At 68.3% G+C, this 55913-nt stretch carries 55 protein-coding genes (1 of these 55 running past the window's edge); 24 read left to right on the forward strand and 31 right to left on the reverse strand.

The annotated features are described in order from the left end of the window. Window positions 1–93: 93 nt before the first annotated feature. The 5 genes from ACIHAO_RS27490 to ACIHAO_RS27510 form a co-directional block, all read right to left on the reverse strand. Entirely contained in the window at window positions 94–954 is an 861-nt protein-coding gene (locus tag ACIHAO_RS27490) for a spermidine synthase (protein WP_396562511.1), read from the reverse strand. Continuing rightward, window positions 954–1325 (reverse strand): adenosylmethionine decarboxylase, encoded by a 372-nt coding sequence (speD, locus tag ACIHAO_RS27495; RefSeq protein WP_396562513.1) that lies wholly within the window; start codon window positions 1323–1325, stop codon window positions 954–956. The genes ACIHAO_RS27490 and speD overlap by 1 nt, the downstream gene beginning before the upstream one ends. After that, window positions 1315–2457, reverse strand: a complete 1143-nt coding sequence (locus tag ACIHAO_RS27500; RefSeq protein WP_396562515.1) for a type III PLP-dependent enzyme — start codon at window positions 2455–2457, stop codon at window positions 1315–1317. Before ACIHAO_RS27500 ends, speD begins: the two co-directional genes overlap by 11 nt. Before the next feature lie 45 nt (window positions 2458–2502). Then, window positions 2503–2691 (reverse strand): hypothetical protein, encoded by a 189-nt coding sequence (locus tag ACIHAO_RS27505; protein ID WP_396562517.1) that lies wholly within the window; start codon window positions 2689–2691, stop codon window positions 2503–2505. Between the two features lie 138 nt (window positions 2692–2829). Beyond that, the gene (locus ACIHAO_RS27510) at window positions 2830–4014 is read right to left on the reverse strand and encodes an MFS transporter (protein ID WP_396562519.1); all 1185 of its coding nucleotides are present in this window, start codon (window positions 4012–4014) and stop codon (window positions 2830–2832) included. Window positions 4015–4107: 93 nt separating this feature from the next. Here ACIHAO_RS27510 and ACIHAO_RS27515 point away from each other — a divergent pair, with 93 nt between their 5' ends. Both ACIHAO_RS27515 and ACIHAO_RS27520 read left to right on the forward strand, forming a co-directional pair. Then, window positions 4108–4611: an Lrp/AsnC family transcriptional regulator gene (locus ACIHAO_RS27515; RefSeq protein ID WP_125781852.1), complete on the forward strand. Its 504-nt coding sequence runs from the start codon at window positions 4108–4110 to the stop codon at window positions 4609–4611. Window positions 4612–4766: 155 nt separating this feature from the next. Next, window positions 4767–7151, forward strand: a complete 2385-nt coding sequence (locus ACIHAO_RS27520; protein ID WP_396562521.1) for an ATP-binding cassette domain-containing protein — start codon at window positions 4767–4769, stop codon at window positions 7149–7151. 72 nt (window positions 7152–7223) lie between these two features. Here the strand turns inward: ACIHAO_RS27520 and ligD are convergent, their stop codons facing one another. Further along, window positions 7224–8159 carry a non-homologous end-joining DNA ligase gene (gene ligD / locus ACIHAO_RS27525; RefSeq protein WP_396562523.1) on the reverse strand — a complete coding sequence of 312 codons (936 nt, stop codon included), beginning with the start codon at window positions 8157–8159 and terminating at the stop codon, window positions 7224–7226. A 214-nt stretch (window positions 8160–8373) separates the two neighbouring features. On the opposite strand from ligD, the gene ACIHAO_RS27530 reads away from it, so the two are divergent. Beyond that, window positions 8374–9057, forward strand: coding sequence for a TetR/AcrR family transcriptional regulator (locus ACIHAO_RS27530; protein ID WP_396562525.1), 684 nt, complete (start codon window positions 8374–8376; stop codon window positions 9055–9057). Here the strand turns inward: ACIHAO_RS27530 and ACIHAO_RS27535 are convergent. From ACIHAO_RS27535 to ACIHAO_RS27545, 3 genes are read right to left on the reverse strand one after another with little or no spacing between them, the layout of a single operon-like run. Further along, window positions 9011–9331, reverse strand: coding sequence for a sporulation protein (locus ACIHAO_RS27535; RefSeq protein WP_396562527.1), 321 nt, complete (start codon window positions 9329–9331; stop codon window positions 9011–9013). The genes ACIHAO_RS27530 and ACIHAO_RS27535 overlap by 47 nt on opposite strands. Next, on the reverse strand, window positions 9241–9525 hold the full coding sequence (locus ACIHAO_RS27540; RefSeq protein WP_396562652.1) for a TetR family transcriptional regulator C-terminal domain-containing protein: 285 nt from the start codon (window positions 9523–9525) through the stop codon (window positions 9241–9243). The genes ACIHAO_RS27535 and ACIHAO_RS27540 overlap by 91 nt, the downstream gene beginning before the upstream one ends. An 11-nt stretch (window positions 9526–9536) precedes the next feature. Continuing rightward, complete coding sequence (locus ACIHAO_RS27545; RefSeq protein WP_396562529.1) at window positions 9537–10196, reverse strand: GntR family transcriptional regulator; 660 nt, start codon at window positions 10194–10196, stop codon at window positions 9537–9539. 103 nt (window positions 10197–10299) lie between these two features. On the opposite strand from ACIHAO_RS27545, the gene ACIHAO_RS27550 reads away from it, so the two are divergent. Next, on the forward strand, window positions 10300–11100 hold the full coding sequence (locus tag ACIHAO_RS27550) for a carbon-nitrogen hydrolase family protein (protein WP_396562532.1): 801 nt from the start codon (window positions 10300–10302) through the stop codon (window positions 11098–11100). Window positions 11101–11207: 107 nt separating this feature from the next. Here ACIHAO_RS27550 and ACIHAO_RS27555 read toward each other — a convergent pair whose 3' ends face one another. From ACIHAO_RS27555 to ACIHAO_RS27565, 3 genes are all read right to left on the reverse strand, one after another. Further along, on the reverse strand, window positions 11208–12536 hold the full coding sequence (locus tag ACIHAO_RS27555; RefSeq protein WP_396562534.1) for an alpha/beta hydrolase family protein: 1329 nt from the start codon (window positions 12534–12536) through the stop codon (window positions 11208–11210). Then, window positions 12533–14854: a penicillin acylase family protein gene (locus ACIHAO_RS27560; protein WP_396562536.1), complete on the reverse strand. Its 2322-nt coding sequence runs from the start codon at window positions 14852–14854 to the stop codon at window positions 12533–12535. The genes ACIHAO_RS27555 and ACIHAO_RS27560 overlap by 4 nt, the downstream gene beginning before the upstream one ends. Window positions 14855–14951: 97 nt before the next feature. Beyond that, window positions 14952–15530, reverse strand: a complete 579-nt coding sequence (locus ACIHAO_RS27565) for an ArsR/SmtB family transcription factor (RefSeq protein WP_396562538.1) — start codon at window positions 15528–15530, stop codon at window positions 14952–14954. Between the two features lie 250 nt (window positions 15531–15780). On the opposite strand from ACIHAO_RS27565, the gene ACIHAO_RS27570 reads away from it, so the two are divergent. Continuing rightward, the gene (locus tag ACIHAO_RS27570) at window positions 15781–16986 is read left to right on the forward strand and encodes a lytic transglycosylase domain-containing protein (RefSeq protein ID WP_396562540.1); all 1206 of its coding nucleotides are present in this window, start codon (window positions 15781–15783) and stop codon (window positions 16984–16986) included. A gap of 134 nt (window positions 16987–17120) precedes the next feature. Then, the gene (locus ACIHAO_RS27575; RefSeq protein WP_396562542.1) at window positions 17121–17549 is read left to right on the forward strand and encodes a pyridoxamine 5'-phosphate oxidase family protein; all 429 of its coding nucleotides are present in this window, start codon (window positions 17121–17123) and stop codon (window positions 17547–17549) included. A 48-nt stretch (window positions 17550–17597) separates the two neighbouring features. Here the strand turns inward: ACIHAO_RS27575 and gcl are convergent, their stop codons facing one another. Genes gcl through ACIHAO_RS27590 form a run of 3 tightly spaced genes read right to left on the reverse strand, consistent with a single transcriptional unit; the run spans window position 17598 to window position 21007 of the window. Further along, entirely contained in the window at window positions 17598–19292 is a 1695-nt protein-coding gene (gcl, locus tag ACIHAO_RS27580; RefSeq protein ID WP_396562544.1) for a glyoxylate carboligase, read from the reverse strand. Window positions 19293–19295: 3 nt separating this feature from the next. After that, the gene (locus ACIHAO_RS27585; protein WP_396562546.1) at window positions 19296–20183 is read right to left on the reverse strand and encodes a 2-hydroxy-3-oxopropionate reductase; all 888 of its coding nucleotides are present in this window, start codon (window positions 20181–20183) and stop codon (window positions 19296–19298) included. Continuing rightward, on the reverse strand, window positions 20180–21007 hold the full coding sequence (locus tag ACIHAO_RS27590; protein ID WP_396562548.1) for a hydroxypyruvate isomerase family protein: 828 nt from the start codon (window positions 21005–21007) through the stop codon (window positions 20180–20182). The genes ACIHAO_RS27585 and ACIHAO_RS27590 overlap by 4 nt, the downstream gene beginning before the upstream one ends. Window positions 21008–21346: 339 nt before the next feature. Here ACIHAO_RS27590 and ACIHAO_RS27595 point away from each other — a divergent pair, with 339 nt between their 5' ends. After that, complete coding sequence (locus ACIHAO_RS27595) at window positions 21347–22501, forward strand: epoxide hydrolase family protein (protein WP_396562550.1); 1155 nt, start codon at window positions 21347–21349, stop codon at window positions 22499–22501. Between the two features lie 45 nt (window positions 22502–22546). Next, on the forward strand, window positions 22547–23362 hold the full coding sequence (locus tag ACIHAO_RS27600) for a MerR family transcriptional regulator (protein WP_396562552.1): 816 nt from the start codon (window positions 22547–22549) through the stop codon (window positions 23360–23362). A 78-nt stretch (window positions 23363–23440) separates the two neighbouring features. Here ACIHAO_RS27600 and ACIHAO_RS27605 read toward each other — a convergent pair whose 3' ends face one another. Next, window positions 23441–24211: an alpha/beta fold hydrolase gene (locus tag ACIHAO_RS27605; protein WP_396562554.1), complete on the reverse strand. Its 771-nt coding sequence runs from the start codon at window positions 24209–24211 to the stop codon at window positions 23441–23443. Between the two features lie 51 nt (window positions 24212–24262). On the opposite strand from ACIHAO_RS27605, the gene ACIHAO_RS27610 reads away from it, so the two are divergent. Further along, the gene (locus ACIHAO_RS27610) at window positions 24263–24829 is read left to right on the forward strand and encodes a GNAT family N-acetyltransferase (protein WP_396562556.1); all 567 of its coding nucleotides are present in this window, start codon (window positions 24263–24265) and stop codon (window positions 24827–24829) included. Beyond that, on the forward strand, window positions 24826–25452 hold the full coding sequence (locus ACIHAO_RS27615; RefSeq protein ID WP_125796852.1) for a LysE family translocator: 627 nt from the start codon (window positions 24826–24828) through the stop codon (window positions 25450–25452). The genes ACIHAO_RS27610 and ACIHAO_RS27615 overlap by 4 nt, the downstream gene beginning before the upstream one ends. 23 nt (window positions 25453–25475) lie before the next feature. On the opposite strand, the gene ACIHAO_RS27620 is transcribed toward ACIHAO_RS27615, so the two are convergent. Beyond that, a complete protein-coding gene (locus ACIHAO_RS27620; RefSeq protein ID WP_396562559.1) occupies window positions 25476–26534 on the reverse strand; it encodes a cobalamin-independent methionine synthase II family protein in 1059 nt (352 codons plus the stop codon). 255 nt (window positions 26535–26789) lie between these two features. Between ACIHAO_RS27620 and ACIHAO_RS27625 the strand changes: the two genes are divergently transcribed. From ACIHAO_RS27625 to ACIHAO_RS27650, 6 genes are all read left to right on the forward strand, one after another. Further along, complete coding sequence (locus ACIHAO_RS27625) at window positions 26790–27056, forward strand: DUF3040 domain-containing protein (protein WP_396562561.1); 267 nt, start codon at window positions 26790–26792, stop codon at window positions 27054–27056. A 62-nt stretch (window positions 27057–27118) separates the two neighbouring features. Next, complete coding sequence (locus ACIHAO_RS27630) at window positions 27119–27544, forward strand: YciI family protein (RefSeq protein WP_396562563.1); 426 nt, start codon at window positions 27119–27121, stop codon at window positions 27542–27544. 34 nt (window positions 27545–27578) lie between these two features. Beyond that, window positions 27579–28628, forward strand: coding sequence for a DNA polymerase IV (locus ACIHAO_RS27635; protein ID WP_396562565.1), 1050 nt, complete (start codon window positions 27579–27581; stop codon window positions 28626–28628). A 252-nt stretch (window positions 28629–28880) separates the two neighbouring features. Next, entirely contained in the window at window positions 28881–30356 is a 1476-nt protein-coding gene (ahcY, locus tag ACIHAO_RS27640; protein ID WP_396562567.1) for an adenosylhomocysteinase, read from the forward strand. A 124-nt stretch (window positions 30357–30480) separates the two neighbouring features. After that, window positions 30481–30753 (forward strand): hypothetical protein, encoded by a 273-nt coding sequence (locus ACIHAO_RS27645; RefSeq protein WP_396562569.1) that lies wholly within the window; start codon window positions 30481–30483, stop codon window positions 30751–30753. Window positions 30754–30901: 148 nt separating this feature from the next. Continuing rightward, window positions 30902–31123, forward strand: coding sequence for a DUF2795 domain-containing protein (locus tag ACIHAO_RS27650; RefSeq protein WP_396562571.1), 222 nt, complete (start codon window positions 30902–30904; stop codon window positions 31121–31123). Between the two features lie 157 nt (window positions 31124–31280). Here ACIHAO_RS27650 and ACIHAO_RS27655 read toward each other — a convergent pair whose 3' ends face one another. From ACIHAO_RS27655 to ACIHAO_RS27685, 7 genes are all read right to left on the reverse strand, one after another. Further along, window positions 31281–31493 carry a hypothetical protein gene (locus tag ACIHAO_RS27655; protein ID WP_396562573.1) on the reverse strand — a complete coding sequence of 71 codons (213 nt, stop codon included), beginning with the start codon at window positions 31491–31493 and terminating at the stop codon, window positions 31281–31283. A 245-nt stretch (window positions 31494–31738) separates the two neighbouring features. Next, window positions 31739–32593, reverse strand: a complete 855-nt coding sequence (locus ACIHAO_RS27660) for a Ku protein (RefSeq protein WP_396562574.1) — start codon at window positions 32591–32593, stop codon at window positions 31739–31741. Between the two features lie 118 nt (window positions 32594–32711). Then, window positions 32712–33938, reverse strand: a complete 1227-nt coding sequence (locus ACIHAO_RS27665) for a styrene monooxygenase/indole monooxygenase family protein (protein ID WP_396562575.1) — start codon at window positions 33936–33938, stop codon at window positions 32712–32714. Between the two features lie 24 nt (window positions 33939–33962). After that, window positions 33963–34604 carry a GTP-binding protein gene (locus tag ACIHAO_RS27670; protein WP_396562577.1) on the reverse strand — a complete coding sequence of 214 codons (642 nt, stop codon included), beginning with the start codon at window positions 34602–34604 and terminating at the stop codon, window positions 33963–33965. A 124-nt stretch (window positions 34605–34728) separates the two neighbouring features. Further along, entirely contained in the window at window positions 34729–35112 is a 384-nt protein-coding gene (locus ACIHAO_RS27675; protein ID WP_396562579.1) for a DUF742 domain-containing protein, read from the reverse strand. 19 nt (window positions 35113–35131) lie between these two features. Continuing rightward, a complete protein-coding gene (locus ACIHAO_RS27680; protein WP_396562581.1) occupies window positions 35132–35566 on the reverse strand; it encodes a roadblock/LC7 domain-containing protein in 435 nt (144 codons plus the stop codon). Beyond that, window positions 35563–36792 carry a sensor histidine kinase gene (locus tag ACIHAO_RS27685; protein ID WP_396562583.1) on the reverse strand — a complete coding sequence of 410 codons (1230 nt, stop codon included), beginning with the start codon at window positions 36790–36792 and terminating at the stop codon, window positions 35563–35565. The genes ACIHAO_RS27680 and ACIHAO_RS27685 overlap by 4 nt, the downstream gene beginning before the upstream one ends. A 271-nt stretch (window positions 36793–37063) precedes the next feature. Here ACIHAO_RS27685 and ACIHAO_RS27690 point away from each other — a divergent pair, with 271 nt between their 5' ends. The 4 genes from ACIHAO_RS27690 to ACIHAO_RS27705 all read left to right on the forward strand — a co-directional run bounded on the left by ACIHAO_RS27690 (window position 37064) and on the right by ACIHAO_RS27705 (window position 43064). Then, complete coding sequence (locus ACIHAO_RS27690) at window positions 37064–37699, forward strand: TetR/AcrR family transcriptional regulator (RefSeq protein ID WP_396562585.1); 636 nt, start codon at window positions 37064–37066, stop codon at window positions 37697–37699. Window positions 37700–37730: 31 nt separating this feature from the next. Further along, window positions 37731–39464, forward strand: coding sequence for an ABC transporter ATP-binding protein (locus ACIHAO_RS27695; RefSeq protein ID WP_396562587.1), 1734 nt, complete (start codon window positions 37731–37733; stop codon window positions 39462–39464). Then, window positions 39464–41494: an ABC transporter ATP-binding protein gene (locus tag ACIHAO_RS27700; protein WP_396562590.1), complete on the forward strand. Its 2031-nt coding sequence runs from the start codon at window positions 39464–39466 to the stop codon at window positions 41492–41494. Before ACIHAO_RS27695 ends, ACIHAO_RS27700 begins: the two co-directional genes overlap by 1 nt. 112 nt (window positions 41495–41606) lie before the next feature. Further along, the gene (locus tag ACIHAO_RS27705; protein WP_396562654.1) at window positions 41607–43064 is read left to right on the forward strand and encodes a DNA polymerase ligase N-terminal domain-containing protein; all 1458 of its coding nucleotides are present in this window, start codon (window positions 41607–41609) and stop codon (window positions 43062–43064) included. Here ACIHAO_RS27705 and ACIHAO_RS27710 read toward each other — a convergent pair. From ACIHAO_RS27710 to ACIHAO_RS27720, 3 genes are all read right to left on the reverse strand, one after another. Then, window positions 43061–43420: an STAS domain-containing protein gene (locus tag ACIHAO_RS27710; RefSeq protein WP_396562592.1), complete on the reverse strand. Its 360-nt coding sequence runs from the start codon at window positions 43418–43420 to the stop codon at window positions 43061–43063. The two genes, ACIHAO_RS27705 and ACIHAO_RS27710, sit on opposite strands and share 4 nt — an antisense overlap. A 75-nt stretch (window positions 43421–43495) precedes the next feature. Beyond that, on the reverse strand, window positions 43496–45007 hold the full coding sequence (locus tag ACIHAO_RS27715; RefSeq protein WP_396562594.1) for a CHAD domain-containing protein: 1512 nt from the start codon (window positions 45005–45007) through the stop codon (window positions 43496–43498). Between the two features lie 66 nt (window positions 45008–45073). Further along, on the reverse strand, window positions 45074–45931 hold the full coding sequence (locus tag ACIHAO_RS27720) for a helix-turn-helix domain-containing protein (RefSeq protein ID WP_396562596.1): 858 nt from the start codon (window positions 45929–45931) through the stop codon (window positions 45074–45076). A gap of 769 nt (window positions 45932–46700) precedes the next feature. Here ACIHAO_RS27720 and ACIHAO_RS27725 point away from each other — a divergent pair. Next, window positions 46701–47822 (forward strand): erythromycin esterase family protein, encoded by a 1122-nt coding sequence (locus ACIHAO_RS27725; RefSeq protein ID WP_396562598.1) that lies wholly within the window; start codon window positions 46701–46703, stop codon window positions 47820–47822. Window positions 47823–47997: 175 nt separating this feature from the next. Here the strand turns inward: ACIHAO_RS27725 and ACIHAO_RS27730 are convergent, their stop codons facing one another. Both ACIHAO_RS27730 and ACIHAO_RS27735 read right to left on the reverse strand, forming a co-directional pair. Then, window positions 47998–50964: a BTAD domain-containing putative transcriptional regulator gene (locus ACIHAO_RS27730; RefSeq protein ID WP_396562600.1), complete on the reverse strand. Its 2967-nt coding sequence runs from the start codon at window positions 50962–50964 to the stop codon at window positions 47998–48000. 87 nt (window positions 50965–51051) lie between these two features. Next, window positions 51052–51762, reverse strand: coding sequence for a DJ-1/PfpI family protein (locus tag ACIHAO_RS27735; RefSeq protein WP_396562602.1), 711 nt, complete (start codon window positions 51760–51762; stop codon window positions 51052–51054). A 98-nt stretch (window positions 51763–51860) separates the two neighbouring features. Between ACIHAO_RS27735 and ACIHAO_RS27740 the strand changes: the two genes are divergently transcribed. The 3 genes from ACIHAO_RS27740 to ACIHAO_RS27750 all read left to right on the forward strand — a co-directional run bounded on the left by ACIHAO_RS27740 (window position 51861) and on the right by ACIHAO_RS27750 (window position 54641). Continuing rightward, on the forward strand, window positions 51861–52838 hold the full coding sequence (locus ACIHAO_RS27740) for a GlxA family transcriptional regulator (protein ID WP_396562604.1): 978 nt from the start codon (window positions 51861–51863) through the stop codon (window positions 52836–52838). Between the two features lie 41 nt (window positions 52839–52879). Next, the gene (locus tag ACIHAO_RS27745; protein ID WP_396562606.1) at window positions 52880–54274 is read left to right on the forward strand and encodes a YibE/F family protein; all 1395 of its coding nucleotides are present in this window, start codon (window positions 52880–52882) and stop codon (window positions 54272–54274) included. A gap of 97 nt (window positions 54275–54371) precedes the next feature. Further along, complete coding sequence (locus ACIHAO_RS27750) at window positions 54372–54641, forward strand: hypothetical protein (RefSeq protein WP_396562608.1); 270 nt, start codon at window positions 54372–54374, stop codon at window positions 54639–54641. Between the two features lie 63 nt (window positions 54642–54704). Here the strand turns inward: ACIHAO_RS27750 and ACIHAO_RS27755 are convergent, their stop codons facing one another. Both ACIHAO_RS27755 and ACIHAO_RS27760 read right to left on the reverse strand, forming a co-directional pair. Then, window positions 54705–55361, reverse strand: a complete 657-nt coding sequence (locus ACIHAO_RS27755; protein ID WP_125796830.1) for a hypothetical protein — start codon at window positions 55359–55361, stop codon at window positions 54705–54707. Then, window positions 55361–55913 carry the 3' portion of an MBL fold metallo-hydrolase gene (locus ACIHAO_RS27760; RefSeq protein ID WP_396562611.1) on the reverse strand. 56 nt of this gene lie beyond the right edge of the window, so the window shows 553 of its 609 coding nt (coding positions 57–609); its start codon lies off the right edge, out of view; it ends in the stop codon at window positions 55361–55363. The genes ACIHAO_RS27755 and ACIHAO_RS27760 overlap by 1 nt, the downstream gene beginning before the upstream one ends.

Raw genomic sequence — 55913 nt, forward strand, 5'->3', positions numbered from 1 at the left:
GTCTCACCCTTCAGAAAACTCGAGCACAAACGCTGCTACAAAATGCCTGTCTCCCCCCCCCACGGCGGATCGCCTCACATCCCGGCGGGAGTCTCAGCGACGCCGCAGGGAGAACGGCGGGACCGTGTTCGCCCTCAGCGCGTCTTCGTCCATAGTGGACTCCCCGATCCCCGCCTTGCCGATCCGCTCCGCGACGAGGGCGCCGGGATCGTCGAGCACGTCGGCACGGCCGCTCAGGAAGGCCCACTCGTGCTCGTCCGAACCGTAGTAGAGAACGGTCCCGAACGACTCGGTGAACCGGCGCCACGACGCGATCAGCGTCTGATTGCGCCACAGCGTCGGGCAGCCGGCCTGGCAGCCGACCACTCCCCCGTCGGAGAGCAGTGCCGTACACCGGGCGAGGAAGTCGGCACCGTACAACCGGTTGTGCTGCGCCTCCGGATCGTCGTTCTCGTCCGGCAGATCGATCACGACGACGTCGTAGGTGTCCCCACGCTCCTGGGCTTCGGCGAGGAACTCCCAGCCGTCGCGGTAGTGGACGCGGACCTTCCCCTCCCCGCGCTCGGCACGGGCCAGTTCGTCGAGGGTGTAACCGTAGGGAAGGTGCTCGGCGCAGACCCGCACCGCTTCGGCGTCGATGTCGACGTGATCGACCACCTCGGCGCCGGCGGTGACCGCGAGCTGGGAGGCGACCCCTTCGCTGGAGCCGATGATCAGCACCCGCTCGACGCGTTCGGCGAGCAGCAGCGACGGGACCATCAGCGCCTCGTGGTAGACGAGCTGGCTCAGTTCGGTGCTCTGCCGTTCGTCGTCGCAGAACAGGGAGATCCCCTGCGCGGTCCGTCCGATGAGGACGTTCTGGAACGCGGTACGGCCTTCGAACAGGACCTCGTCGACGTCCCAGTTCCGGGTGAGCCCCGCGCCCATCGGCTCGACGATCACTCGTTGCGCCATCAGCTCTCTCCTCGTTCCACAGTGGACATCCGGACGGTGCCGGCGCCCAGCAGCTTCGCCAGCAGCGCGACCGCGCGCTCCGGATCCGCCCGGTCGCCGCAGGTGAACACGTCCACGAACACCGAGCCGATCTCCGGGTAGGTGTGCACGGACGCGTGCGATTCGGCCAGCAGCGCCAGCACGGTGACCCCTTGCGGGGCGAAGGAATGCGACACGACTTCGCAGACCGTCGCCCCCGCCTCGATCACCGCGTCGGCGAGGGTCTTCTTCAGGAGCGAGGCGTCGTCGAGCAGTGACGGCTCGATCCCCTCGAACTCCGCGAGTACGTGGCGGCCGGCGAACCGGCCGACGAGTGGTACTTCACCCGGCATCGGCGAACCTCCCCACACAATAGGTGCGCAACGGCTCGATTCCGTTGAAGGCGACGGACGAATAGCTGGCGGTGTACGCCCCGGTGCCCGGGATGTCCAGCCGGTCACCCGCCTTCAACGACTTCGGCAGCGCGCACGGCGTCCGCTGGTACAGCACGTCGTCACCATCGCAGGTCGGGCCCGCGAGGACCACCGGTCCTTGCGGACCCTTGACGCCGACGGGCTCCAGCCGATACGCGACGGCTTCGTTCTCGCACTCCGCCATTCCGTTGTACCTGCCGACGTCGAGGTAGACCCAGCGGCGTTCGTCGGCGGCGGCCCGGGTGGTCACCAGCACGACTTCGGTCCTGATGAGCCCGGCGTCGGCGACGATCACGCGGCCCGGCTCCAGCATCAGCTCCGGCTCCGGCAGGTGCGCTTCGAGGGCGGCATGGATCACGCCCGCGTAGTCCGTCAGTGACGGCACGGATTCCCGGTGCTCGGTGGCGAACCCGCCACCGATGTTGAGCCGCTCCAGGCCGGCACCGGCGTCGGCGGCGACCTTGGCCGCGGTCGCGATCCCGATCTCCCAGGCGGCCGGATCCGGCTGCTGCGAACCGACGTGGAACGCGATTCCCGGCCGCAGCCCGGCTTCCACGGCCTGGCGGAGCAGCGCCGCGGCCACCTCCGGTTCACAGCCGAACTTGTGGCCGAACGGCGTCACCGAATCCGGGCCGCCGGTCAGCAAACGGACCGAGACCAGCGAACCGGGCGCGTACTCGGCCAGATTCGCCAGATCCCCGGCGGAGTCCGTGGTGAATTCACGGACTCCGCGTTCGTAGGCGAAGGCGATGTCCGCCGGTTTCTTGATCGTGTTGCCGTAGGCCAGTTCCGCCGCTCGCGCGCCACGGGACAGGCACAGCTCGATCTCCGCCGTCCCGGCCACGTCGAATCCCGCGCCGGCCGACAGCACCGCGTCCAGGACCTCTGGCGTGGGGTTCGCCTTGACCGCGTATCGGATCAGTGCGTCCGGGAAGGCCGTCGAGACCGCGGCCGCCCGCTCCGCGACCAGGTCGGTGTCCACCACCAGGCACGGTGTCGGCGGTTCGCGGTCCGCCAGGAAGGCACGGATCCGGTTCAGGCTTTCGGTCACAAGCCCCAGGGTGTCAAAGGCCGATCACCGGCACGGAACCCGGGGTCACGCCCGGATGTCACCCGAGGTCTGCTCGGGCAGTTCCACCCCGTGCTCGGCGGCCAGTCGCTCCAGGTTGGCCAGATCGGCGCCGACGGCCGAAGCCCTGTCCTCGTCCGAGGCCTGTTTGGCGGTCTGGACGTCTTCCCTCGCCTGCCGTACCCGGTCCCGCAGATTCACCGCGAACTCGCTCATCGTGCACCCCCGATCTCCCGCACCTTGTCTGCTTTCACCCTAGGACCCTCCGAATCGGTCACCCACGTGATCTGCGTCATCACGGGTTCGTTCGTGTCGGAGTGAAGCAGTATGACGGCAGGCCCCGGGTTTCGCAGATCAGCTGAGTTCGGCTTTTTCAACGGGTTCCGGCGCGGTCGCCCGGCGGCCGATCACCGCGAGCGGGGCGAGCGCGCACAGGCCGCCCGCGACGGCGACCAGAACGTATCCGCCCAGGCCGAACAGCTGCCCGGCGAGCAGACTCGCCGCCGCGGACGTCCCCCAGACGAAGGCGTCGACCGTGCCCTGCGCCCTCGTCCGCTGCGCGGGCGGGAGATCGCGGCTGAGCATGCTGCTGCCGCCGACGAACACCAGGTTCCAGCCGTAGCCCAGCAGGAACATCGCGAACGGGATTCCCACGTGATGCGAATCCGGGGCGCCGATCGCGGTGACCGCCGCGACGGTGAGCGTGCCGATCCCGCCGAAGATGGCCGCGCGCCCGCCCCACCGGTCGGCGATCCAGCCGGACAACGGTGCCAGCGCGAACATCCCGACCAGATGGGCACTCAGCACCCAGCCGACGACGTCGAGCCCCTGACCGTGCTGGTGCAGCTGGACCGGGGTCATCGTCATCACCGCCACCATGGCCAGCTGCGCGCCGACCATCGCCACCAGCGGCCCGAGGATCACCGGATTCCGCACGGACATCCGCTCCCGCCTCGGTACGCCCTCCTCCGGGGCGGCGAGGCCGCGCGGCAGGGTGGCGACGGCGAGCACCGCGATGGCCACGACCATCGCCCCGGCCGCGATCGGACCGGACAGCGCGGGCAGTTCGGCGGCTTCCGCCTTCGCCGCGGCCGGCGCGATCAAGGCCGGCCCCGCCACCGCGCCGACGGTCCCCGCCCAGACCATTGTGGACAGTGCGAACCCCTTGCGATGCTCGGGCGACAGATCCGCGGCCGTGTACCGCGAGAGCTGGGCCCCGCTGTTGCCGAAGCCGATCAACGGCATCCCGGCCACCAGCGCGAGCACGGATCCGCCGAGCACACCGGCGAACGAGATCAGCGCCCCCGCCACCGCGGACCCGTACATCAGCACCAGGACGAAGCGCCTGCCGTAGCGGGTGGCCAGGGCTCCGGAAGACAGCGAACCCGCGGCGGAACCGAGCACCAGCACCGCGTTCGGCAGCCCGCTCCAGGCGGCACCGGCGTGCTCGACCACGATCAACGCCGCCGTGGTGGACAGGCCGACGACCGCGGTGCTGAGACAGGCGACGCCCATGAAGAGCGCGAACATCGGTTTCATGATTCGAATCTAGGGATTCCGGGCGCCTCGGCGAATAGGCTGTCGAAGGCCTCGCGGGGGCGCGAGGCCCATCATGAAAGGAATCCGGGCGCGATGACCTTACGATCGGAAAGAGCGCTGGACGACCTCGACTGGCGGCTCGTCGAAACGCTCCAGAGCGACGGGCGGCTCTCGTTCAAGGAACTGGGCCGCCGCGTGAACCTCTCCGCCCCGGCGGTCGCCGAACGGGTCCGGCGGCTGGAGGAGGCCGGCGTCATCACCGGGTACCGCGCCCAGGTGGACGCGCGCCGCGCCGGGTACGACCTCCAGGCGTTCGTCGAAATGCGCTGCTCGCTCGGCAGCTGCCTGCTGCGCACCAGCAAGTCCGACGACTACCCCGAGGTGGTCGAACTGCACCGGCTCAGCGGCGACCGGTGCACCATGCTGAAGGTGCGGGCCGTGTCGCTCGAACATCTCGAAGGTCTCTTCGAACGGCTGGGCAAACACGGCGAGATCCGGTCGTCGGTGGTGCTCTCGACGCAGTACGAGGGCAGGCCGGTCGGGCCACCGGTCGAGGACTACCTGAAGGCGACCAAGAGCGAGGGCTGGAGCGTCTGAACAGGCGGTGGAGACCGATCAGGAATCGAGAAGCGGCGGCCGGCCGCGTTCACCTAGCGTGATCACCAATGAGGACGAACGGCTCGAAGCTGGTTAGATCGAGCCCGGTGAGGCTGACGGAACGTACACGCGGCCCACACGAGGATGGAGAGACGATGCGCAAGACCACCAAGCCGCAGCCGCCCGAGGAACACCCCGCCGACAGCCACGACCTGATCCGGGTACTCGGCGCGAACGAGAACAACCTCAAGAACGTCGCCGTCGAGCTGCCGAAGCGACGACTGACGGTGTTCACCGGTGTCTCCGGGTCCGGCAAGAGCTCACTGGTCTTCGACACGATCGCGGCCGAGTCGCAGCGGCTGATCAACGAGACGTACAGCACCTTCGTGCAGGGCTTCATGCCGACGCTGGCCAGGCCCGAGGTCGACGTGCTCGACGGCCTGACCACCGCGATCATCGTCGACCAGCAGCGGATGGGCTCCGACCCCCGCTCCACGGTCGGCACCGCCACCGACGCCTACGCGATGCTGCGAATCCTCTTCAGCCGGATCGGCAAACCGCATATCGGCTCGCCGCAGGCATTCTCCTTCAACGTCGCCTCGATCTCCGGCGCGGGCGCCGTGACCGTCGAGAAGGCCGGACGGACCACGAAGGAACGCCGCGAGTTCAGCATCACCGGCGGGATGTGCGCCCGCTGCGAAGGCCGCGGCAAGGTCAACGACATCGACCTCACCGCCCTGTACGACGACACCAAATCCCTCAACGAGAACGCGCTGACGATCCCCGGCTTCTCCATGGACGGCTGGTACGGCCGCATCCTCCGCGGCTGCGGGTTCTTCGACCCCGACAAGCCGATCAAGAAGTACACCAAACGGCAGCTGGACGATCTGCTCTACAAGGAGCCGGTCAAGCTCAAGATCGAGGGCATCAACCTGACCTACTCGGGGCTGATCCCCACGATCCAGAAGTCGTTCCTGGCCAAGGACCGCGAGGCGATGCAGCCGCATATCCGCACGTTCGTGGACCGGGCGGTCACGTTCGCCGTCTGCCCCGAATGCGACGGGAGCCGCCTCAGCGAGCTCGCGCGTTCCTCGAAGATCAAGCGGATCAACATCGCCGACGCCTGCAGGATGCAGATCAGCGACCTCGCCGACTGGGTCCGCGGGCTCAAGGAACCGTCGGTCGCGCCGCTGCTGGAGAAGCTTCAGCACACGCTCGACTCCTTCGTCGACATCGGGCTCGGCTATCTCTCCCTCGACCGGCCGTCCGGCACGCTTTCGGGTGGTGAGGCGCAGCGCACGAAGATGATCCGGCACCTCGGCTCCTCGCTCACCGACGTCACCTACGTCTTCGACGAACCCACCATCGGGCTGCACCCGCACGACATCCAGCGGATGAACAACCTGCTCCAGCAGCTGCGCGACAAGGGAAACACGGTGCTGGTCGTCGAGCACAAGCCGGAGACGATCGCCATCGCCGACCACGTCGTCGACCTCGGCCCCGGTGCGGGCACCGCGGGCGGGACGATCTGCTTCGAGGGCACCGTCGACGGCCTGCGCGCCAGCGACACCATCACTGGAAGGCACCTCGACGACCGGGCGGCGCTCAAGGACAGCGTCCGCACACCCACCGGCAAACTGGAGATCCGCGGCGCCGACCGGCACAACCTCCGGAACGTGGACGTCGACGTCCCGCTCGGCGTCCTCTGTGTCGTCACCGGTGTCGCGGGTTCCGGCAAGAGTTCGCTGATCCACGGCTCGATCCCCGCCGCCGAAGGCGTGGTCTCGGTCGATCAGACGCCCATCCGCGGCTCGCGGCGGAGCAATCCGGCCACCTACACCGGCCTGCTCGAACCGATCCGCAAGGCCTTCGCCAAGGCCAACGGCGTGAAGCCGGCACTGTTCAGCGCCAACTCCGAGGGCGCCTGCCCGACCTGCAACGGCGCGGGCGTCATCTACACCGACCTCGGCATCATGGCCGGTACCGCGACCACTTGCGAGGAGTGCGAGGGCAAGCGGTTCCAGGCCTCGGTGCTGGAGTACACCTTCGGCGGCAAGAACATCAGCGAGGCACTCGAAATGCCGGTGTCCGAGGCCGTGAAGTTCTTCGGCGAGGGCGAAGGGCGCATCCCGGCCGCACACGCGATCCTCAGCAGGCTCGACGACGTCGGACTCGGCTACCTCAGCCTCGGCCAGCCGCTCACCACGCTCTCCGGCGGTGAACGGCAGCGGCTGAAGCTCGCGACGCACATGGGCGACAAGGGCGGCGTCTACGTCCTCGACGAGCCGACCACCGGTCTGCACCTCGCGGACGTCGAGAACCTGCTCGGCCTGCTCGACCGGCTCGTCGACGCGGGCAAATCCGTGATCGTGATCGAGCACCACCAGGCGGTCATGGCGCACGCCGACTGGATCATCGACCTCGGCCCGGGTGCCGGCCACGACGGCGGCAAGATCGTCTTCGAGGGCACGCCGTCCGACCTCGTCGCGGCCGCGTCGACGCTCACCGGCGAGCACCTGGCGGAGTACGTCGGCAAGTGACGCCTCTGATCACGCGAGATCCGTCTCTGATCACGTGAGTTACGCCTCTGATCACGCGAGTGCGGAGTTGCGCTAATCCTCGGTTTCAAGGCCGTCGCGGTCGGCCCACTCGAGCAGCGTGTCGAGCGAGTACGTCGTGTCGTCGATGCCCGCGTGCAGGTCGCCGAGTTCGGCGAAGCGCGCGGGCACGGTGGCGATGGTGAACTCGCGCGGCTCGACGTCGTCGATCTCGTCCCACCCGATCGGGGTCGAGACGACGGCTTCGGGCACGCCGCGGACCGAGTAGGCGCTCGCGATGGTGTGGTCCCTGGCGTTCTGGTTGTAGTCCACGAACAGCTTCGCCGGGTCCCGGTCCTTGCGCCACCAGGTGGTGGTGACCTCGTCGGGCATCCGGCGCTCGACCTCGCGGGCGAAGGCGAGCGCCGCCCGGCGGACCTCCTGGAAACCCCACCGCGGTTCGATCCGGACGTAGACGTGCAGGCCGTGCCCGCCGGAGGTCTTCGGCCAGCCGGTGATGCCGAGTTCGTCCAGGATCTCGTGGACGGTGTGGGCGACCTTCCGCACGGTCGAGAACGGGCAGTCGGGCATCGGATCGAGGTCGATCCGCCACTCGTCCGGGCGTTCGGTGTCGGCGCGGCGGGAGTTCCACGGGTGGAACTCGACGGTCGACATCTGCACCGCCCAGATGACGTCGGCGGGATGCGTGACGCACAGTTCGTAGGCGTGCCTGCCGGAGGGGAAGTCGACGCGGACGGTCTGGAGCCACTCCGGGGCACCGTTCGGGACCCGTTTCTGGTGGACCTTCTCCCCCGAAACCCCCGACGGGAACCGGTGCAGCATGCACGGCCGTTCCCGCAACGCCCGTACGATCCCGTCGCCGACGGCGAGGTAGTACCGGACGAGGTCGAGCTTCGTCTCGCCCCGCGCCGGGAAATAGACGCGATCCGGGTTGGAGACGCGCACCGTCCGGTCGCCGACCTCGATCTCCACCGCCGAGCTTTTCGCCATACAGGCAAACTAACCCGAAAGCCGCCTGCCCGCGCCTCTTCACCTCGGCTGGTGGTGAACGTCGAAGTCTTATGTCGTGAAGGGCCCCTTTGAGACCTTCATCGTCTCAAAGGGGCCCTTCACGACATACCCACGACCGCGGACCCGCGATACCGGCTCCCTGGCGGGGCCCGAAAGCGGCCGATCCGGACCGGCGCTCTGCCAGGATGACGGCATGGCACGGACACGCGCGGAGGCACTGTCCCGCGAGCGCATCGTCGAGGCCGCCGTCGAACTGCTCGACGCGGCCGGCGAGCGCGGGCTGACCTTCCGGACGCTGACCGAACGCCTCTCCACCGGTCCGGGAGCGATCTACTGGCATGTGCCGAACAAGGGCGCGCTGCTCGACGCCGCGACGGCGTCCGTCGTCGGCGCCGCTCTGAACGTCGAGGCCACGGGCTCGCCCCTGCGAGAGATCCGTGCGATCGCGCTCGGCCTGTTCGACGCGATCGACCGGCATCCGTGGCTGCCCCCGCAACTCACCGCCCAGCTCTCGCGCAGCCCTTGGGGCTCGGTGACGCCGCGGATCTTCGAAGGCATCGGCCGGCGGGTCAGTGCGCTGGGCGCCCCCGAAGCCACCTGGTTCACGGCGACCTCGGCGCTGGTGCACTACATCTTCGGCGCCGCGGGCCAGAACATCGCGAACTCCAAGGTGCTCGGGCCCGGCGTGGACCGCACGGAATTCCTCCGCGCGGCGGCGAACGCGTGGGAAGAGCTCGATCCCGCCGAATTCCCGTTCCTGCGGTCGATCGCCGACGAGGTGCGCGAACACGACGATCGGGAGCAGTTCCTCACCGGGATCGATCTCATTCTCACCGGGATCGCCGGTGCCGAGCCCGGTGGATCGACGCGACCATGACGGCGAACACCGCGCCGAGGAAGGTCACGTCCACCGCCGGGATCCAGCGCACGTCACCGTTTTTGAGCACATAAGCGCCGACGGGTCGCGCGGCGAGCACGAAACCGCCGCCCTCGCCTTCCTTGTCCTGTTCGGCCCCGTTTCCGCCGCCTCCGCCGCCCACGACCTTCGCGGCCGGGATGATCACGACGCCGTCCTTCTCCACGGGCTCGCCGTAGACGCGCCGGACGGTGAGGTTGTCACGCATGACGCCGACGACCTTCTCGAGTCCCACCAAGCCCCCACCCTGTCCAGTTCCAGCGCGACCGCGTCCCGCAGGAGACTCCGCGCCCTGTCCAGCTCCATCGAACCAGAAAACCACCGCTCGCTGAGTCCTTCGACCAGGCTGGTCAGCCGTTCCGCGGCGTCTTCGGCCGCGACATCGGTGTCATGGACGCGCCGGACCACCTCAGCGACCTCGGCCACCACGATCAGCCGGGTCAACCTTCCTGAGGCAGCACCGACATCACTTCGGACACCGGCCGCAGATGTTCCTCCAGCAACCGTGACGCCTCTTTCACGTCATGGTCGTCCAGAGCGGCGACCAGCGCCCGGTGTTCCTCGTTGATCACCGTCAGCCGTTCCGGGCGTGCCTCCAGCGCGCGGACCGTGACCCGCTGCTGCCGCGAACGCAGGGTGTCGTAGAGCTCGGCCAGGACGGTGTTGCCTGCCGCGTTCACGATGGCGCGGTGGAATCGGCGGTCGAAGCCCGAAACGGCGAACCAGTCGCGTTCGGCACCGGCGCTCGCCATCGCTTCGATGAGTTCGGGCAGTTCGGCGGGAGCGCCTGCCCGGTTCGCGCAGAGTGCCGCGATGGCGTGACCTTCGATCAGCCGCCTGCTCTGGTAGACCTCTTCCAGTTCCCTGGCGGTGACCGTGCGCACCTGAGCACCCTTGCGCGGCAGGAGACTGATGAACCGCTCGGCGGCCAGCCGGTGGAACGCCTCGCGCACCGGCGTCCTTGACACGCCGACGACGCCGGAAACCCACACTTCGTCGAGGAAACGGCCGCCTTCCAGCTCGCCCGAGATGATTCCGTCGCGCAGCCACGTGTAGACCCGCTCGCGCGCCGGGCCGCCCCCTTCGGCGGTCACAGTCATCTCGTTTCCCCTCTATGCCGTTACTTTCCGCGACTGAGCCTACACCTGGACCAGCCAAGTATCCATCATGTATACAAGAGTTCCACTTATTGGAAGGGGTCCCATGGTGCACGTCGCGGTGGCGCAGTTCGCGCCCGGCAACGACAAAGAGGCCAACCTCGCGCGCGTCTCCTCCCTCGTCGGCGAAGCGGCCGACCGTGGCGCGCGAGTGATCGTGCTGCCCGAGTACTCGCTGTTCACCGTACCGACGATGAGCCGGGAATTCGTGACCTCGGCCGAAGAACTCGACGGCCCCTTCGTCACCGAGCTGCGCGGTCTCGCGAAGGGCCGGCAGATCACCGTCGTCGCGGGCATCAACGAAGCCCTCCCCGATGGCGAGCGGATCTCGAACACGCTGGTCGCGGCCGGTCCCGACGGAGCGATCGCCGCTCTCTACCGCAAGATCCATCTGTACGACGCCTTCGGCTTCCGCGAATCGGAACTCGTCCGGCCCGGTGACATCGAAGCCCCGGAGACGTTCGAAGCCGACGGGATCACGTTCGGCCTCCAGACCTGCTACGACCTGAGGTTCCCGGAGGTCACCCGCCGTCTGGTCGACGCCGGCGCGGACGCGGTGCTGCTGCCCGCGGAGTGGATGCCCGGCCCGCTCAAGGAGGACCACTGGACCACACTGGTCCGGGCGCGGGCGATCGAGAACACGATCTACCTCGTCGCGGCGGGTCAGGCCGCACCCACCGGCTCGGGGCACAGCATGATCGTCGACCCGATGGGCGTCGTCGTCGCCTCGCTCGGCGAACGCACGGGAACCGCGACCGGGGAGGTCTCCGCCGACCGGATCTCCGAGGTACGCGCCAAGAACCCGGCACTGCGGCTGCGCCGGTTCGCCGTCACCCCGAAGCCGTGAGTATCTTCTGACCCGGAGGTCCCGTTCGTGAAGACACGCCCTCGGGCGTGGTGACGCGGCTTCCGTACGCCTGGGTGCCGGGTGGCCGCCCGGCACCCAGGCTCATTTCACGGCACCAGCAGTCCCCAGTGGACCGCCCACGGGACGAACAGCACCGCGCCGGCCAGCAGCAGGCCGACGCGGACTCCCCCGCGTTCCTTCTTCCGCCACCACGAAACCGCCGTCACCACACCGGCGATGACGACACCGATCGCGGCCAGCTGCAAGGCGAGCCACGGCAACGTACGTCCGAAAAGGACCGGACCGGGCGCCATCGCGGCGCCCATCGTCAGCGCGGTGTAGTAGACGAGGAACCCCGCCGTGGCGAGCAGGCCGGTCGACGCCAGCCAGCGTGCGGGCCTGGCGAGCGGGACCTCCTTGCGACGGCGGAACAACGCCGTCACCGGGTAGGCGGCGAACGCCAGCAACGCCAGTGCCCACACCCCGATCTGCACCCACGGCGCCTCGTACCAGGCGAGCGGTGCCAGCGCGACGCTCTGGCTCGCCTGCGGTGGCGGCGGGTCGGCGGACGGCTCGTTCCGCACTCCGTTCACCCAGGCCCCGACGAGGTCGAGGTAGCCGGGCGCGAAGCCGTCGAGCTTGTCGAAACCGTCCGTGGTCCGCCGGAGCCCGTGCTGGGCCTGCGGGAACACCTTCAGCGTGTACTGCCGGTTCCCCGCCCGTTCCAGTGTTTCCCGGAAGATCCGGACGGCCTCGCCGGGCGGGGTGAGCCGATCCAGTTCGCCCCACAGGCCGAGCACCGGCTGCCGCACCTTCTCCAGCACCGGCACCGGGTCGTATCCGGCCTCCGGGAACGCACCGGCGCCGGCGAGGGTCCGCATGTTCGTCGACGCCACCATGTCCACCATCGAGCCGGTGACCCCGCCGCGCCGCAGATAGGTTTCGAAGGCCCACGACTGCTGGCGATCGGGCGAAACCCCGTTCGCGCCGACGGTGACCGCGAAAGCGACGTCCTTCGACTTCGACGCCGCCAACGGCGCGACCCAGCCACCCTCGCTCAAACCCCACACCCCGACCCGGGCGGGATCCACGCCCGGACGCGAGCGCAGCGCCCGCACCGCGGCGAGCGCGTCGTCGGCGAGGACCGAGTAGTTCCGCTCGAACAGCGAATAACCTTCGGTCCGCTTGTCGTAGATCAGCGTCGCGATCCCCGCCTTGGCGAAGGCTTCCGCTTCGGTGCGGTAGTCGTCCCGGTCGTGTTCGCCGGAGCCGTGCACCATGACGATGCCCGGCGCCGGGCCGTCGCCCTCCGGAGCGACCACCGTCCCGTGCAAGGTGACCCCGTGGCTGGTGAACGAGACGTCGCCGGCCGGAGCGGCGGCGGGTACCGGTGAGGAGACCACCACGACGGCGGCCGCGAGCAGCGCGCCGATCATCGCCTGCTCACCCGGACCACGTCGAGCGACGGCGACGCGAGGATGTCCTTCTCGCAGTACCGTTCGGTGACCCACTGCTTGCGCGAGTACAGCTCCGTCTGGTCGCTGTGGTGCGCGGACTTCGGGTTCGCGGACTGCGAGTAGGTCAGCAGCGTCGTCGTGTCCGGGCAGCCGGTGCCGTTGAACGCCACGACGTGCAGGTACGTCCCGCCGTGCGTGAACTCGGTGTACCCGCGGGCCGGATCCCATGGCCCGCCCAGGGAGTCGTAGACGCCACGGCCGGCGCTTCCGCCGCCCAGCGGGATCTTCCGGCCGTCGCGAACGACGTAGTGGTTGTCGCCATACCGTGCGTCGAGCGGGATCTTCGCCGCGTCCAGCTCCGCGACCGCGTCGGTGAGCGCCTTGCGGATCGCGGCATTTCCCGTGTCGAGGGTGTTGGGCGTGTGGACCGGGTCCTTGACGTCGAACGGGACCTTCCAGATCGACGGCCCCAGGCGATCCACAGTGGACCAGAACCGGTCGAACAGCAGCGCGCCTCGGCTGTCGGCGTCGGAACGACCGTCCCAGCCCGCCAGCGCGGCGCACGCGGCGGCCGTTCCCGCCATCGTGCGGCACATCGCGACGACGTCGGCCCGTACGAGTTCGGCGGCGTGATCCCGGTGCGAGAACATCAGGTCCCGCATCGCCTGCCCCGTGAAGCCGCCCTTCTTCAGCTGATCGGCGATCTCGACGAAGCCACCCCGCGTCCGCATGTTCTGTTCGTAGCGAACCGGTCCCACGATCCTGGGGAAGCCGATCTTCGGCTCGGCGGGATTGAACAGCCAGTAACTGTCGTTCGAGTTCGCCAGGTAGTCGGCCCGGCTCAGGTTCGGCAGGCTGGACGGGCCGAAGACGCCCGTCCTCAGCGCGTCACGGTCGCGGCCCCACGCGCAGGCCGTCCTGGAACCGTCGAGCACCGCGACCCCGTCGGCGTCGAACAGTTCCTTGCCCAGCGGGGTGTTGCAGCGCGCCGCCTTCTCGTCGGTGACGTGCGGGACCCCGTGGATCTGGCTGTACTCCACCCGGCCGCGATCGTCGGTGGCGAGGATGTTCATCCACGGCAGCCCTTGCGTCTCGCGGACCGCGCCGATCATCTCGCCCGCCGTCCGGCCGCGGGCGATCGTGAACATCGAGTTCGTCATGCCGAGGTTGCCGGCGTTGGCGTCCGCGATCGCGAAAGCGCTCGACGCCGTCCACGGCAGTTCCCGCTGCCCGAGCCGGGTCGTCACCGGACCGTACCTTGACGTCCACTGTGGACGTACGACGCGCTCCAAGGTCCCGTCCGCCTTACGGGACAGGACACTCACGTCGGCACGCCGCATCTTCTCGGGCTTTCCGTCGACCAGGTAGGTCGTCGGCGATCCGGGCACGAGCTTCAGTTCGAACAGCGTGTACGTGCGGGTCGTGTCGGTGGCCGTGCCGCTCCAGGCGGCGGTTTCGTTGTGTCCCAGCCACATCATCGGGATACCGGGGATTCCGGCGCCGCTGACGTCGAGTTCGCCCGGCAGGCTCAGCTGCGACTGCCACAGCCTGGTCCCGCTCAGCTGCCATGGCAGATGCGGGTTGGCCAGCGAGACACCGCGGCCGTTCGCCGACGCGGCCGAGCCGATCGCGATCGCGTTGCTGCCGATTCCGGTCTCCCCGAGCATCTGCTCGGTACCGGCGCCCGCCGGCGGTGCACCGGGCAGCGACGCGGTGATCGAATCCGCGACCCCGCCCTGTCCGAAGATCATGCCGACCGCGTGACTGTGCCGATAGACGTCGAGTTCGGTGATCGGCTTCAGCCAGCCGGCGCCCCGGCAGGCCGGGTCGGTGACCTCGCCGGTGCGCAGGTACTTGTTGACCCCCTCGGCGTAACCGCGGATCAGCTCGCGGACCTCGCGGTACGGCCCTCGAGGCGCGGGTTCCGACAGCAGCCGCTCGAGCACGCCGCTTTCGTTCAGACCTTGGAAGTACAGGTCGCTCGCGAGGTTCGAACTCGCCTGGCTCACCCCGCTCGTCGGCGGCGCGTCCGGGCCGAGCCAGCGGGAACGCTCCGCCCGTGTCGTGATCGCGACGTCCGCGATCGCGCAGAGGTTGTCCTTGGCCGCGGCATACCCCTGCCCGAAGCCCAGGTTCACCCAGTCGTTCGCGACGATGTGCGGAATGCCGTACTCGGTATAGCGGATCGTGGCGTCCGCGCGGGATACCCCGTCCGGCGGTTGCGCGGCCGTCGCGGTCCCCGCCGCGAGCAGGCTCGCCGCGGCGCCGACGGCCGCGATTCTTTTCCAGAGCAGCATGCTGCTCCCCCTTTGCGTGTGGAGTCGTTCGTGAAGACACGCCGTCCGGCGTGGTGACGCGTTACCGGTGGTCGAGTGGCCGCTCTCCCACCGGTTTTCACTTCCCTTCCGGCACCTCCCCGTCGGGATCCGGGAACGCCGTCCAGCGCACGAACACCTTCCGTGCGCCAGGGCCGGGTTCCGGCCGCCAATAGCGGCGCAGCAGGTCGAGGTACTCCTCCCAGAACTGCTTGAGCTCTTCGAGGTTCACGTGGACCGCGCCGCGCGAGAACACCAGCGCGTCGCCCCATTCGCCCAGTTCACCGCGGCGATCGAGGAAACGCGCCATCTGCTCGAGGTCCTCGGTGAACGCGGCGCGCTGCGCCTCGTCGAACACCGCCCGCATCTCGTCGTTCTGCTCGCTGTGCCGGGGCCAGCGGATGTCCCGTTGCCGGGCCCGCCACCAGCGCTCCTTGCCGTGCGCGAGTTCCGGCGCCTCCTCGACGAAGTCGTATCTCGCCAGTTCCCGCAGGTGATAGCTGGTCGCGCCCGAACTCTCCCCCAGTTCCTTGGCCAGCTTCGTCGCCGTCGCGGGTCCGCGGCCCAACGCCTCCATGATGCGGCGGCGCAACGGATGCATCACCGCCTTCAGTACAGCGGCGTCGGCGATCTCTTCGGGAGGCGGCGGACCGGTCATGACACCAAGGTAGCCGTGCAAAGGAGATTGTGCAAAGGCTTCTTTGCACGCGGTTCAGACCACGCCCCCGAAGCGACCGACGATTCTGCTGACGTTTCGGTGAACTCAGCGTGAAATTGACAACTTCACTACGAAGGTCTTGTGCCGGGCGGACGAAAACTCGACAGGTTCGCGGGTTTTTCGTTACGTCGTCCCCGAAATTCGGTTGTATCGGATAGTTTTGCCCGGAGTCGACCTAGCGGGAGAGAACATGCCGAAGCACCGCCCTCGACAGACGGACAGGTTGTCCGCCCGGCACCGGACGGCTTTCGCGCTCGCCGGTGGCGCACTCGCCGTCCTGCCCGCGGTCACCGCGTCGGCGGGGCCCGACACCCCGATCGCCGCGCCGAAACCGTCGGTACCGCAGAACCAGGCCGCGGCCTGGCAGCCGCCGGCGGGCACGGTCCCGGAGATCGCCGTCGACGGCAGCCTCCCCGAGCCGCCCAACCCCGATCCGCTGATCGTCCCCGGCGGCACCGGCAACGTCGGTGGCTCGTTCGCGCCGTCGGGCGCGCTCGGCATCCCCGCCAGCATGATGAAGGCGTACAAGAACGCGGCGGACATCCTCGCGAAGGAACTGCCCGGCTGCCACATCGACTGGGCGCTGATCGCCAGCATCGGCCGCATCGAATCGAACCACGCGCGTGGCGGCTACGTCGACGCCAAGGGCGACACCCTCGAACCCATTCGAGGCCCACAGCTCAACGGCGCCGGGCCCTTCGCGGCGATCCCCGACACCGACGGCGGCAAGTACGACGGCGACCCGGTGTGGGACCGCGCCGTCGGCCCGACGCAGTTCATCCCGTCGACATGGAAGGGCTACGCCTCCGACGGCAACGGCGACGGCGAGTCGAACCCGAACAACATCTACGACGCGACACTGGGCTCGGGACGCTACCTCTGCTCCGGCGGCGTCGACCTGACGTCCGAGCAGACCCAGCGCGTGGCCGTGTACCGCTACAACCACTCACTGTCCTATGTGGACACCGTGATCCGCTGGGCGGTGGCCTACCGCGGTGGCGTCGCGACGATGCCGGACAGCCAGGTCCCCGTCGGCGCCCCCGATTCCCAGGACGTCGCCGCCGGCACGCCGGGCGGCCAGGTCCCGGTGCCGACCCTGCCCGGCACTCCCGCGCCCGGTACGACCACGCCGCCGACCCCGCTGCCCGGCACGTCGCTGCCGCCGAGCAGCACCACGCCGCCGAGCAGCAGTTCGCCCTCGAAGCCGAGCAACACGCCGCCTTCGCCGACGCCTCCCTCGTCGACACCGCCTTCAAGCACGCCTCCGTCCTCGACGCCTCCGTCCTCTACTCCTCCGCCGTCCAGCACCACGACCACCCCGCCGCCGGCCTCGACCCCGGCCGGGGACACCGGCGAGGCGAGCCCGACCAGCACCACCACTCCCCCGACCCCGTGACCATCCGCAATTCGTCACCTACTTGCCAGGACGCAAGTAGGTGACGAATTGCGGGGGCGGGTGCCCGGAATGTCCTGAAGCCCGCACGCGTTGTCGCTTCTCGTAGATCACCAGCCGAGAGAAGCGAGACACGGATGTCGTCTTTCGTCATGACCACCGAGGAACGGGAAGCCTTCCTGAGCGAGGTCCACATCGGGGTCTTGGCCGTGGAGCGGGAAGGACGGGCACCGCTGGCCGTACCGGTCTGGTACGACTACGAGCCCGGCGGGGAACTCCTGATCTGGATGGACGGCGGTTCGGTCAAGGACAAGGCGATCAAGAAGGCGGGCAGGCTCAGCCTGGTCGCCCAGTCGGAGACGCTGCCGTACAAGTATGTGACGGCCGAGGGTCCGGTCATCGCGAACGACACGCCGCCGACCAGGGAGCAGGCGCTGAAGATCGCGCAGCGCTACCTGCCCGGCGAAGAGGGCACGAAGTACGTCGACGGCGCGCTCAGCGACAACTCCGTGCTGGTCCGCGTCCGGCCGGAGAAGTGGCTGAGCAACGACCAGGGCAAGGCCTGATCGCGAGACGGTGTCCCGGCAGCTTCAGGCGTGCCGGGACACCGTCGTTCAGCCCGCGATCGGCTCGAACTCGACGACGCTGTCGAGCGCCTTGCCCATCGCGGCGTTCCCTTCGCGTTCGATCATGATCTCCACCAGCACCGGCCGCGACGTCCGCTCGGCCTCCTTGCGCGCCCACTCCAGCGACGTCCGGATCTCACCCGGTTCGGTGACGCGGGTGCCGGAGCAGCCGTAGGCCTCCATGACCTTCACGTTGTCCGTGCCGATCTTGTCGTAGTGGATGTCGACCTCGAAGTTCATCTCGTAGCCGGTCTCGGCCTGCCGGATGAGCCCGAGGTACTCGTTGTTCAGCATGATCAGCACGAATCCGACGTCGTACTGCGCGGCCACCGCCAGCTCCTCCACCAGGAACTGGAACGAGTAGTCCCCGACGACGCCGACGACTTCGGCCTCCGGTTTCGCCTTCTTGACGCCGATCGCCGCCGGGATCTCCCAGCCGAGCGGACCGGCCTGGCCGCACACCTGATAGTGCCGCGGCTTGTGCGCGCGCTGGAACTGACCGGACCAGATCTGGTACAGCCCGATCGCGGTGACGAAGTAGGCGTCCTCGCCGTAGAACTCGTTGATCTCCTTGAACACCCGGGGCGCCTTGATCGGCGTGTCCTCGAAGTCCTCGCGGCGCGGCAGGCTCTCCTTGAGTTCGCCGATCCGTCGCGGCCACGCGCGATCCCGCGCCGAAGCACGTTTCGACGCCGCCGCGATCAGCGCGTCCAGGAAAGCACCCGTATCCGACACGATGCCGAGGTCCGGCCCGAACACCTTGCCCAGCTGCGTCGGCTCGATGTCGACGTGGATGAACTTCCGGTCGCCCCGGTACACGTCGAGGTCACCGGTGTGCCGGTCGCCGAACCGCGCTCCCAGCGCCAGCACCAGATCCGCTTCGAGGAAGGCCGCGTTCGCCCACCGCTGCGAGGTCTGGATGCCCGCCATGCCGGCGAACAGTTCGTGGTCCTCCGGGAAGGTCCCCTTGCCCATCAACGTCACGCCGACCGGGACACCGAGCAGTTCGGCCACGGTCCGCAGCCGGTCGCTCGCGTCGCCGAGCACCACGCCACCGCCCGCGAGGATCAGCGGCCGTTCGGCGGCCAGCAGGAGGTCCAGTGCTCGTTCGACCCTGGCCGGTGACGGCGTCGCCTTCGTGACCGGCAGCGGCGAATCGATGCTGGAGTCCCATTCGATCTCCTGCCGCTGGACGTCGATCGGCAGATCGATCAGCACCGGGCCGGGGCGGCCGGACCGCGCGATCCGGAACGCCTCGCGGAACACCCACGGCAGCTGAGCCGCCTCCTTGACCTGCACGGCCCACTTCGTCACCGGTTTGGCGATCTCGACGATGTCGACGGCTTGGAACGCCTCGGTGTGCAGCTTCCGCGAGTCGGCCTGCCCGGTGATGCACAGGATCGGGATCGAGTCGGCCTGCGCGGTGTAGAGCCCGGTGATCATGTTCGTCCCGGCGGGGCCCGAAGTGCCGATCGCGACGCCGACGTTGCCGGTGGTCCGCGCCCAGCCGTCGGCCATATGGGTCGCGCCCTCTTCGTGGCGCACGATCAGATGCTCGATGCCGCTGTCCTGCATCGCTTGGTACAGCGGGAGGATCGCGGCACCAGGGCAGCCGAACGCGGTGTCGACGCCTTCACTGACCAGGACGTCGACGACGGCCTGCATGGCGGGGATTCTTGGCATGCGTCACTCCTTGTTTTCCGCGCCGGACAGCGTTTCGACGACCTTGAGCAGGGCGGAGTGATCGAGCGAGCCGTGCCCCATCGCCCGTCCGGCGGCGACGAGCTGGGCGACCAGCCCGGTGAGCGGCAACGCGACCTCGGCCTGCCTGGCGGCGGCGAGCGCGATGCCCATGTCCTTGTGGTGCAGGTCGATCCGGAAGCCCGGCGTGAATTCCCGCGCCACCATGGACTTCCGCTTGAGTTCGAGGATCCGGCTGCCCGCCAGCCCGCCCGCGAGGACGTCCAGCCCGACGCCGGCGTCCACACCAGAGGCCTCGAGCAGCACGATCGCCTCGGCGATCAGTCCGTACGTCCCGCCGACCACCAGCTGGTTCGCCGCCTTGACGACCTGGCCCGCGCCGTGCGGTCCGACATGGACGATCGTCTTGCCGACCGACTCCAGGATCGGGAGCGCGGCGGAGAAGTCCGCGTCCTCGCCACCGACCATAATGGACAGTGCGGCCTGTTCGGCGCCCGCTTGGCCACCGGAAACGGGTGCGTCCAGCACGCGGATCTCCCGTTCGCCCGCCCGCTCGGCCACCTCGATGGAGGTCTCCGGCCGGATCGTGCTCATGTCGATCAGCAAGGTGCCCGGCTTCGCCGATTCCAGCACCCCTCCCGCCGCCAGCGCGACAGCCTCGACCTGCGGGTGGTTCGGCAGCATGGTGATGACGACTTCCGCGCCGGACACGGCGTCCGTGACCCCGTTCGCGGCCCGGCCGCCCGCGGCTTCCAGCCTCGCGAGCGCGTCGGCGTTCGTGTCGAATCCGCTCACCTCGTGGCCGGCGGCGACGAGATGTCCAGCCATCGGCCCGCCCATGATCCCCAGGCCGATGAATCCCAGCTTGGTCATGCCAGTCCCCTTCGTTCGAAAGGCAGCCACGACAGCGAATCCGCGCTCGGCCCGTCGGGTTTGTACTCCACGCCGACCTGCCCGCAGTAGCCCGCCGTCTGCAGCTTTTCCAGGTATCCCTCGATGTCCAGCGTTCCGGTCCCCGGCTGGTGCCGCCCTGGGGCATCGGCGATCTGCACATGGCCGATCCGTCCGGTGTGGACGGTCGTGACCGTGTCGAGGTCGTCACCGTTGACCGCCAGGTGGTACAGGTCGGCCAGCAGCTTCACGTTGTCCCGCCCGAGTTCGTCGAGCACCTTCAGCACGTCGTCCGCGGTCTTGAGCGGGTACTTCTCCGCCCCCGACAACGGTTCCAGGACGATCTCCGCGTCGATCCGCGCGGCCGCGTCCGACGCGAGCGCCAGATTCGACAGGCCGAGCTTGTCCTGCGCGGCCGGGTCCGCGCCGTCGATCCGGTTGCCGTAAAGCGCGTTGAACCGGCGACAGCCGAGCCGCTCACCGAGGTCGATCGCCGAGGCGACACTGTGCGCGAACTCGTCCTCGCGCCCGGTCCAGGTGACCAGGCCGCGATCGCCGCCCGCCATGTCACCGGGGAAGAAGTTCAGCCCGGTCACCGCGACGCCCGCCCGCTCGACCGACGCCACGAACGCGTCGACCTCGGCGGCGTCCGGCACCGCCGACTCGAAGGGCCACCAGTACTCGACCGCGGTGAAGCCCGCCGCGCGCGCTGCCTCCGCACGGTCGAGCAGCGGCAACTCGGTGAAGACCAGCGACAGGTTCAGCACGTACGGCAGCGCATGACGCGAACCGGCAAGATCAGCCATCGAAACCTCTGCAATTTCGCTATGCGGAAACTTTCTTTCGTATATCGAGAATAGACCGCTGACCTGTCCTCGGTCAACGGGCAGCGCAGGGAGCGCGAAGGAAGGGGTCCTTCATGTACTCGGGAAGGCGTGAAGGTCGAGTTTCCTCGGCTCAGCCGAGGGAAGGGGGCCTTCACGCGCGGTCGCTGTAGGGAAGGAGCCCTTCAAGGACCTGCGATCCCGACCCGCCGCCCGCCGTAGGTACCTGAAACACGATTCGGGTTCTAACCCGAAAGGTTGCGGCACTCGGGCCGCCGGAAGTCCACGAATTGTCGGACCCCCTCGTTAGCGTCAGCCGGCATGGACAGCACGCCGTTCCAAGTCCGGATCCCGGAGGCCGATCTCGAAGACCTCCGAGATCGGCTCCGCCGTACCCGCTGGCCCGACGACGAGACCGTCGACGACTGGTCACAGGGCGTTCCCGCCGCCTACCTGCGCGAACTGTGCTCGTACTGGGCCGAGCACTACGACTGGCGCGCCGCGGAGTCCCGGCTCAACGCGATCCCCCAGTTCAGGACCGAGATCGACGGGCTCGGCATCCACTACCTGCACGCCCGCTCCCCGCATCCCGGCGCGCTGCCGCTGATCCTCACCCATGGCTGGCCCGGTTCGGTCTTCGAGTTCCTCGACGTACTCGGTCCGCTCACCGATCCGGTCGCCCACGGCGGTGACCCGGCGGACGCCTTCCACGTCGTCGTCCCGTCCTTGCCCGGGTACGGCTTCAGCGACAAGCCCGCGCGGGCCGGCTGGTCGATCCAACGCATCGCCGACGCGTGGATCCGCCTCATGGACGGCCTCGGCTACGAACGCTACGGCGCCCAAGGCGGCGATTGGGGCACCAGCGTCACCACGCTCATGGGGCGAACCGCGCCTGAGCGACTGGCCGGGATCCACCTCAACCCACCGCTGGCCGCGCCGGACCCGGCGACGTTCGACGACCTGACCGAGTCCGAGCGGAAGTCGCTCGAAGATCTCGAAAGGGCCAAGGCGGACGGCTCGGGTTACGCGATCCAGCAGGCGACGAGGCCGCAGACGATCGGCTACGCGCTGGCGGACTCGCCGGTCGCGCTGTGCGCGTGGATCGTCGAGAAGTTCCAGGCGTGGACTGATTGCGGCGGCCATCCGGAGAACGCGCTGACCCGGGACGCGATGCTCGACGACATCACGCTCTACTGGCTCACCGGCACCGGCGCTTCGTCCGCCCGGCTGTACTGGGAGAGTTTCGCCGAGGTGTCGAGCTGGTTCGCCGAGTCCACTGTGGACACGATCACGGTGCCGACCGGCTGTTCGATCTTCCCGCGTGAGACCCCGCGCCCGTCCCGCCGCTGGGCGGAACGCCGGTTCACCGACATCCGGTACTGGAACGAACTCGATCGCGGAGGCCACTTCGCGGCCTTCGAACAACCCGGCCTGTTCACCGACGAGGTGCGATCGTTCTTCCGGCTCGTGCGGTGACTCATTGACCCTGACACCGTGTCAGGCTGTCTGGTGGGAGGCGTCATGTTCAGTATCGGAGACTTCGCCAAGCACGGCCGGGTGACTGTCCGGATGCTGCGTCACTACGACGCCATCGGGCTGCTGCGCCCCGCCCACGTCGACCCGTTCAGCGGCTACCGGTCCTACACCGGCGACCAGCTGACCCGGCTCAACCGGGTGATCGCGCTCAAGGATCTCGGCTTCACCCTCACCAAGGTGCAGGAAATCCTCGACGCGGAGATCAGCGCGGACGAATTGCGCGGGATGCTGCGGCTGCGCCGCGCCGAACTCGAAGCGGCCATCGAGGCCGACGAGACGCGGCTCAAGGCCATCGAAGCGCGGCTCCGATCGATCGAAAACGAGGGAACCATGCCTTCCGAAGACGTCGTCGTCAAAAGCCTTGCCGCGGTGCGCGTCGCCGAGCTGACCGGGACGGCGAGCGGATACGTGAACGAAGAGATCGGCCCCGTCGTCAAGCGGTTGTACGAAGAGCTGTTCGGAGCGCTCGGCCCGATCACGCAGTCGGGACCGCTCATCGCCTACTACGAGGACGACGCCGACGGCGAACGCGTGCTGATCCACGCCGCCGTCCCCATCTCGGCCGAAACCGACGGCACCGAAGGATTCTCGACGGTGAGCCTCGCCGAAGTGGAAAGCGCGGCGACGATCCTGCACCGTGGCTCGATGGAGACGGTGCTCTCCAGTTACCAGGCGCTGGCGAAATGGGTCGACGCGCACGGCTACCGCGCGAGCGGCCCGGCACGGGAGTTCTATCTCGATTGCCCGGCCGACGGGGACAAGTGGGTCACCGAGTTGCAGCAGCCGATCACCAAGGCCTGACCGCACGTCGTCCGACAGGCCCCATCCCGGATGTCATGAAAGGGTCGTTCAGGACGTTTTTCGTCCTGAACGACCCTTTCATGACACTTCAGGACGCCCCAGGAAGCCGGTCACAGCGGCCCGGAACGCGTCCGGTGCCTCCAGCCACGGCACGTGCCCGACACCCTCGAACCGCACCCGTGTCACCGACGGCAGGGCTTCTTCCAGCGAGTCGACGGCCCAGCGGGGCCGGTTGTCCGCCATCCCGTCCACGATCAGTGCCGGCACCCGAAGCGACCGGCATGCCGAGACGAGCTTCGCTTCCGGCACCGTCCGCATCTCCTCGCTGAGCGCCGCGTTCGCCTCGTAGTTGACCGGGAACCAAGGAGTCGCCATCGCTTCGGCATGGCGCTCGCCGTCGGTCACGAAATCAGCCGTCCATTGCCGCACCGCGCTTTCGCGGCCCTTCCCGCGTGGCCGCTTACCCATCTTCCGCTGAAACTCCGCGTGCCATTCGTGACCGAGGCCGACGCCCGACACGTAAACGACCGCGCTCACCCGCTCCGGATGCGCGAGCGCGTAGAGGAGACCGAGATGCGCGCCCCACGAATGACCGAGCACCGGGACCCGGTCGAGGCCGTGCCACTCCCGGACGGCGTCGACGTCGGCGACCATCCGATCGAGTGTGTACGGGCCGCGCGGTTCCGAGCGTCCGGCACCGCGCTGATCCCAGCGGATCAGCCGGAACCGCGGACCGAGATCCAGTGTGCCGAACATGTCCCACAGGCCGGGGCCGCCGTGGCAACACAGGATCGGTTCGCCCCGGCCGGTCGCCGAGGTCCACAGCTCAACGCCGTCATCGGTGATCACCACGGGATTATCCGATAGGCGGAGCCGTCGTCGTTCGTTATCTTCCGCGACATGACGACGGACACGCCGCCCCAGCGGACGGCCACCCTCGCCGACGCGCCCGCGATCGCGGCGCTGATGCGGGCCTCGGTGCTGGAGTTGTTCCCCCGGTTCTACGACGAGCGGCAGACGGCGAGCGCGGCCGAGCACGTCGCGCGCCTCGATCCGCGGTTGCTCGAGGACGGCACGTACTTCGTGCACGAGGCGGGCGGCGAGATCGTCGCCTGCGGAGGCTGGAGCAGGCGCAACAAGACGCACGCCGGTGCCGGCGACGCGGCGGACGACGACCGTCCGCTCGATCCCGCCACCGAACCCGCGCGGGTACGTGCGATGTTCGTCCGCGGTGACTGGACCCGGCGTGGGCTCGGACGCGCGATCCTCGAGTCCTGTCGTCTCGCGGCGAAGGCCGAGCGATTCACCTCGCTGACCTTGACGGCGACCCTGCCCGGTGTCCCGCTGTACCTGTCATTCGGCTTCACCGAAGTCGAACGGGTGACGGTGACGACGCCCGACGGCGTCGACCTCGCGGGCGCCGTGATGGCCAGGGACATCGACGATCCGGATAGCATCGGAAGATGATCCCCGGGGCAACCGCACTCTCGTTCGTCTTGATCTGCCTGCTCGGCGCGATGGCACCGGGCCCGGATTTCCTGGTGGTGACCCGCAGCGCGATCCTCGGCGGGCGCAAGGCCGGGATCGCCGCCGGACTCGGCATCGCGCTCGGCGTCTTCGTCTGGGTGGTCGCGATCGCGCTCGGGGTCGCGGCGATCCTCACCGCGTCGGCGATCGCCTTCACCGTGGTGAAACTGATCGGCGCCGGGTACCTGATCTTCCTCGGTGTCAAGGCGTGGCTGGCGGTGCGCCGCGGCGACTACAGCGAGCTCAAGGACAGGGTGGCGCCCGTCGTCGTGCCCAAGGAGGCGTTCCGGCAGGGACTGCTCACCAACCTGTTCAACCCGAAGGTCGCGATGTTCTTCCTCGCGCTCATCCCCCAGTTCCTCCCGCATTCGGCCTCGACCGCACAGACCCTGCAGCTGGCCGTGCTGGCCACCACCGTGGCCGTCGTGTGGACGTTCGTGCTGGCGACACTGGTCGGTTCGCTGCGGAGGTTCTTCAGCTCCGGCCGGGTGCGGCGGACGATGGACGCGGTGATGGGCACCTTCCTGGTCGGACTCGGGATCCGGGTCGCGGTCCAGAACTGACGAAGGCGCCCATCCACACGACGTCAGAGGGATTCGGCGGCGAGACGCGTGCCTTCGACGCGGGCGGCGATCTTGGCGAACGCGGTGTCCCGCGACGTCGAGGTGTCGTCGGCGAACGGCGAAAACCCACAGTCGTCACAGGTGCCCAGGCGGTCCGGCGAGATGTACCCCGCGGCCTGGAGAACCCGGTCCCGGACCTCCTCGGCGGTTTCGACGCGCGGATCGATCGGATCGGTCACGCCGACGAAGATCCGCTGCTCCGGCCGGGAGTGCTCGGCGATCACCTTCAGCGCCCGCTCGGGTTCCGCCTCACTCGCCAGCTGGACGTAGACGTTGCCCACCTTCAGCTGGAACAGCGTCGGGAGCAACCCGGCGTAGTCGACGTCGAGGCTGTGCGCCGAGTCCTGGTCTCCACCTGGGCAGGTGTGCACACCGATCTTCTTCCGCTCCTCTGCGGAGAAACGTTCCAGCACGGCGTTGTTCAGGTCCACAAAGGACTGCAAGAGCCCGCCGGAAGGGTCGAGCTTCAGCGACAACCGGCCTTCGGTGAAGTCGATCTGAACACTGTCGGCACCCGCGTCGAGGCTGCGGCGGATATCGGTTTCGGCTTCGTTCGCCAGGTCGCCGATGAACTGATCTCGGCCATATCCGGCCAATTCCTCACCGGGATAGACGAGACTGACCGCCGAAGCCGCGATCACCGCCTGCTTCACCGGCCTGGTCGCGTGTTTCTTGACCTCGCGCAGATAGGAGTCGGCGTAGGTCTGATATCGGAACGGTCCGGCGGTGAGCCGCGGAAGCTGCCGGGTGTGCCCGTCGGCGAAGGGGATGACAACGCCGTCCGGAGCCAGCGAAGTGAGGCCTGCCAAGGGATACGTGGCGAAACTCGGCTTGCCCTGCTCTCCGTCGGTGATGACCGGGGAACCGGTCTCCTCCAGTCGCCTGACGGTGTCCAGGAGGGCCTTTTCCTGCAACTCGCCGAGCCCGTCGGCGTCGAGTCGTCCCGCCGCGTGCTCACCGAACGCTTCGATGAGGTAGGCCGGACGGGGAATACTGCCGATCGGTTCGGTGGGAATGGTCATCGCTCGTGTCCTCCCAGATTGAGCAACCGCGGCCACCGTGGCCACAAGCTCAGAAGCTACCGAGCCCCCTCCTCTTTGACGATCTTTCGATGTGCCCAAACCCCTAATGGCGCAACAAATCCACTCGCGAAGACCGATCGTCGCCAAACTGTATAGGTCGTTATACGAAATCCGGGAAAATTCGATGCATATCCGGCCCTGCCCCTGGGTATTCCGTGGATGTCGACGGCCGAGGCGCGCCGAAGGAGAAGCCCGATGCTGAGCCATCACGATCGGCAAGAGCTCGAAAAGATCGAGCGCTGGTTCGAGCTCACCGAGCCGGCGCTGGCCGCTCGGCTCCGCTCCGGCAGGCCCGCCCAGCCTCCGCTGCTCCGGCTGGCCGTCCTCCTGGGCCTCGACCTCACCGCCGGTCTGCTGATGCTGCTGGGCGTCGTGGTGAACAGCCCCGCCCTGTTGCTGACCGGGATGATCACCGTGACCGCCGCGGTGATCGTGCATCTGTCCCGGTTCGGCCGCGACTGATCGTCTTCCCGCTCGCCGGTAGGGTTCCGGGCGATACGTCCGGTTCACTGGGAGGAAGACGCATGCGGTTCATGATCATCATCAAGGCGGACGAGGATTCCGAAGCCGGGAAGATGCCGCCGATGGAGGCTTTGACCGCCATGGCGAAGTTCAACCAGGACATGCTCGACGCCGGGGTGCTGGTGGGTGGCGAAGGTCTGCAGGAGAGCTCGAAGGGCGCGCGGGTCACGATCAACGCGGCCGGCACCACCGTCACCGACGGCCCGTTCACCGAGGCGAAGGAACTCGTCGGCGGCTACTGGATCGTCGATGTCCCTTCGCGCGCCGAAGCGATCGAGTGGGCGAAGCGCTGTCCCACTCCCCCGCACGGTGACATCGTGCTCGAGATCCGCAAGATCCTGGAAGCCGAGGATTTCGGCGAGAACTTCACGCCGGAACTGCAGGAGAACGAGCAGCGGATGCGCGACGAGGTCGCCGAACGCTCCTAGGGCGGACACGCGGGACGCGGCCTAAGCTCGCTTCATGGCCGTCCGGGAGTGGGTGCGCTGGGTACTTCACGTCGACCTCGACCAGTTCATCGCCGCGGTCGAGGTCGCCCGGCGGCCCGAGTTGCGCGGCAAACCCGTGGTCGTCGGCGGCACGGGTGATCCGGCCGAACGGGCCGTGGTGGCGACGGCGTCGTACGAAGCGCGGGAATTCGGCATCCGGTCCGGGATGCCGTTGCGAACCGCCGCGAAACGCTGTCCGGACGCGATCTTCCTGGCGACGGACGCGCCCGCCTACCAAGAAGTATCCGATCAGGTGATGGCGACGCTGCGGAAATTCCCGGTGATCGTCGAGGTTTTCGGCTGGGACGAAGCCTTCCTCGGCGCGACGACGGACGATCCCGAAGCGCTCGCCGCCGACATCCGGCGCGAGGTGGCCGAGAAGACCGGGCTGTCCTGCTCGGTCGGTATCGGCGACAACAAGCTGCGCGCCAAACTCGCCACCGGCTTCGCCAAACCGGCCGGGATCTTCCGTCTCGTCCAGGACAACTGGTGGGACGTCATGGCCGAGCGGCCGACGGACGCGCTGTGGGGCATCGGCGCCAAGACCACGAAGAAGCTCGCCGAGGCGGGCTATCGCACCGTGCTGGAACTCGCGGGCGCCGATCCGGCGGACCTCGCCGCCCGGTTCGGCCCGAAGCTCGGCCCGTGGTACCGGCTCCTCGCCGGCGGGATCGGCGATGCCGAGGTCACCGCGACGCCGTACGTGGCGCGGTCCCGCAGCCGCGAGACGACGTTCCAGCAGAACCTCACCGATCCCGAGATCATGGCCGCGGAGGTGGTCGCACTGGCGAAACGCGTCTCACAGGACGTCGACGGCGAAGGCAGGCCCGCCGCGCGGATCGCGGTCAAGGTCCGGTTCGCACCGTTCCACACCCATGTACACAGCGTGACCCTCCCCGCCCCGACCTCGGATCCCGCCGAGATCGAGAAGGCGGCACTGGCCGTTCTCGGCATGTTCGACCTCGGCAGGCCGGTCCGCCTGCTGGGCGTCCGCGCCGAATTCGCCACGCCCGCGTCGCCTTGACAGCGCTCGCGGCGTTTTGCCATTCTGGGTTCCGGGCCGAGAGGCGCTGCGACGGAATCCTTCCGCCACGCTCGGCCCGCCGCGACAGACGTAAGGGCGCCTCCCACTGCGGAGGTGCCTTTCTTTGCGTCGAAACCCTTTTCCGGCCTTCGTCTTCGAGGCCGTGCGCTGAACTCCCGCACTGACACCGTCCTTCCCGCCACCGGCGAGAAGGACCGCTCCGCCCTGCCTTCTTTGATGATTGGAGAACCTGTGAGCCCCACCCTGTCCAAGGTCAACGGGATCGAATTCGCCGTCGCCGATCTCTCGCTCGCCGAGGCCGGCCGCAAGCAGCTGCGCCTCGCCGAGGTCGAAATGCCCGGCTTGATGGCGCTGCGCCGCGAATACGCCGACTCGCAGCCACTGAAGGGCGCGCGGGTCGCGGGTTCGCTGCACATGACCGTCCAGACCGCCGTGCTGATCGAGACGCTCGTCGCGCTCGGCGCCGAGGTGCGCTGGGTGTCGTGCAACATCTTCTCCACGCAGGACGAGGCCGCAGCGGCCGTCGTCGTCGGCCGGGAGGGCACCGTCGACAAGCCGTCGGGTTCGGCGGTGTTCGCGTGGAAGGGTGAGACGCTCGCCGAGTACTGGTGGTGCACCGACCAGCTCTTCGACTTCGGCGACGGCCGCCTCCCGAACATGATCCTGGACGACGGCGGCGACGCGACCATGCTGATCCACAAGGGTGTCGAATTCGAGGCCGCCGGCGCCGTTCCGCAGCCGGCCGAGGAAGACCCCGAGGAGTACCACCTCGTGCTGGAGACCCTGCGCGAGAGCCTCAGCCGCGACACCGGCCGGTTCACCCGCATCGCCAAGGAGGTCCGCGGGGTCACCGAGGAGACCACCAACGGCGTCAAGCGGCTCTACAAGCTCGCCAAGGAAGGCGAGCTGCTGTTCCCGGCGATGAACGTGAACGACTCGGTGACGAAGTCGAAGTTCGACAACAAGTACGGCATCCGCCACTCGCTCATCGACGGTCTCAACCGCGGCACCGACGTGATGATCGCGGGCAAGGTCGCCGTCGTCTGCGGCTACGGCGACGTCGGCAAGGGCGCGGTGGAATCGCTGCGCGGCCAGGGCGCCCGCGTGGTCGTCACCGAGATCGACCCGATTTGCGCGCTGCAGGCGGCGATGGAGGGCCTTGACGTCGTGGAACTCGACGACGTCGTCGAGCGCGGCGACATCTTCATCACCACCACCGGCAACTTCGACATCATCATGGCCGACCAGATGGCCAAGATGAAGCACAACGCGATCGTCGCGAACGTCGGCCACTTCGACAACGAGATCGACATGGCCGGGCTCGCGAAGATCCCCGGGATCGAGAAGATCGAGATCAAGCCGCAGGTGCACGAGTGGGTCTTCCCCGCGACCGACGACCGTGAAAAGCACTCGATCATCGTGCTGTCCGAGGGCAGGCTGATGAACCTCGGGAACGCCACCGGCCACCCGAGCTTCGTGATGTCGAACTCCTTCACCAACCAGACGATCGCGCAGATCGAGCTGTTCACGAAGCAGGGCGAGTACGCCACCGACGTCCATGTGCTGCCGAAGCACCTCGACGAGAAGGTGGCCCGTCTGCACCTCGACGCGCTGGGTGTCCGGCTGACGAAGCTGACCAAGCGCCAGGCCGAGTACATCGGCGTGGACGTCGAGGGTCCGTACAAGCTGGACCACTACCGGTACTGAGGCACGCCGCCTTTCTGAGTGGTGATGACCAAGTCCGTGAAGGCCTCCTTGAGGGACTCTGGGTCCCTCAAGGAGGCCTTCACGGACCGAGCCTGGCGCCAACCCGGGGCGGCCACTAGGCCGAATGCGTGAAAACTTCGGCCGGATGGACCTGTTTCTCCTGGAGTGGAGCGGGAATCCCTTAAGTAGCCCCACCCCGGCAGCAGTCAGGCCGGGCGACTACGAAGGAGAAGGTGTTCCCGTGATCATTCTCGGCGTCATCCTGATTGTCGTCGGTGTCATCGCCAGCATTCCGGTTCTGTACTCGATCGGGATCGCGCTCGCGGTCATCGGCATCATCCTGGCCGTTCTCGGGAACACCGGGAAGGCCATCGGCGGTCGCGCCCACTGGTACTGAGCACCGGACCGAACCGGTACCGAGCCCCCGGTACCGGCGCTGAAACAGACCGGGCACCCGGCGTTCCCCCTCACGCCGGGTGCCCGGTCTGTTTCCGTTCACCACTCGCCGGGTATCCGCCTCGGACGACGAGAAGGAGGCAGAGCCGATGGCAGGAACGGACCCTCGCCCGTACTTGACGGAGGCGGCTTACCCGTGTGGACGCGACGAACTCCTGAGGGCCGCCGCGGCGGCCGGAGCGGGCGATGACGTCCTCGGTCCGCTGGGTGCCCTTCCCGCGCAGGATTACGCGGATGCGGAAAGAGTCTGGGATGCGGTCCGCGCCTGTGACGGCGCTCCGATCCACGACACCGCGAAGGAAGCACCGTGACATGAAGGGGTCCCCCGGCTCCGAGGGGGAGGGAGAGCCGGAGGACCCCGTCATAGTTAACACATTCCCGGCCACGATGTACACGAACGCCCACACCTTCGAGTGGCAATCGGTCGTGATCACCCGAATCGGGCCGGAGTGGTGTATTGGCCGCCGGTCAAGAAGCCCGAAGCAGCAGCCGGGCCTCCACCTCGGCGCAGGTGCAGCCACCGTCGACGTCGAAGCAGTCGATCGTCAGCGTGTGCCGGGCGAAATCGAAATCGACGCAGCCGTCCTCGCTGCATTCGGTGAAACCACCGTCTAGGTGGACCACCAGGGTTCCGTGACAGTGGTCGAGTCCGCCGGCGCAGAACGCGCACTCCATGTTCATGCCGCCTCCCGCGATCAGATCGAAGATCGCTTCGGAAAAGTTCTCCTCGATTGCCTTACTACCACCGAGGGACGACAGATCCCGACATGCGGCGCGGCGTGTCGCGAGACAGCGGGGTGACAACGGACACAAGTCCACAATGGACGATTTCGGTCATCGAGAGGTCACGCGTGTCGTCCGGTCAATCACGTGACATCGCCGGTCAGGATCGTGCCTACCACTCACGAGACTCTATGACCTCGAACCTAGGCGCTCTTCGGGGTTCGCTTGCCGGACGCGGGTTTCTTCGCCGCGGTGGTCTTCTTGGCCGTCGCAGGCTTCCTGCTCTTCTTCGCCTCGCTCACGCTGGCCTGCAAGGCTTCCATGAGGTCGACGACGTCGGCCTTCGCACCCACGGCCTTCGGCTTCGTGGTCTCGTTCCCCGCGGCCTTGGCCTCGATCATGGCCTCCAGGGCCTCGCGGTAGGAATCGGCGTACTTCTCCTGCTCGAACACCGGCTCCGAGAGCGAGTCGATCAGCGAACCCGCCATGGTCAGCTCCTGCGGCCGCACCTGCGGCGGATCCTCGTGCAGGAACCCGAAATCCGGGACGCGGACCTCGTCGGGCCACAACATCGTCGTCATCGTCAGGACGTCGCTGTGGACCCGCAGGATCGCGAGCGTCTCCCGCTGCCGGATGGCGACCTTCGCGACCGCGACGTGGCTCGCCTTCTGCAACGCGTCACGCAGGACCACGTACGGTTTGACGGCGTTCTTCTGCGGTTCGAGGTAGTACGTCTTGTCGAACTGGATCGGGTCGATGGACTCCAGCGGCACGAACTCGAGCACGTCGATCGCCCGCGAAGACGCCAGCGGCAGTTCCGACATGTCCTCGTCGGTGAGCACGACCATCTCGCCGTCGGGTAGTTCGTAGCCCTTGGCGATCTCGGCGTAGGGCACTTCCTCGCCGTCGATCGTGCAGAACCGCTTGTACTGGATGCGGCCGCCGTCGGACTCGTGCACCTGGCGCAGCGAGACGTTCTTGTTCTCGGTGGCCGCGTAGAGCTGGATCGGGATGCTCACCAGCCCGAAGGACACTGAGCCCTTCCACATCGAACGCATCGCGCCGCACCTCCACCGCCGTCACCGACCGTACTCACGCACGGTGACCACGGTAGCCCGAAACGGCGCAACGCGACAGTCCCGCGAACCCGATCGCGGGACTGTCGCGGCTCCGGAATCAGGCCTCGGCCAGGTACTTCTCCGCTTTCGCGGGATCGAGGAACCAGTGCTGGAAATCGGTCGGATCGGAGAACCCGTTCGCGAACCGCTTCGCCACGGCGGGCTTCTCCCCCGCCGCGCCGATGATCTGGAGCACGTGCGGGGGCGGCGGCTGCAGCATCGCGTTCGTCCAGGTCGTCACGTGCTGGGCGTACTCCCAGTACTTCTCGAACGACGCGGCCATCCATTCCTCGTCGAACGGTTTGTCCCCGCGATCGAGGATCGAGTCCAGATAGGACGCCGCGCAGTGGCTCGCGTTGTTGGAACCCTGGCCGGTGATCGGGTCGTTGGCCACCACGACGTCGGCCATGCCGAGCACCGCGGTCCCCGAGTCCAGCTTGCCGACCGCGTTCCGCACGACCGGCGTGTATCCGCCCGCCAGCGTCGCCTTCGCGTCGGTCAGCACGGCGTTCCTCGAGCGCTCGTACTCCCACGGGAGGAACTGCTTCATCAGCGACAGGATCCGGTCGAGATGCTGCTGCGGCGAGGGCCGGTCGTCCCAGCAGTCGAGCGGGCCGCCGGGGACGCCCTCGAAGAACAGGATGTCGCAGTTCCCGCTCAGCGTGTACGCGGGGATCATGAACAGCTCGCCGACGCCGGGGATGATGTTGAACCGCACCGCCGCCTTGTCCGGATGCTCGGGGCGTCGCTCGAGGCCGTGCACATACGCCAGCGAGAGCGCGCGCTGCGGTTCGGTGTACGGCGACCGCTCCGGGATCCGGTCGAACAGCTGGACCAGCTCACCCTTGCCCGCCGCGATGACGACCAGGTCGTACAGCTTCGCCAGCGGCGCCAGATCCGAGGTGGTGACGCCGTGGATGACGACCTTGCCGCCGCGGTCCTCCACCAGCTCCAGCCAGGCCGCCATCTTCACCCGCTGGTCCACCGACTGCGCGTAGTGCTCCAACGGCCCGAACCAGTCCAGCACCCGGCTGGAGTCCGGTCCGGCGATCGAGACGCCGAGCCCCTCGACCTTGACGGTCTCGTCCTCCCACAGGTTCAGCTTGTGGTCCCGCTCGTGCTGCAGGGCGGAGTGGAACATGCACTGGGTCGACATGACCTTGCCGGACCGGATCTCGTCCGGCGTCCGCGCCGACATCACCGTGACGTCGTAGTCGTGGGACAACAGGCTCAAAGCCAGCTGCAACCCCGACTGCCCGGCACCGACGATCAGAACCTTGCGCATCCTCGACGTTCCTCCCAGAACCTTTTAGCCGACTGACAAGAATTCGCGACCCGGCCCGGAGACCACCGCGAGAGACAGCGTGTGCGACACCAGTTCCCGCAACGTCGCGACCGCGGACTTCGGATCGCGGGCATCGCAGGTGACCAGCGGGATGTCCGGGGACAGCGCGAGCGCGTCGCGGACCTCGTCGAGGTCGTGCACCGGCATGCCCTCGAACTGGTTGACCGCGACGATGAACGGCAGTTCGGAGTCGTTCTCGAAGTAGTTGATCGCGGCGAACGACTGGTCGATCCGGCTGGTGTCGACCAGCACGACGGCGCCGAGCGCGCCGCGCGAGAGGTCGTCCCAGAGGAACCAGAACCGGGCCTGGCCCGGCGTGCCGAACAGGTACAGGAGCAGGTCTTCACGCAGGGTGATCCGGCCGAAGTCCATCGCGACCGTGGTGGTGGATTTGGTCCCGGGCGGCACCAGCTCGTCGACCCCGGCACCGGCCTCGGTCATCCATGCCTCGTTGCTCAGTGGCGGGACCTCGGAGACGGAGCCGACGAACGTCGTCTTGCCCACGCCGAATCCACCGGCGACCACGATCTTGGCGGAGATCGCCAGCAGATCTGTGTTCGATTCGGAACCCGCGACCGCATTCGCGTCGCCAGGGCGCTCTTTCACGACCTACTCACGCCCTTCCTGAATGGCGCCCTGACACCCCGAAAGCGGGGCCTGCCGGCCGGGGCGGGTTCGAACTGGGTAGTCATGCGGCCAACGACCCGAAGGCTCCGCCGCTCCGCCTGTGTCAGACCGGGAGGCGCTTGAGTCCATCGAGGATCCTCTCGAGCACGTTCGTATCGTGGTTGTAGGCGTGGGCCGTCGGGTGCACGAAGACGGCGCCCTGGGTGGCGAGGTCGCCGATGAGCACCCGGACCACGCCGAGTGGCAGATCCAGTCCCACCGAAAGCTCGGCGATCGACGAGCGGTCGCGGGCGCGCTCGTACAGGGCGCGCGATTCGGGCATCAGGGCCTCGGCCAGCGACGGGTCGTAGCGCGGGACCGAGATCAGGGTCTCCACGAGCAGCAGCTGGCTGCTCTTGGTCCGGCCGCCGGTCAGCGCGTACGGCCGGATTCTGCGGCTGCGCATCTTGCCGGGCCGGTCCGGAGATTGGTCGGTGGACACGGTCATCCCTTCCTTCTCCGGATTCTCAGGCCTGCGGCCGTCGGGCGGTCAGGACCTGCCGGAGTCCCGCTCGCACCTCGGGGGTGAGGGCATGACCGGCGTTGGTGATGAACTGGGTCATCTCGTAGGCGACGACCTTCATGTCGCAGTCCGGCTCGGTGAGCACCGCGAGCCCGGCCTCGGAGCCGATCCCCATGAACAGGAAGTAGCCGCGGGTGAGCCGGATGATGATCTGCTCGCAGTTGCCCTTGCCGAACAACGCGGCGCTGTTGCCCGCGAGGCTGAGCAGGCCGCTCGCGATGGCGGCGAGCTGTTCGGCGTCGTCACTGGTCACCGATTCCGAAGCGGTCAAGGGGAAACCGTCGACGGACATGATCAGCGCGTGACTGGCGCCGTGCACCTTGCGCACGAAGTCGTCGAGCAGCCACGTGAAATCCGTGGTCGCGTCCTGGGCGGTCACTGGGTGTTTCCTCCGGTCTCACGCTCGTGCCGGTCGTCGAGAGCGGCACGCTCGCCGTCGCTGAAGGCATCGAGGTCGGCCAGTAGCGCCTCGTGCCCGTCCGCCGCGTCGGCGGGCGGGGTGGTCGGCGGGGCCGGTTCGTCGGGCAAAGTCCTGATACTGCGGGAAACCCGGCGCGGAAGGCCACTGGCCGTGGTGCCGCCGTCGGCGGGCGGCTCGAAGGCCGTGCGCGGACGCGGGCTGGGCTTCCGTTGTTCCGGTTCCGCCGCGGGGGCGGGGGCGGGACGGCGCCTCGGCAGCCCGGACGGCGTCGCGACCGGGGTGCCCACCGGTGCCCCGTTGGTGATCCTGGTCTGCGGCAGCACGACGGTCTGCGAACCGGACCACTGCTTCTCGGCCAATTCCGACACCACCGGGACCGGCAGCAGCACGGTGGCGACCGTGCCGTGCGGGGTTCGGCGGTCGAGTTTGACGGTGATCTCGTGCCGGTCGGCGAGCCTGCCGACGACGGCGAGTCCCATATGCCGCACGGAATCGTCGTCGAGCACCGGGCCTGCCGCCAACCGCTCGTTCAGCGCGGAGAGGCGTTCGGGCGGCATGCCGATGCCCTCGTCCTCGATGCGGATCAGCACACTCCCCTGTTCGGTGAGATGCGCGCTGACGCTGACCGGCGAACTCGGCGAAGACTGGTTCGCCGCGTTGTCGAACAGTTCCGCGAGGATCCGGCTGACGTCTTCGGCGGCGAAGCCGACGACACCGAGCGAAACGACGCGGCCGATCGTGATCCGCGAGTAGTGGTCGATCGACGACATCGCGGCCCGCATCACGTCGAGCACGGACGAGATCCCGGCGGTCGTGTCGTCGGCGTCCCGGCCGGCGAGCACGCGCAGGTTCTCGGCGTTGCGCCGCAACCGGGTCGCGAGGTGGTCGAGCCGGTAGAGCTCGGCGAGACGGTCGGAGTTCTCCTCCCCCGCCTCCATCGTCTCCAGCTGGGCCAGCAGCTGGTCGAGCAGGTTGAGGTCGCGCAGCGCGACATTGGAGCAGACGCCGGCGAGCGCACCGGCGTCCGGCGCTTCCACGGCGGGCCGCTGTTCCACCGCCGGTTCGACCGGCGGAGCCGACGGAGCGTGCCTGGGCGGTGCGGCGAGGAACTGCGCCGCGGCGACCCTGGAACGGTCCAGAAGAACCCGTGAGCGGTCAAGCAAGCCTCGAGCCCGCGTCACCATGTGCTTCCACTTCTTTCTCTTCGCATACCCGGACCCGTGTCGCACTCCCCAGCACAACGACGGCCATGCAAGCAGAAGTCACTATCCGTGTCCACAGTCGGTTTCCGTCCAACCGCTGGCAGTGACCTGGTCACGAACGCGTTACGGCTGGTGAGCGCGGCGCGCTAGGCCATTCGGCTGCATCTGAGTGTTTCGCGACACGGGGGATGTCCGAAAAGTGCGGACTGCGCATAAATTTGCGTGCCACGCAATTTTTCCTTAGGCTGATCGCATGACCCTCGATCCGCCCGCGCCCTTGGGGCTGCGCGAACGCAAGAAGCGCGCGGCCCGTCGTGCCATGAGCGAGGCGGCACTCAGGCTCGCCATGGAGAAGGGCGTCGAACAGGTCCGCGTCGAGGACATCGCCACCGCCGTCGGGGTCTCGCCCCGCACGTTCAACAACTACTTCTCCAGCAAGGAGGAGGCGATCTGCTCGTTCATCGTCGAACGGCAGGAACTCCTGCGGGAGGCGCTGCGCGAGCGGCCCGCGGGAGAGACACTGTGGGAGGCGGTCGGCACCGCGACGCTGGAAGCCTATGGCAGCTTGGGCGAGCCGAATCGCGGCTCGGTCGAGCTGGCGCGGTCCCTGCTCTTGCACCCGTCGGTGCAGGGCGAGTTCCTCAAAGCGCACGCCAAGGTCGAACAGGTGCTGGCGGACGCCATCCTCGAACGTGCGGGCGCGGGCGCGGAAAACGCGTTGAACGCGCGGCTCATGGCGGCGATCGTGGAGTCCGCGGTGAAGACGGCGTTCTTCAGCTGGTTGATCAACGAGGGAGCAAGGCCGTTCCTGGAGACGCTCGACGTCCTCCTGCGCGAAGCCGCGGCGGGCATCCCCTCGCTCACCGGCCAGAAACCGCAGAAGCAGTAACACCCTACCCACCACTGGGGGAGAAACCGTTGTGCTGACCAAGCTGTTGCGCATTCACCTGCGCCCGTACCGGCGAGACCTGTGGCTGATCGTGCTGCTGCAGTTCGTCCAGACCCTCGCCGGGCTCTACCTGCCGACGCTGAACGCCGACATCATCGACGACGGCGTCGTCAAGGGCGACATCGACTACATCCTCGGTGTCGGCGGCGTCATGCTGCTGGTGTCGCTGGTCCAGATCGCCTGCTCGATCGGCGCGGTCTACTACGGCGCCCGCACCGCGATGGCGGTCGGCCGCGACGTCCGCGGCGCGATCTTCCACCGGGTGCAGGACTTCTCCGCCCGCGAGGTCGGCCAGTTCGGGACGCCCTCGCTGATCACCCGCACCACCAACGACGTCCAGCAGGTGCAGATGCTGACGTTGATGGCGTTCACCCTGATGGTGTCCGCGCCGATCATGTGCTTCGGCGGCATCGTCATGGCGCTGAACCAGGACGTCACCCTCTCCTGGCTGCTCGTGCTCGCGGTACCGATCCTCGGCGTCTCGGTCGGTGTCATCATCGCGAAGATGCGGCCGGCGTTCCGGCTGATGCAGGAGCGTATCGACAAGATCAACCAGATCCTGCGTGAGCAGATCATGGGCATCCGCGTGATCCGCGCCTTCGTCAAGGACACCCACGAGCGGCGGCGGTTCACCGAGGCCAACACCGCCCTGCTGGACGTCTCGCTGGTCGTCGGCAGGCTCATGGCCCTGATGTTCCCCATCGTCATGCTCGTGATGAACGCCTCCAGCGTCGCCGTGCTGTGGTTCGGCGGGCTCCGCATCGACGACGGCAGCATGCAGATCGGCGCGCTCACCGCGTTCCTGTCCTACCTGATGCAGATCCTGATGGCGGTCATGATGGCCACCTTCATGTTCATGATGGTGCCGCGCGCCGAAGTCAGCGCCGAGCGCATCACCGAGGTGCTCGACACGCACACCAGCGTCGTCCTCCCGGCGAACCCGATCAGCCCCGGCGAAGTGCACGGACGACTCGAACTGTCCGATGTGGAATTCCGCTACCCCGGCGCGGAGAAGCCGGTGCTGCAAGGGATCTCGCTGCTGGCCAGGCCCGGTGAGACCACCGCGATCATCGGCAGTACCGGCAGTGGGAAGACCACACTGCTGAACCTGATCCCCCGGCTGATGGACGCCACCGACGGCTCGGTGCGCGTCGACGGCGTCGACGTCCGGGAACTGGATCAGACCGTGCTGTCCGACGCCGTCGGACTGGTGCCGCAGAAGCCGTACCTGTTCGCCGGGACGGTCGCGAGCAACCTTCGCTACGGCAAGGCCGACGCGACCGACGAGGAACTCTGGCACGCACTGGAGGTGGCCCAGGGCAAGGACTTCGTCGAACGGATGCCCGAGGGGCTGAACTCCCCCATTTCGCAGGGCGGGACCAACGTCTCGGGTGGGCAGCGGCAGCGGCTCGCGATCGCGCGGATGCTGGTGCGGCGCCCCGAGATCTACCTCTTCGACGACTCCTTCTCCGCGCTCGACTACGCGACCGACGCCGCGCTGCGGCGGGCGCTCGTGGCCGAAACCGCCGAAGCGACCGTGGTCATCGTCGCGCAGCGGGTCAGCACGATCCGCCAAGCCGACCGCATCATCGTGCTCGACGAAGGCCGCGTCGTCGGCAGCGGCACGCACACCGAACTCATGGACGGTAACGAAACCTATCGGGAGATCGTGCTGTCCCAGCTGACCGAGCAGGAGGCCGCCTGATGAGCGCGCCCGAGTCAACAGAGCCCACAGTGTCCTCTTCGGACACGGCGGCCAAACCGGTCGGCGAGCGCGCGAGCGCGGCACGGGGTCCCGGTCCCGCAGGAGGTGCAGGCCGTGGGCCGGCCGGTTTCATGGGCGGACAGCCCGCAGAGAAGGCCCTGGACTTCAAGGGATCGCTGAAACGGCTTCTGCGCCTGCTGCAACCGCAGCGCGCCTTGCTGTACGGCATCCTCGTGTTCGGCGTCATCAGCGTCGCGCTGAGCGTCATCGGCCCGAAGATCCTCGGCATGGCGACGGACCTCATCTTCGCGGGCGTCGTCGCCAAGGACATGCCGCCGGGGCTGAGCAAGGACCAGGTCATCGCCGGGCTGCGGGCGGAAGGTGACAACACCCTCGCCGACATGTTCTCGGGAATCGACTTCGTCCCCGGCCAGCGCATCGACCTCGACGGCGTCGGCCAGATCCTGATGTGGGTGCTGCTGCTCTACATCGTGGCGTCGTTCTTCTCGTTGCTGCAGGCCAGGCTGACCACGAACCTCGTCCAGCGGGCGGTGTTCGACCTGCGGGAGCGGATCGAGGAGAAGTTCGCCAGGCTCCCGCTGAGCTACTTCGACCGCCAGCCGCGCGGTGAGGTGCTGAGCCGGGCGACCAACGACATCGACAACCTCGCGCTGTCCCTGCAGCAGACGCTCTCGCAGATCGTGTCTTCGCTGCTGATGGTCGTCGGTGTGCTCGCGATGATGTTCGTCATCTCGCCGGTACTGGCGCTGGTCGCGTTGCTTTCGGTGCCGGCTTCGGTGTTCGTCGCGGCCAAGATCGGCAAGAAGGCGCAGCCGCAGTTCATCAAGCAGTGGTCCACCACCGGACGGCTCAACGCGCATATCGAAGAGATGTACACCGGGCACTCGCTGGTCAAGGTGTTCGGCCGCCGGGAGGAGGCCGAAGAGGTCTTCCGCGAGCACAACGACACGCTCTACGGCGCGAGCTTCAAGGCGCAGTTCATCTCGGGCACCATCCAGCCCGCGATGATGTTCATCGGCAACCTGAGCTACGTGCTGGTGGCCGTGATCGGCGCGCTGCGCGTGGCCTCCGGGACCTTGTCGCTCGGCGACGTCCAGGCGTTCATCCAGTACTCGCGGCAGTTCAGCCAGCCGGTCACGCAGATCGCCAGCATGGCGAACCTGCTGCAGTCCGGGATCGCGTCCGCGGAGCGGGTCTTCGCGCTGCTCGACGCGGACGAGCAGGAGCCGGAGCCCGCCGAACCCGCGCGGGTGGAGAAGCTCCGGGGCCAGGTCGAGTTCGAGCACGTGTCGTTCCGCTACACCGAGGACACGCCGCTCATCGAAGACCTGTCGCTCACCGTCGAGCCGGGGCACACCGTGGCCATCGTCGGCCCGACCGGCGCGGGGAAGACCACGCTGGTCAACCTGCTCATGCGGTTCTACGAACTCGACGGCGGGCGCATCACCCTCGACGGCGTCGACATCGCCGGGATGGACCGTGAGGACCTGCGGGCCAAGACCGGCATGGTGCTGCAGGACGCGTGGCTGTTCGGCGGCACCATCGCCGAGAACATCGCCTACGGTTCCACGGGCGCCACGCAGGAGGAGATCGTGGCGGCGGCCAAGGCGACCCACGTCGACCGGTTCGTCCGCACCCTTCCGGACGGCTACGACACGGTGATCGACGACGAGGGCGGCACGGTCAGCACCGGCGAGAAACAGCTGATCACCGTCGCGCGGGCGTTCCTGGCGAAACCCGCGATCCTCATCCTCGACGAGGCGACCAGTTCGGTCGACACCCGCACCGAGGTGCTGATCCAGCGGGCGATGAATTCGCTGCGCGAGGGCCGGACGAGTTTCGTCATCGCGCACCGGCTCTCCACCATCCGCGACGCGGACGTCATCCTGGTGATGGAGAACGGCTCGATCGTCGAACAGGGCGATCACGAAACGCTGCTGCTCACCGGGGGCGCGTACTCGCGGCTCTACGCCGCGCAGTTCGCGGAGGCACTGGCCGAAACCGACTGAGCCAAATCGGTACGAAGGCCCCTTTTCCTGCTTTCACCGCGGGAAAAGGGGCCTTCATCGCACGGGAAGACCGTGAACGGCGCTAGGCTTGCGTGACCCGACCCGGAAAGGGGTGCGCTGGCCGACCATGGCGGAGAAACTCGGCGATTACCGTCGTAAGCGCAGACCGGGGCGGACACCCGAACCCCTTCCCGATCGCGATGGGGAGACCGGGGCCGACGATCTCTTCGTCATCCAGGAACACCATGCGAGCAGCCTGCATTGGGACATCCGGCTCGAACGGGACGGGGTACTGGTCTCGTGGGCGGTGCCGAAAGGCCTGCCGATGTCGCCGGATCTCGAACGCCTCGCCGTGCACACCGAAGACCACCCGATGGAATACCTGACCTTCGAAGGCGAGATACCCGCCGGCGAATACGGCGGTGGCACCATGACGATCTGGGACACCGGCCGGTACGAAACACTGCACTTCAACGACCACAAGGTCGAGGTCGTCTTCCACGGGAAACGAGCACGCGGGAAATACCTCTTCCTCAATGTGAAGAAGGACGGCAAGGATCGCGGCTGGCTGCTCAAACGGCTCGACCCCGCCGATCCCGGCCGCGCGGAACTCCCTTCGTTCCTCGCCCCGATGCTGACCAGACCGGGGCGTCTCCCGTCGACCGCCGAAGACGCGGAATGGGCCTACGAATTCGACTGGTCCGGGCGCCGCACCCTGATCCGCGTGACCGGGGGCCGGATCACCGCGTACGACGATTCAGGCGACGACGTCACCGGTCTGTACCCCGAGTTCCGCGGGCTCGGCGAGCAACTCGGTACCACGGAAGCCTTTCTCGACGGGGAAATCGTCGTCTTCGACGGCGGGAAGCCGAGTCCGGACGGCCTCGGGCACCGCGCGCGGGCGACGAAGGCTTCCGCGAAACGGCTCACCTCGCGCTATCCGGCGTTCTACCTGGTGAACGATCTGCTGCATCTGGAAGGCCGTTCCTGCGTCGAGTCGCCTTATGTCCAACGGCGGGAACTCCTCGGCGAACTCGGGCTCGCCGGATCGCATTGGCAGGTCACCCGGTATTACCTCGGAGACGGTGGCGCGGTCGCGCGAGCGGCCCGCGAACACGGGCTGGCCGGCATCGTGGCCAAACGCGCCGGCTCCGCGTATCACCCGGGAAGGCGTACCGGGGAATGGCTTTCCATCACCGGGACCAGGGTCCAGCAAGTGGTGCTCGGCGGCTGGCGGCCGGGTGGCGGCAGCCGGGCGGGCACGTTCAGTTCGCTGCTGCTCGGCGTCCCGCACGAGGATGGCTTGCGGTACATCGGAAACGTCGGCGTCGGGTTCGCGGCCGACGAACTGGAGGAGCTGTCCCGGCGGCTGATCCGGTTGGAACGCAAGACATCCCCGTTCCGCTCCGTCCCGGACAAACAGGCGCGGGACGCGCGCTGGTCCCGCCCGACCGTCGTCGGCGAGGTCGTCTTCGGCGGCTGGACCGACTCCGGCTGCCTGCGCAATCCGCGGTGGCGTGGCCTGCTGCCGGACGTCAGCGCCGAAGAGGTCGAACTCGACGGGGCCTAGACCATGTCCTGCAGATCCTCCACGTCACGTCGGACGTCGAGATCGGCCCCGACCCCGCTGACGTCCAGGATCCGTGACACCAACGGGGTCTTCACGATCACCGAGAACCGGGGCGCCACGGCGTTGGCCTCCTCGAGCGCGTGCAGCCCCGCACAGCTGAGGAAACCGACCCTGGAGAGGTCCAGGATCACCTGCTTTCCCATGACACACGCGCCGGTGAGTTCGGTACGGAACCGTCCGACGGTGGCCGCGTCGATCTCCCCCACCGCGGTGAGGACGACGACGCCGTCTTTCCGGCGGCGGGTGGTCACGGCCAGGGGCTGCTGTTCGCCGGGAACGCGCTGGCCAGGCAACATTGGGGGCGCCTCTCTCCAGACCACCAAGTTCCCTCGACCGTACTCAGCGAGGGCGAGAGGTCAACCCGGGCTACTTCATTTGAGCCATTTCGGGCGAGAACCTTTACTCCACTCTTGCCATTCTCCGGCGAAGCGCCGATGCGCGGCCTCGGCGGAGGCGACGGAACGTCCGTGCAGGAGGCCATACGTGAAAGCGTTTTCGTTCTCGGCGTAGGCGCGGAGGCCGAGAAGCCGCAGGGTCTCCCGGGTGACGACGAGGTCGTGATGCGTGCCGAGCGTGCTTTGCACCGCCTTGACGTTCTTTCGCCATTTTCGAAGCTTCTTGCCGGTCACCGGCCGGACCGCGTCCGCCGCGTACCGGGCGCGCTTCGCCTTCTTGCGCACCTCGTGCAAGGCGGCGTCCTGCTCCGCGCCGCTTTCGAGCTCGCTCGCCGCGGCGACGGCCCTGCGCAGCTTCCGGTCCGTACGCGCGACCGCCTTGCGTAGTTCCTTCTTGCCTTCCTTGATCTTCCGCGGTTTGGCGACGAGCTTTTCCAGCGCTCGCAACAACTCCGTGTACCGCTTGCTGTCGAGCGCCCGGATGGCGCGCGCCTTCGACTCTTCGGCTTCGCGCGCGAAGTGCCTGGTCATCAGCTGCTCGACGTTGCCGAGTACCAGTTCGGCCGGGAGTGCCTTGACCTCGTCGTGCAAGCGTGCGGCCATCACCTCGGTGTCCCTCGCCGGCCCGAGTTCGCCGCCGAGCCAGCGGAGTTCGGCGGCGAGCCCGTTCGCGACGTCGGCGTCGAACGAGCGGCCAAAGGTCTTCAAGCCGCTGCGCAGCCGCCTGCTCGCGACCCGCATCTGGTGCACCGCGTCGTCGGCGTCCCGGCGCACCCCGATGTCGTTGCGTCGCAGCACATCCAGCTGCTCGGCGAGATAGTCCGCCAGCACCGACCCGGACGCGCCCCGCGCCGAGGGCACGAGTTCGTCGGTCAGCCGCCGAAGCTTCGACGGCCACCTCGACCGCTCCGCACCCGCGCTCACGACAGCCTGGTCGAGACTGTCGAGCACGGCGGGATCGGCGCCGGGCGAGAGCTCGATCTCGATCTCCCGCCAGCGGTCGAGGTGCGCCTTGTCCCCACCGGCCTCACCGGTGACGACGTCGTCGGTCAACGTCGCCAGCTCGCGGCCCTCGGCGTCGAGCAAGGCGTACGACGTGCGCTCGGTGCGCAGATGCGCGGCCTGGACGAGTTTGGCGCCGAGAGTGTGCGCCCGGACCAGTCTCGCCAGCCCGCCGGGCACCTTGTCCGGCTTGCCGCCCAGCGGGAGCCGGAGTTCCTCGCGCCTGTCCTCACCGACAGGGAGCTTGAGGTGCCAGCCCTCGTCGCTTCCGCCGAGCCTCCGCCGCAGCGTGATACCCGCCTGCGCGAGCCGGAAGTCGGGAGTGTCGAAGTACGTGGCGTCGAGGAGGTCGACCCTCGGATCGGCCTGGTTCGTCACGGGACCGACCGGGACCAGGCGCGGGATGGGCCTGTCGGCCGCCAGGTCGTACTTCCGCTCGATCTCCGCCTCGGCGACCGGGGCACCACCCTGCGTCTTCGACACCACGAACTCCTTCTCCTCGGTTACAGGAAGGATTACCCCAGGAAGCCGCCGTGGGAAACCTCGTCAGCGTCACTCCTCCATCCGGTCGTACCGGTCCGCCCATTCGGCGAGCAGCTGGCGTGACCGCTCCTCGGTCAAGGAATCGCTTTCCAGGCGCGCGACGAGTGAATAATACGCCTCGACCGCCACCCGATCGTCGACGAACACTCCGGCCGCGTAGGAATCCGTGTACACCACCGCCGGATGTTCGGTGAATTCCATGATGGTGAAAGAATTCTCGATTGTTCTGCTCACCTCGTTGCTTTCGGGGACGATACGAATGGAGCAATAGGGCAGGTTCGCCGACAGGACGAGGTGGAGCAGTTGCTCGTGCATGATCCGGGGACCGCCGATGACCGATCGCAGCGCGCGCTCGTGGACGTAGAACCGGCACTTCGGCGGCCGGTCCCGCTGCAGCAACCGCTGCCGGTCCATCCGCGCGTTCACGACCGTGTCCAGCTGCGCCTGGTCGCGGTTGCCGATCAGCTCGAAGGCGGTGCGGGCGTACGGCTCGGTCTGCAACAGCCCGGGGAGGGTCAACGACTCGTAGCGGACCAGCGTGTGCGCGAGATTCTCTTGGATAGCCAGGGATTTCATCGGGTCGACGAGCTCGTCGAAGTACGGCCGCACCCAGTACAGGTCTCCGCCGGGCTGCGTCAATTCCAGCAGCAGGTCACGCTCGGGCTCCGCCTCGCCGCAGGTCGCGAGATACAGCGCCGCGTCCACTACGGACAGCTCGCGCAGCCCTTGTTCCCACCTCGTGACCTTGCTCTGCAACCAGCCGTTACGGCGGCTGACGTCGGCTCCGCTGAAGTGCCTGCGCTGCCGGAACGCCCTCATGCGGTGGCCCAGTTCCCGGGTCCGCGCCGTCGAATCCTTCTCAACCATGCGGGCCAAAGTAGGGCCGAACTCCGGCCGCGCGGTGATTGCCACGCGGTAATTCACCTCAACTGCTGATAACTTGCGCTCGCGCATTTGCGCGAAGCGCTACTTCGCAAGCGAAGCGCCTTCGCGTGCGAAGGGTTCTTTAAAGTTTATAGCGGAAGAAGGAAATGCGGGCGAGTTATTCGGAAGTGGATTTGTTGCGGTACGGCAGGCGACCACTGTCGCCTGCGCGCCTCTCACGGCGGGTGACGCCAGGAGCGAGGTGGCACGGTGACGTGTCGCGGCCAGCTCTTATGTCCTGACGGGCACCGTTGAGACGATGAAGGTCTCAAAGGTGCCCTTCACGACATCCCCACGACCGCGAGAACTCACGTGAGCACCTGACTGGAGACCTTCACGGACCGGGGCCCGGCATCAACCGCAGCCGAAACCACGTAGGCACTTAAGGCACCCTTGGCTTTGACCGTCCACTCACGAGGTCCAGTACTGGCGATGTCACGTGACTGACCGGACGACACACGTGATCCGGCGGACGACACGCGTGACTGGATGGACGACACGAGTCGTCCACCCGAACACGCGTGTCGTCCCGCCAAGCACGTGTGTCGTCCGTCCAGTCACGCGAAAACGCCGTCCGCGCACCAGCAGTACGTCCTCACCACTCACGAGCCCATCGGAACCACCTGATGATCGATTTGAAGCTTTGCCAACCATCACCTGCCCAGAAGCAGGGGAAGTTTCAACCGAAGGATCAACGATACGCTTGAACCTCATGAGTCAAGACATCCGAGACTTCGTGACCCCTTCCTGTGACCTGCTCGCCCTGGGCGAACCGACGCACGCGACCCCGGTCTTCGCCGACGTCCGCAACGAGCTGTTCGCCCAGCTCGTCGACCGCGGTTTCCGGTCGATCGCCCTCGAGACGGATCGCGTTGCCGCGCTCGTCGCGAACGACTTCGTCCGAGACGGCACCGGATCCCTCGACCTGGCCATGAGCGAAGGCTTCACACACGTCTTCGGTGGGGTGGAGGCGAACAGGCGACTGATCGCGTGGATGCGCGAGTACAACGAAAACCGGCCTCCCGAAGAGCAGCTTTCGTTCCACGGCTTCGACACCCAGACCGAGAACACCTCCGCGCCCAGCCCGCGGCGCTACCTCGAATACGCCCGCGACTTCCTGGAGTACGACGTGGACATCGCGGGCCCGGCCGGTGACGACGACCGCTGGAGCCGCACCGAAGCCGTCATGGACGCGGCTTCGTCGCCCGGCGCCACGGCCGACGCCTACCGGCTGCGAGCGATCGCGGCCGACTTGCTCGACGCGCTCCGCTCCCGGAAACCGGGGCCGGTGACGGACGGCTGGTCGCGGGCGGAGGTCCACCTCATGGCAGGCATCGATCTGCTGCGCTACCACCGGCAATGCGCCGAACCTCTCGAGCCGCACGAGCGGTACGCGCCCCTTGTCGCCACCAGGGATGCCATCATGGCGCGGAATTTGCTGGACATCCGCGCTGCCGAAGCCGTTCGTGGCAGGACGCTGGTCTTCGCCCACAATCTCCACCTGCGCCGTCAATCGAGCACGATGCGCGTGGCCGGAACGGAGACGCACTGGTTCCCCGCCGGTGCGCTGGTGGCGCCACTGCTCGGCGATCGCTACACCTTCGTCGCGACCAGCCTGGGCCGAAGCGAGGCCATAGCGCTTCAAGAGCCGGAGCCCGACACCTACGAAGGCTTCCTTCAGAAACACGTCACCACGGCTTGGGGCCTGCTTCCCGCCTCCGACGTCCCGCCCGCGAGCGTCCGGACCGATCCCACTCCGCGGCAGGGCTACTTCCCGCTCGACCAAGGGATTCTCGGCGACGCGGACGTGCTCCTGCACGTCCGCGGCGGCTAGCCGTCGAACCGGGTGACGCCTCCTGCCCTCGGAAGGCGTCACCCGGCCACGAGTACGCGCCGCCACCCCCAGTCCCGCGATTTCGGGACGGCGCGAAATCCGCTCGCCTGAGCGGCAGTCAACACGCCGTCGCCATAACTTCGCCAAACGCCGTCGCCGGTACTCCTTCGCCGGGCTATGCGGGAGTCACCCTGGAGCGGATCTTCGTCAAGGCTTCACGAGCCCGATCCCGCTGGCGCCCGCTCCTGTCCACGGCGGAAAGGTCCCGGAGCGCACGCAGTTCCCAGACCGGGAAGCCCAGCTCCCGGAACAGCCCCGCCGCGGTGCGGAGCCCTTCGGCGGCTTCGGTCGCGACGCCTTCGTCGGCGCGCAGACGCCCGAAGCTCAGCAAGGCATATCCGCCGCCGCGCCGGTCTCCGAGCTCGCGGAACGTACTCATCGCGAGGCCGAGATGCTCGGCGGCCCGGCCATGCTCACCCGCCAGACGCAGCGATTCACCGAAGCTTCGATGCGTGTAGGCGATGGCGTGCAGGTGCCCGACATCCTCGAACAGCTCCAGTGACCGCGAAAGACACCGTTCGCTCTCCCCCGCGTCGCCGGTTTTCGCGTGGAGATCCCCGAAACTGCGGAGGACGTGCGCCTCCCAATGGCGTTCGCGCGAGCTACGGGTGCCGAGCAGGGCGCTCGTCAGCAGCTCGCCGGCCTCGTCCAAGCGACCGTTCCGTCGCAGGACGTCGGCGTACCGTTTGGCGGACCGGTCGTGTTGCCGCCCGTCCTCGCAATGAAGCGAAAGGAGCAGGCTCGCTTCGAAGCATTCCTTCGCCCGGCGGAAGTCGCCCAGGTCGTCCCACAGCGAGCCGAACTGGGCCGACGCCATCGCCTGCCCGGCGAGATCACCGCAGTCGCGCAACAGGTCCATCGCCTCCCGCAGGGCATGGACCGCCGAACCGGCCCGGCCAGAGTCCGCGTCGACGTCGGCGAGCGCGACGAGCGCGGCCCCGGTGCCCGGCTGGTCACCCGCGGCGCGGAATCTCGCCTCGGCCAGCGAGAAGCAGGTCCTCGCCCGGGCCAAGTCCCCCGCGTCGGCGTGGGCATGCCCGAGTTTCAGCAGTTTCCGCGCCTCCGCGGGGAGATCGAGGCGGTCCCGCACGATGCCGAACCCGACCCAGGCCGGCGACCCGCCGTTCCGCGGTCCGACGAGATCGCTGTAGGCGTCGGACAGCCGCGCGGTCAGCTCGGTCCAGCCGTGGCTCTTCGCGGTCCGGACGGCGAGCGCCAGATTCGCGGTTTCCGCGACACGCCAGCCGATCGGATCGGCCGCGACGCGATCCGAGGCCGCCGCGGGAGCGTCATCCCGTCGAGACGGCGGGTATCCATCGCCGAGGGCGGCGGAAGCGTGTTCGGCCAACGCCGCCATGACCGTCAGCGCCCGGTTGAGGGCCGCCGGGTCGGGCGGCTCCCGGAGCGTGAGCCGGACGAGGTCCGGTAGCCGGTACCGAAGGACGCCGGATCGGTCGGGCCCGGCGTGGAGCAGATGGTCGTCCACCAGTTCGTCGAGCAGTCCGGCCGCCTCGTCCGGCGAACAGCCGAGCATGGCCGCCGCGAACCAGTCGGCGATCTCGGTGGCACCGGGGAATCCGAGCAAGCGCAAGGAATTCCGCTGCCGTGGCGAAAGCTCGGCAAGAGCTTCGGCGAGCACCGGGCGGACGGCCAGGTCGCCGGCGGAGAGTTCGTCGAGGCGCAGGCGCTCGTTCTCCAGGCGGGTCGCGAACTCGGCGACGCTCACCCTCGGCCGCAGCAGCAGCTTCATCCCCGCCGCCCGCACCGCCAGCGCGAGGCCGTCACAGCAGGCCACCACCCGGCGGACGGCGTCGGGTTCGGCGGACAACCGGGTCTCTCCGGCGATGGCGCCGAGCAGCGTCCGCGCTTCCGGGTAGGACAGCGCGCCGACCTCGACCGGTTTGGCGCCGACGAGCCCGGCCAGCCGCCGCCGCGTCGTGACGATCGTCGCGCAGCCGGGACCGCTCGGCAGCAGCGGCCGCACCTCGGCCTCGGACCGGCAGTTCTCGAGGATCACCAGCAGCCGCCGGTCCGCGGTGTGGCTCTGCCACAACGAGATCAGTCCCGCCCGGTCGGCGGGGAGTTCCGCTTCCGCAAGGCCGAGCGCGCGAAGGAGCCCGACGAGCACGTCGCCGGTCTCCCGCAGGTCGGCGACGAGCTGCCCGTCGGGGAACCGCTTGCGCGCCCGCCACGCGGCTTGGACGGCCAGCGTGCTCTTCCCCGCTCCCGCCGCCCCGTGCAGCACGACCGGCGCGGGACTTCGCAGCGCACGGACCACTTCCGCCAATTCCGTCGCCCTGCCGGTGAAATCCGGCGTCGCGGGCGGTAGACGGCACGGCGCGCCGCCGGCCGACCACCCGGTTCCGGCGATCCGGCGGTGGACCGCGAGCAGCTCTTCCCCCGGTGAGACACCGGCGTGCTCCCACAGCGCGTGGCGGCACCGGTCGAGGACGGCCAGCGCCGCGTCCCGCCGTCCGAGCCCGTGCAACGCTTCCGCCAGCCACCCGGCGAGGCGTTCGTCGGCGGGCCGGACGGTCAGCTCGGGTCCCAACCGGTCGGCGACGGCCTTGTGGTCACCGGCCGTCAGTTCCAGCTCGACGAGTTTGCCCAGCACCGAACTCCGCTGATCCTCCAGCCAAAGGCGGTGCGCCTCCACCAGCGGACCGGCCGGAACGTCGGCGAAGGCCCGGCCACGCCACAACCCGAGCGCCCGTTCGAGCAGTGCCCCGCGCTCGTCACCGGTCGCCCGCGCGGCCGCGGCGGTCAGCTCCGAGAAGCCGGTGACGTCCAGCTCCCCTTCCGACACCGTCAGCCGGTAACCGCCCTGGCCGGACCGGAGCCGCTGCCGGACGTCGTCCGACGGCAAGCCGGGTGACAACGCCTTGCGCAGCTTGGAAACCGCCATCTGCACGACCGCGGCGGCACTCGACGGCGGCCCCTGCGGCCAGAGTTCGTCCACGAGGGTGTCCCGGTGGACGAACTCGTTCGGCCGGGTCAGGAGCACGGCGAGCACCCGGCGGGGCTGAGCCGCCGACGGCAGCGGGACCGAGGCCGCGAGCGGGCCGAGCACCTGGAACTTCACGAACCACCTATCACCTGTACGGATGACCAGAATGTAACCCGGTGCAATGCCCGTATCGGTGATTTCTCACCCGGATGGCCGCCCCCCTTACTTCCCCGTGTGCGCGAGCAGCCGGTCTCGCAGGGCGGGTGCGTCCGCGAGCGCCTCGTTCACCGTGTGCTCCAGCAGCGGTTTGAGGTCCCCGTACGGCCGCTTCGACCAGTCGAGCGGGCCCTGCGGCGGCTCCGGGTCGTATTCGATGACGAACTGGATCGTCCGCGCGATCTCGGCCCCGACGAGCCGCTCGACCAGGTGCAGCGCGAGGTCGATCCCCGCCGACACCCCGGCGGCGGTGATCACGTTCCCGTCCTCGACCCAGCGTTCGGCGACCGGTTCCGCCCCGAACGCGCCCAGCAGTTCACGGAACATCCAGTGCGTCGCGGCGCGACGCCCCTCCAGCAGCCCGGCCTGCCCCAGCAGCAGCGATCCCGTGCACACCGAGGTCACGAGTTCCGCGTTCGCCCCGGCTTTCCGCAGGTAGCCGATCAGCTTCTCGTCGGCGAGTGCCTTCAGCGTCGGAGCGGCGCCGCCGGGCACGAGCAGCGCGTACGGCGACGGCACCTCGTCGTAGGTGTGGGTCGCCACGAGCTTCAGCGGGTTGTCGGTGGTGACCGGGTCCTTCGTCTCCCCGACCACGACCGTCCGGTACTCCTGCACCGTGCTCGCCATCCCGTCCAGCACGGTCAGCGGCCCGACCAGGTCGAGCGGGGTCATCCCCGGATACACCACGAACGCGATCGTCTTCTTGTCGTCTGTCATGGGACAAACGTGGCGCAGACGCGGGATCGCGGTGGGCCCGATGTCCGGATTCCTGCGAACAACGTCCGACGGCCGGGCGTTACTGCTAGCGTTCGATCATGCCGGGTTCACCCAGACGAGTGTTGATCGTCGGCTACAGCAATGCGGAGATGCTCGACATCGCCGGTCCGGCGGATGTTCTGGACGCCGCGACCAAACTCGGGGGCAAGCCGGGATACGAGATCCTGCTCGCCAGCGTCGACGGCCGCGGCATCCGCTGCGAGTCCGGGCTGACGTTGCAGGCACAGCACCGGCTCGACCAGGTGACCGGCGAACTGGACACGCTGATCGTCGCGGGCGGCACCGGGCACGAGACCGCCGCCGCGGATCCGAGGATGGTCTCCCACATCCGCAGGCTCGCGCAGGACACCCGCCGCGTCGCCTCGGTGTGCACCGGCGCGACCGTGCTCGCCGCTTGCGGGCTGCTCAACGGACGCCGCGCCACCACCCACTGGCGGTTCGCGAACCGGCTGGCGATGAGCTACCCGCAGGTGAACGTGGATCCGGTGCCGCTGTACGTGCGCGACGGCAACGTCTACACGGCGGCCGGGGTGACCAGCGGGATCGACCTCACGCTCGCGTTCGTCGAGGAGGACCACGGCCCGAGCGTCGCCAGGGAGGTCGCCCGCATGCTGGTGACCTACCTGCAACGGCCGGGGAACCAGGCGCAGGTGAGCATGTTCCTGTCCGGCCCGCCGCCAGAGAACCGGCTGGTCCGCGACATCACCGCGTACGTCGCCGAGCACCTCGCGGGCGATCTCGGCACCACCGTCCTCGCCGAACGGGCCGGGATCAGCACCCGGCAGCTGACCAGGTTGTTCGACGCGCACCTCAGCACCACGCCCAGCAGGTACGTACGCGCGGCGAGGACCGAAAACGCGGCGAAACTGTTGTGCGGCACGGAACTTCCGCTGACCTCGATCGCGAGGCGATGCGGGTTCGGCTCCACCGAGACACTTCGCCAGGCTTTCCTCGATCACTTCGACACCCCGCCGTCGGCCTATCGCCGTGTCCACCTTCGGCAGGCGTTCGGCTAGGCCGTGTGCGGACCGCGGCCCGCACTGTGGAGGATATGCGGGTGAACCGCCGCGACCTCTCCGACGACGACACCGGCCCGATTCGCCGGGTTACGGACACCCCGTCCGATCGTTCGCCCGGAACGTCCCGTTCGCCGCGCCCCGAGGGCGCGCGACGCCCCCGTCCCCCGGCACAGCGGCCGCGGCAGGCCGAACCGGGCAGACGTCGCGCCGCCGAGCCGAAGCCCGAACCAGTCGGCCACGGGCACGCGCACGGCCACGGACCGGCGGCGCCCGCGTCGCGCCGGGTCCGGCTGCTGCTGATGTGGCTGCTGATCCCGCTCGCCGTCGCGACCGTCGCCGGCATGATCCTGCTCTACCCGTGGGGCAAGGATCCGGCGAAAAGCGTCTTCCCGCAGGGAGTCCCGGTGAACGCCACGGTCACCGGGACGATCACCGGCCCGTGTCTCGCCGAGGGACAGGTCCAGGTCGGTGAGCCGCCGCCGGACGCGAAACCGTGTCTCACCAGCGCACTGACGATGACCGATGGCCCCGGGACCGGAAAGTCGCTGAAGCTGACGCTGCCGATCGAGCCGAGCACGCCGCGGTTCGCCGCGGGCGACAAGGTGGTGCTGTCCTACAACGGCGGCGACGTCGCGAATCCCGCGTCGTTCCAGATCGTCGACTTCCAGCGGGGCATCCCGTTGCTGCTGCTCGCCGGGTTGTTCGCGCTCGCGGTGATCGTGCTGGGCCGCTGGCAGGGGCTCGCCGCGCTGATCGCGCTCGGGCTGAGCTTCCTGGTGCTGGCGCTCTTCGTGCTGCCATCGATCCTCGCCGGGGAAAGTCCGCTGCTGGTGGCGATCGCGGGCGCGGGCGCGATCATGTTCGTCGCGCTGTATCTGACACACGGGTTGTCCGCGAGAACCTCGGTGGCGGTGCTGGGCACTTTGGTGAGCCTGGTCCTGATCGGCGTCCTGTCGGCCATCTTCTCGGCCGCGGCGTCGCTGACCGGGCTGGACGACAGCACCTCGCAGCTGATCGGCTCCCTCGGGCACGGGATCGACGCGCGGGGGCTGCTGCTGGCGGGCGTCGTGATCGGCGCGCTCGGTGTGCTGGACGACGTCACGGTGACGCAGACGAGCGCGGTGTGGGAACTCCGGCGGGCGAACCCGTCGCTCGGCTGGCGTGAGCTCTACGGCGCGGGCCTGCGGATCGGGCGTGACCACGTCGGCTCGGCGGTCAACACCCTCGTGATGGCGTACGCGGGGGCGGCGCTGCCGGTGCTGCTGTACACCTCGCTTTCCGGCGTCGGACTCGGCTCCATCCTCGGCGCGGAGAGCATCGCGCAGGAGATCGTGCGGACGCTGGCCGGAAGCGTCGGCATCGTCGCGGCAGTCCCGGTGACCACCGTGCTGGCCGCGCTGATCGCCTCGAGGGAGCCACAAGAGTCCCTGTAGTCACAGCCGCCCCAAAGCGCGGTCCACCGCGCGATCACGGGCCGGAGTCGGGTACGAAGAGGCCGCACCCGAGGTTCGCCGCGTGATCGGAGGGGCCATGTTGGATGTTTTCGACGCTGCGTTCGCCGTCCCGAGACAGCTGACCGCCGTCGCGCGGCGCGTGCTCGTCTCGACACTGGAGGCCGTCGAGGCGGTCCCGAGGATCGCCGCCGCACTCGACGACGTGCGAGCGACGCTCAAGCACTCCGAACGGCTGGCGACCTTCGCCGCGGGCGAACTGCCGGAGATCGTCTACCAGCTGGAAGAGATCAAGACACGGCTGGAGAAGCTGGAGACCGCGAGGGCCCGCCCTGAGCAAGTGTCATGAAAGGGTCGTTCAGGACACTTTTTGTCCTGAACGACCCTTTCATGACACTCGGCGCCACACCGGTCAGTCCAAGGTCGCCACGAACCGGCTGACCGCTTCCATCGTGAACCGCTGGATGTACTTCCCGCTGGGCGCCGCCGAGGCGAGCCGGTAAAGCGGCCGTTCCGCCGCCGCGTCCCCGCGCGCCTCCGACTTCAGTTGCGCCACCAGCAGTTCCGAGAACACCAGGCCGTTCGCCTCGGTGTTGTTCAGCAGCGCGTTCGCCAGCTTGCGCAGTTGCAGGATGCCCAGCTCGCGGCCGCCCGCGCCGGAGTACACGGCCATGTCGACCTTCGCGACCTTGCGGCGTTTGCCCGCGTTGACCAGCAGGCTGACCGTCCGGGTGCCGCGCACGTCGCTGATCACCAGGTCGATGCGTTCGGCCGCGGTCAGATCGATCCGCCGCACACCCCAGGTCCGGACGATGAGCGTTTCGCCTTCGAGCCAGACTCGGCGGCGCAGGTTGTAGAACATGACGTAGAGCAGCGGCACCGCGATCACGCCGGCGACCACGAGCCCGGCGATCTCACCGCCGATCAGTCCGGCGATCCCGCCGAACGCGGCCGCGAAGATCACCACACCGGCGATGCTGGAGCAGCCGCGCCTGCGACGCAGTTTCGGGTCGTCGTGGAACAGCGGGAGACGTTCGGGGGTCTCCGGGGTCCCGGTCGGCTCAGCCATCACGCGCCCGTCCCGGCCAGGAACGGGTTGCCCGCCCGCTCCTGCCCGATCGTGGTGGCCGGACCGTGGCCCGGCAGGACGACGGTGTCGTCGGGCAGTGTCATCACCTTGGCGCCGAGGGACCGCACGAGTTCGTCGCCGTCGCCGGTGGACCGGCCGATCGAACCGGCGAACAGGCTGTCCCCGGTGAGCGCGATACGGCCGCCCTCGGCGGAGGTCAGCCCGAAGACCACCGAACCGGCGGTGTGCCCCGGTGTGCGGGACACCGTGATCTCCAGTCCGGCCAGCCTGAGCGGGCCATCGACGAGTGGCACGATCCCGTCCTTCCGTTCCCCGGCGCCCTGACCCAGCAGTGGCCGGTCCGCCTCGTGCAGATGAAGAGGTATCCCGTGGCGCGCGCCGACCTCGGCCGCCGAAGCGACGTGATCAGGGTGGCCGTGGGTAGCGAGCATCGCGACCGGCGTCAGGCCGTGGGCGGAAAGCGCGGCTTCGAGCGGCTCGACGACGTCCTCGCCGGGATCGACGATCACGCATTCACCGCCGTCGTCCGGG

The sequence above is a fragment of the Amycolatopsis sp. NPDC052450 genome (assembly GCF_044547565.1).
In the GTDB taxonomy this organism is placed as follows: domain Bacteria; phylum Actinomycetota; class Actinomycetes; order Mycobacteriales; family Pseudonocardiaceae; genus Amycolatopsis.

Coding starts and splice junctions, on each gene's coding strand:
- ACIHAO_RS27575 (WP_396562542.1), top strand. CDS start 17,121: ATGTCGTCTTTCGTCATGACCACCGAGGAACGGGAAGCCTTCCTGAGC.
- ACIHAO_RS27530 (WP_396562525.1), top strand. CDS start 8,374: ATGGCACGGACACGCGCGGAGGCACTGTCCCGCGAGCGCATCGTCGAG.
- ACIHAO_RS27725 (WP_396562598.1), top strand. CDS start 46,701: ATGAGTCAAGACATCCGAGACTTCGTGACCCCTTCCTGTGACCTGCTC.
- ACIHAO_RS27740 (WP_396562604.1), top strand. CDS start 51,861: ATGCCGGGTTCACCCAGACGAGTGTTGATCGTCGGCTACAGCAATGCG.
- ACIHAO_RS27505 (WP_396562517.1), bottom strand. CDS start 2,691: ATGAGCGAGTTCGCGGTGAATCTGCGGGACCGGGTACGGCAGGCGAGG.
- ACIHAO_RS27750 (WP_396562608.1), top strand. CDS start 54,372: ATGTTGGATGTTTTCGACGCTGCGTTCGCCGTCCCGAGACAGCTGACC.
- ACIHAO_RS27615 (WP_125796852.1), top strand. CDS start 24,826: ATGATCCCCGGGGCAACCGCACTCTCGTTCGTCTTGATCTGCCTGCTC.
- ACIHAO_RS27625 (WP_396562561.1), top strand. CDS start 26,790: ATGCTGAGCCATCACGATCGGCAAGAGCTCGAAAAGATCGAGCGCTGG.
- ACIHAO_RS27560 (WP_396562536.1), bottom strand. CDS start 14,854: ATGCTGCTCTGGAAAAGAATCGCGGCCGTCGGCGCCGCGGCGAGCCTG.
- ACIHAO_RS27550 (WP_396562532.1), top strand. CDS start 10,300: ATGGTGCACGTCGCGGTGGCGCAGTTCGCGCCCGGCAACGACAAAGAG.
- ACIHAO_RS27710 (WP_396562592.1), bottom strand. CDS start 43,420: ATGTTGCCTGGCCAGCGCGTTCCCGGCGAACAGCAGCCCCTGGCCGTG.
- ACIHAO_RS27610 (WP_396562556.1), top strand. CDS start 24,263: ATGACGACGGACACGCCGCCCCAGCGGACGGCCACCCTCGCCGACGCG.
- ACIHAO_RS27700 (WP_396562590.1), top strand. CDS start 39,464: ATGAGCGCGCCCGAGTCAACAGAGCCCACAGTGTCCTCTTCGGACACG.
- ligD (WP_396562523.1), bottom strand. CDS start 8,159: ATGGCGAAAAGCTCGGCGGTGGAGATCGAGGTCGGCGACCGGACGGTG.
- ACIHAO_RS27630 (WP_396562563.1), top strand. CDS start 27,119: ATGCGGTTCATGATCATCATCAAGGCGGACGAGGATTCCGAAGCCGGG.
- ACIHAO_RS27555 (WP_396562534.1), bottom strand. CDS start 12,536: ATGATCGGCGCGCTGCTCGCGGCCGCCGTCGTGGTGGTCTCCTCACCG.
- ACIHAO_RS27520 (WP_396562521.1), top strand. CDS start 4,767: ATGCGCAAGACCACCAAGCCGCAGCCGCCCGAGGAACACCCCGCCGAC.
- ACIHAO_RS27685 (WP_396562583.1), bottom strand. CDS start 36,792: ATGGTGACGCGGGCTCGAGGCTTGCTTGACCGCTCACGGGTTCTTCTG.
- ACIHAO_RS27590 (WP_396562548.1), bottom strand. CDS start 21,007: ATGGCTGATCTTGCCGGTTCGCGTCATGCGCTGCCGTACGTGCTGAAC.
- ACIHAO_RS27675 (WP_396562579.1), bottom strand. CDS start 35,112: ATGACCGTGTCCACCGACCAATCTCCGGACCGGCCCGGCAAGATGCGC.
- ACIHAO_RS27645 (WP_396562569.1), top strand. CDS start 30,481: ATGCGTGAAAACTTCGGCCGGATGGACCTGTTTCTCCTGGAGTGGAGC.
- ACIHAO_RS27600 (WP_396562552.1), top strand. CDS start 22,547: ATGTTCAGTATCGGAGACTTCGCCAAGCACGGCCGGGTGACTGTCCGG.
- ACIHAO_RS27635 (WP_396562565.1), top strand. CDS start 27,579: ATGGCCGTCCGGGAGTGGGTGCGCTGGGTACTTCACGTCGACCTCGAC.
- ACIHAO_RS27755 (WP_125796830.1), bottom strand. CDS start 55,361: ATGGCTGAGCCGACCGGGACCCCGGAGACCCCCGAACGTCTCCCGCTG.
- ACIHAO_RS27515 (WP_125781852.1), top strand. CDS start 4,108: ATGACCTTACGATCGGAAAGAGCGCTGGACGACCTCGACTGGCGGCTC.
- ACIHAO_RS27735 (WP_396562602.1), bottom strand. CDS start 51,762: ATGACAGACGACAAGAAGACGATCGCGTTCGTGGTGTATCCGGGGATG.
- ACIHAO_RS27490 (WP_396562511.1), bottom strand. CDS start 954: ATGGCGCAACGAGTGATCGTCGAGCCGATGGGCGCGGGGCTCACCCGG.
- ACIHAO_RS27665 (WP_396562575.1), bottom strand. CDS start 33,938: ATGCGCAAGGTTCTGATCGTCGGTGCCGGGCAGTCGGGGTTGCAGCTG.
- ACIHAO_RS27585 (WP_396562546.1), bottom strand. CDS start 20,183: ATGACCAAGCTGGGATTCATCGGCCTGGGGATCATGGGCGGGCCGATG.
- ACIHAO_RS27595 (WP_396562550.1), top strand. CDS start 21,347: ATGGACAGCACGCCGTTCCAAGTCCGGATCCCGGAGGCCGATCTCGAA.
- ACIHAO_RS27655 (WP_396562573.1), bottom strand. CDS start 31,493: ATGAACATGGAGTGCGCGTTCTGCGCCGGCGGACTCGACCACTGTCAC.
- ACIHAO_RS27720 (WP_396562596.1), bottom strand. CDS start 45,931: ATGGTTGAGAAGGATTCGACGGCGCGGACCCGGGAACTGGGCCACCGC.
- ACIHAO_RS27660 (WP_396562574.1), bottom strand. CDS start 32,593: ATGCGTTCGATGTGGAAGGGCTCAGTGTCCTTCGGGCTGGTGAGCATC.
- ACIHAO_RS27650 (WP_396562571.1), top strand. CDS start 30,902: ATGGCAGGAACGGACCCTCGCCCGTACTTGACGGAGGCGGCTTACCCG.
- ACIHAO_RS27620 (WP_396562559.1), bottom strand. CDS start 26,534: ATGACCATTCCCACCGAACCGATCGGCAGTATTCCCCGTCCGGCCTAC.
- gcl (WP_396562544.1), bottom strand. CDS start 19,292: ATGCCAAGAATCCCCGCCATGCAGGCCGTCGTCGACGTCCTGGTCAGT.
- speD (WP_396562513.1), bottom strand. CDS start 1,325: ATGCCGGGTGAAGTACCACTCGTCGGCCGGTTCGCCGGCCGCCACGTA.
- ACIHAO_RS27690 (WP_396562585.1), top strand. CDS start 37,064: ATGACCCTCGATCCGCCCGCGCCCTTGGGGCTGCGCGAACGCAAGAAG.
- ACIHAO_RS27570 (WP_396562540.1), top strand. CDS start 15,781: ATGCCGAAGCACCGCCCTCGACAGACGGACAGGTTGTCCGCCCGGCAC.
- ACIHAO_RS27545 (WP_396562529.1), bottom strand. CDS start 10,196: ATGACTGTGACCGCCGAAGGGGGCGGCCCGGCGCGCGAGCGGGTCTAC.
- ACIHAO_RS27565 (WP_396562538.1), bottom strand. CDS start 15,530: ATGACCGGTCCGCCGCCTCCCGAAGAGATCGCCGACGCCGCTGTACTG.
- ACIHAO_RS27510 (WP_396562519.1), bottom strand. CDS start 4,014: ATGAAACCGATGTTCGCGCTCTTCATGGGCGTCGCCTGTCTCAGCACC.